This window comes from Anaerobutyricum soehngenii, from assembly GCF_009697165.1.
Classification (GTDB): domain Bacteria; phylum Bacillota; class Clostridia; order Lachnospirales; family Lachnospiraceae; genus Anaerobutyricum; species Anaerobutyricum soehngenii.
This window is the reverse complement of record NZ_VULP01000019.1, coordinates 1-57,671: the sequence shown is the minus strand read 5'-3', so window position 1 is coordinate 57,671 and position 57,671 is coordinate 1. Positions and strand designations below refer to the sequence as shown.

The 57,671-nt window shown below is 37.7% G+C and carries 49 protein-coding genes and 2 pseudogenes (1 of these 51 running past the window's edge); 44 read left to right on the top strand and 7 right to left on the bottom strand.

The window, feature by feature from the left end:
- The 10 genes from FYJ25_RS09675 to FYJ25_RS09630 all read left to right on the top strand — a co-directional run.
- Positions 1–1,047, top strand: partial view of an acetyl-CoA C-acetyltransferase gene (locus FYJ25_RS09675; RefSeq protein ID WP_096238950.1) — the 3' portion only. Its footprint begins 135 nt before the window's first position; the window shows 1,047 of its 1,182 coding nt (coding positions 136–1,182); the start codon falls outside the window, past its left edge; its stop codon occupies positions 1,045–1,047.
- 129 nt (positions 1,048–1,176) lie between these two features.
- Positions 1,177–1,962, top strand: a complete 786-nt coding sequence (locus FYJ25_RS09670; protein WP_005343417.1) for an enoyl-CoA hydratase-related protein — start codon at positions 1,177–1,179, stop codon at positions 1,960–1,962.
- Positions 1,963–2,031: 69 nt separating this feature from the next.
- Positions 2,032–2,871, top strand: a complete 840-nt coding sequence (locus FYJ25_RS09665; RefSeq protein WP_005343419.1) for a 3-hydroxyacyl-CoA dehydrogenase NAD-binding domain-containing protein — start codon at positions 2,032–2,034, stop codon at positions 2,869–2,871.
- 100 nt (positions 2,872–2,971) lie between these two features.
- The gene (locus FYJ25_RS09660) at positions 2,972–4,126 is read left to right on the top strand and encodes an acyl-CoA dehydrogenase (protein WP_021906453.1); all 1,155 of its coding nucleotides are present in this window, start codon (positions 2,972–2,974) and stop codon (positions 4,124–4,126) included.
- 14 nt (positions 4,127–4,140) lie between these two features.
- Entirely contained in the window at positions 4,141–4,926 is a 786-nt protein-coding gene (locus FYJ25_RS09655) for an electron transfer flavoprotein subunit beta/FixA family protein (protein ID WP_021906452.1), read from the top strand.
- A gap of 25 nt (positions 4,927–4,951) precedes the next feature.
- Complete coding sequence (locus tag FYJ25_RS09650) at positions 4,952–5,983, top strand: electron transfer flavoprotein subunit alpha/FixB family protein (protein ID WP_044921142.1); 1,032 nt, start codon at positions 4,952–4,954, stop codon at positions 5,981–5,983.
- 434 nt (positions 5,984–6,417) lie between these two features.
- Positions 6,418–6,708: a hypothetical protein gene (locus FYJ25_RS09645; protein WP_154581191.1), complete on the top strand. Its 291-nt coding sequence runs from the start codon at positions 6,418–6,420 to the stop codon at positions 6,706–6,708.
- Positions 6,709–6,799: 91 nt separating this feature from the next.
- On the top strand, positions 6,800–7,117 hold the full coding sequence (locus FYJ25_RS09640) for a WXG100 family type VII secretion target (RefSeq protein WP_096238953.1): 318 nt from the start codon (positions 6,800–6,802) through the stop codon (positions 7,115–7,117).
- 96 nt (positions 7,118–7,213) lie between these two features.
- Positions 7,214–7,897 (top strand): LytR/AlgR family response regulator transcription factor, encoded by a 684-nt coding sequence (locus tag FYJ25_RS14880; RefSeq protein WP_167513809.1) that lies wholly within the window; start codon positions 7,214–7,216, stop codon positions 7,895–7,897.
- Between the two features lie 161 nt (positions 7,898–8,058).
- Entirely contained in the window at positions 8,059–9,399 is a 1,341-nt protein-coding gene (locus FYJ25_RS09630) for a butyryl-CoA:acetate CoA-transferase (protein WP_147608830.1), read from the top strand.
- Positions 9,400–9,701: 302 nt separating this feature from the next.
- Here the strand turns inward: FYJ25_RS09630 and FYJ25_RS09625 are convergent, their stop codons facing one another.
- Complete coding sequence (locus FYJ25_RS09625) at positions 9,702–10,763, bottom strand: nucleoid-associated protein (RefSeq protein WP_147608831.1); 1,062 nt, start codon at positions 10,761–10,763, stop codon at positions 9,702–9,704.
- Between the two features lie 229 nt (positions 10,764–10,992).
- Here FYJ25_RS09625 and essC point away from each other — a divergent pair, with 229 nt between their 5' ends.
- From essC to hisA, 12 genes are all read left to right on the top strand, one after another.
- Complete coding sequence (essC, locus tag FYJ25_RS09620; protein WP_154581189.1) at positions 10,993–14,865, top strand: type VII secretion protein EssC; 3,873 nt, start codon at positions 10,993–10,995, stop codon at positions 14,863–14,865.
- Positions 14,862–15,149, top strand: coding sequence for a hypothetical protein (locus FYJ25_RS09615; RefSeq protein ID WP_154581188.1), 288 nt, complete (start codon positions 14,862–14,864; stop codon positions 15,147–15,149). Before essC ends, FYJ25_RS09615 begins: the two co-directional genes overlap by 4 nt.
- A 16-nt stretch (positions 15,150–15,165) precedes the next feature.
- Positions 15,166–16,911 carry a serine/threonine protein kinase gene (locus FYJ25_RS09610; protein ID WP_154581187.1) on the top strand — a complete coding sequence of 582 codons (1,746 nt, stop codon included), beginning with the start codon at positions 15,166–15,168 and terminating at the stop codon, positions 16,909–16,911.
- Positions 16,865–20,590, top strand: a complete 3,726-nt coding sequence (locus tag FYJ25_RS09605; RefSeq protein ID WP_154581186.1) for an Ig-like domain repeat protein — start codon at positions 16,865–16,867, stop codon at positions 20,588–20,590. Before FYJ25_RS09610 ends, FYJ25_RS09605 begins: the two co-directional genes overlap by 47 nt.
- A 108-nt stretch (positions 20,591–20,698) precedes the next feature.
- A complete protein-coding gene (locus tag FYJ25_RS09600; RefSeq protein ID WP_021907032.1) occupies positions 20,699–20,884 on the top strand; it encodes a DUF951 domain-containing protein in 186 nt (61 codons plus the stop codon).
- Between the two features lie 196 nt (positions 20,885–21,080).
- Positions 21,081–21,368, top strand: coding sequence for a 30S ribosomal protein S6 (rpsF, locus tag FYJ25_RS09595; RefSeq protein WP_005344024.1), 288 nt, complete (start codon positions 21,081–21,083; stop codon positions 21,366–21,368).
- Between the two features lie 17 nt (positions 21,369–21,385).
- Complete coding sequence (locus FYJ25_RS09590) at positions 21,386–21,874, top strand: single-stranded DNA-binding protein (protein ID WP_147608835.1); 489 nt, start codon at positions 21,386–21,388, stop codon at positions 21,872–21,874.
- 28 nt (positions 21,875–21,902) lie between these two features.
- Positions 21,903–22,163, top strand: a complete 261-nt coding sequence (gene rpsR / locus FYJ25_RS09585; protein WP_005344029.1) for a 30S ribosomal protein S18 — start codon at positions 21,903–21,905, stop codon at positions 22,161–22,163.
- A gap of 271 nt (positions 22,164–22,434) precedes the next feature.
- Entirely contained in the window at positions 22,435–23,268 is an 834-nt protein-coding gene (locus FYJ25_RS09580) for a M48 family metallopeptidase (RefSeq protein ID WP_154581185.1), read from the top strand.
- Positions 23,269–23,733: 465 nt separating this feature from the next.
- On the top strand, positions 23,734–25,302 hold the full coding sequence (gene mutY / locus FYJ25_RS09575; RefSeq protein WP_330578328.1) for an A/G-specific adenine glycosylase: 1,569 nt from the start codon (positions 23,734–23,736) through the stop codon (positions 25,300–25,302).
- An 87-nt stretch (positions 25,303–25,389) separates the two neighbouring features.
- Positions 25,390–26,199: an MBL fold metallo-hydrolase gene (locus FYJ25_RS09570; RefSeq protein WP_154581184.1), complete on the top strand. Its 810-nt coding sequence runs from the start codon at positions 25,390–25,392 to the stop codon at positions 26,197–26,199.
- 115 nt (positions 26,200–26,314) lie between these two features.
- Positions 26,315–27,091, top strand: a complete 777-nt coding sequence (gene hisA / locus FYJ25_RS09565) for a phosphoribosylformimino-5-aminoimidazole carboxamide ribotide isomerase (RefSeq protein ID WP_147608839.1) — start codon at positions 26,315–26,317, stop codon at positions 27,089–27,091.
- Between the two features lie 261 nt (positions 27,092–27,352).
- Here hisA and FYJ25_RS09560 read toward each other — a convergent pair whose 3' ends face one another.
- The 5 genes from FYJ25_RS09560 to FYJ25_RS09540 form a co-directional block, all read right to left on the bottom strand.
- Positions 27,353–28,405, bottom strand: a complete 1,053-nt coding sequence (locus tag FYJ25_RS09560; protein WP_154581183.1) for a cobalt-precorrin 5A hydrolase — start codon at positions 28,403–28,405, stop codon at positions 27,353–27,355.
- Positions 28,406–28,484: 79 nt separating this feature from the next.
- Complete coding sequence (locus FYJ25_RS09555; protein WP_096238967.1) at positions 28,485–28,976, bottom strand: prolyl-tRNA synthetase associated domain-containing protein; 492 nt, start codon at positions 28,974–28,976, stop codon at positions 28,485–28,487.
- Positions 28,977–29,020: 44 nt separating this feature from the next.
- The gene (gene pnuC / locus FYJ25_RS09550; RefSeq protein WP_096238968.1) at positions 29,021–29,713 is read right to left on the bottom strand and encodes a nicotinamide riboside transporter PnuC; all 693 of its coding nucleotides are present in this window, start codon (positions 29,711–29,713) and stop codon (positions 29,021–29,023) included.
- The gene (locus FYJ25_RS09545) at positions 29,703–30,230 is read right to left on the bottom strand and encodes a nitroreductase (protein WP_154581182.1); all 528 of its coding nucleotides are present in this window, start codon (positions 30,228–30,230) and stop codon (positions 29,703–29,705) included. The genes pnuC and FYJ25_RS09545 overlap by 11 nt, the downstream gene beginning before the upstream one ends.
- A gap of 670 nt (positions 30,231–30,900) precedes the next feature.
- Entirely contained in the window at positions 30,901–31,770 is an 870-nt protein-coding gene (locus FYJ25_RS09540; protein WP_154581181.1) for an AraC family transcriptional regulator, read from the bottom strand.
- A 371-nt stretch (positions 31,771–32,141) separates the two neighbouring features.
- Between FYJ25_RS09540 and FYJ25_RS09535 the strand changes: the two genes are divergently transcribed.
- From FYJ25_RS09535 to FYJ25_RS09480, 12 genes are all read left to right on the top strand, one after another.
- Positions 32,142–34,394: a glycogen/starch/alpha-glucan phosphorylase gene (locus tag FYJ25_RS09535; RefSeq protein WP_154581180.1), complete on the top strand. Its 2,253-nt coding sequence runs from the start codon at positions 32,142–32,144 to the stop codon at positions 34,392–34,394.
- Positions 34,395–34,930: 536 nt separating this feature from the next.
- Entirely contained in the window at positions 34,931–36,202 is a 1,272-nt protein-coding gene (gene hemL, locus FYJ25_RS09530) for a glutamate-1-semialdehyde 2,1-aminomutase (protein ID WP_096238976.1), read from the top strand.
- Positions 36,203–36,250: 48 nt separating this feature from the next.
- On the top strand, positions 36,251–37,003 hold the full coding sequence (cobM, locus tag FYJ25_RS09525; RefSeq protein WP_005343306.1) for a precorrin-4 C(11)-methyltransferase: 753 nt from the start codon (positions 36,251–36,253) through the stop codon (positions 37,001–37,003).
- Positions 37,004–37,037: 34 nt separating this feature from the next.
- Positions 37,038–38,216 carry a glutamyl-tRNA reductase gene (gene hemA / locus FYJ25_RS09520; RefSeq protein WP_021906227.1) on the top strand — a complete coding sequence of 393 codons (1,179 nt, stop codon included), beginning with the start codon at positions 37,038–37,040 and terminating at the stop codon, positions 38,214–38,216.
- A 60-nt stretch (positions 38,217–38,276) separates the two neighbouring features.
- On the top strand, positions 38,277–39,032 hold the full coding sequence (gene cobJ / locus FYJ25_RS09515) for a precorrin-3B C(17)-methyltransferase (RefSeq protein ID WP_096238978.1): 756 nt from the start codon (positions 38,277–38,279) through the stop codon (positions 39,030–39,032).
- Between the two features lie 13 nt (positions 39,033–39,045).
- Positions 39,046–41,547: a hydroxymethylbilane synthase gene (gene hemC / locus FYJ25_RS09510; RefSeq protein ID WP_154581179.1), complete on the top strand. Its 2,502-nt coding sequence runs from the start codon at positions 39,046–39,048 to the stop codon at positions 41,545–41,547.
- Entirely contained in the window at positions 41,548–42,327 is a 780-nt protein-coding gene (cobS, locus tag FYJ25_RS09505) for an adenosylcobinamide-GDP ribazoletransferase (RefSeq protein ID WP_021906224.1), read from the top strand.
- Positions 42,328–42,368: 41 nt separating this feature from the next.
- On the top strand, positions 42,369–43,427 hold the full coding sequence (cobT, locus tag FYJ25_RS09500) for a nicotinate-nucleotide--dimethylbenzimidazole phosphoribosyltransferase (RefSeq protein ID WP_096238980.1): 1,059 nt from the start codon (positions 42,369–42,371) through the stop codon (positions 43,425–43,427).
- A 16-nt stretch (positions 43,428–43,443) separates the two neighbouring features.
- Entirely contained in the window at positions 43,444–44,076 is a 633-nt protein-coding gene (locus tag FYJ25_RS09495; RefSeq protein ID WP_021906222.1) for a precorrin-8X methylmutase, read from the top strand.
- A 21-nt stretch (positions 44,077–44,097) separates the two neighbouring features.
- Complete coding sequence (cbiD, locus tag FYJ25_RS09490; RefSeq protein ID WP_154581178.1) at positions 44,098–45,174, top strand: cobalt-precorrin-5B (C(1))-methyltransferase CbiD; 1,077 nt, start codon at positions 44,098–44,100, stop codon at positions 45,172–45,174.
- A 78-nt stretch (positions 45,175–45,252) separates the two neighbouring features.
- Complete coding sequence (gene cbiT / locus FYJ25_RS09485) at positions 45,253–46,506, top strand: precorrin-6Y C5,15-methyltransferase (decarboxylating) subunit CbiT (RefSeq protein ID WP_154581177.1); 1,254 nt, start codon at positions 45,253–45,255, stop codon at positions 46,504–46,506.
- A 20-nt stretch (positions 46,507–46,526) separates the two neighbouring features.
- Positions 46,527–47,309 carry a sirohydrochlorin cobaltochelatase gene (locus tag FYJ25_RS09480; protein WP_096238983.1) on the top strand — a complete coding sequence of 261 codons (783 nt, stop codon included), beginning with the start codon at positions 46,527–46,529 and terminating at the stop codon, positions 47,307–47,309.
- 155 nt (positions 47,310–47,464) lie between these two features.
- Here the strand turns inward: FYJ25_RS09480 and FYJ25_RS15065 are convergent.
- Positions 47,465–47,590 (bottom strand): annotated as a pseudogene (locus tag FYJ25_RS15065) (DUF6783 domain-containing protein).
- On the opposite strand from FYJ25_RS15065, the pseudogene FYJ25_RS15060 reads away from it, so the two are divergent.
- The 10 genes and pseudogenes from FYJ25_RS15060 to hemB form a co-directional block, all read left to right on the top strand.
- Positions 47,558–47,671 (top strand): annotated as a pseudogene (locus FYJ25_RS15060) (DUF6783 domain-containing protein); the annotation flags it as partial. The pseudogenes FYJ25_RS15065 and FYJ25_RS15060 overlap by 33 nt on opposite strands.
- Before the next feature lie 322 nt (positions 47,672–47,993).
- The gene (gene cobI, locus FYJ25_RS09475; protein WP_154581176.1) at positions 47,994–48,689 is read left to right on the top strand and encodes a precorrin-2 C(20)-methyltransferase; all 696 of its coding nucleotides are present in this window, start codon (positions 47,994–47,996) and stop codon (positions 48,687–48,689) included.
- A gap of 51 nt (positions 48,690–48,740) precedes the next feature.
- Entirely contained in the window at positions 48,741–49,451 is a 711-nt protein-coding gene (cobK, locus tag FYJ25_RS09470) for a precorrin-6A reductase (RefSeq protein ID WP_154581175.1), read from the top strand.
- Positions 49,452–49,470: 19 nt separating this feature from the next.
- On the top strand, positions 49,471–50,844 hold the full coding sequence (locus FYJ25_RS09465; RefSeq protein ID WP_167513806.1) for a cobyrinic acid a,c-diamide synthase CobB: 1,374 nt from the start codon (positions 49,471–49,473) through the stop codon (positions 50,842–50,844).
- A 36-nt stretch (positions 50,845–50,880) separates the two neighbouring features.
- On the top strand, positions 50,881–51,894 hold the full coding sequence (gene cbiB, locus FYJ25_RS09460; protein ID WP_154581173.1) for an adenosylcobinamide-phosphate synthase CbiB: 1,014 nt from the start codon (positions 50,881–50,883) through the stop codon (positions 51,892–51,894).
- A 150-nt stretch (positions 51,895–52,044) separates the two neighbouring features.
- The gene (gene cobD, locus FYJ25_RS09455; RefSeq protein WP_154581172.1) at positions 52,045–53,118 is read left to right on the top strand and encodes a threonine-phosphate decarboxylase CobD; all 1,074 of its coding nucleotides are present in this window, start codon (positions 52,045–52,047) and stop codon (positions 53,116–53,118) included.
- Entirely contained in the window at positions 53,118–55,166 is a 2,049-nt protein-coding gene (locus tag FYJ25_RS09450; RefSeq protein WP_154581171.1) for a cobyric acid synthase, read from the top strand. Before cobD ends, FYJ25_RS09450 begins: the two co-directional genes overlap by 1 nt.
- Before the next feature lie 2 nt (positions 55,167–55,168).
- Positions 55,169–55,810: a precorrin-2 dehydrogenase/sirohydrochlorin ferrochelatase family protein gene (locus FYJ25_RS09445; protein ID WP_096238989.1), complete on the top strand. Its 642-nt coding sequence runs from the start codon at positions 55,169–55,171 to the stop codon at positions 55,808–55,810.
- Positions 55,803–56,237, top strand: a complete 435-nt coding sequence (locus FYJ25_RS09440) for a GNAT family N-acetyltransferase (protein WP_096238990.1) — start codon at positions 55,803–55,805, stop codon at positions 56,235–56,237. The genes FYJ25_RS09445 and FYJ25_RS09440 overlap by 8 nt, the downstream gene beginning before the upstream one ends.
- Positions 56,238–56,339: 102 nt before the next feature.
- On the top strand, positions 56,340–57,305 hold the full coding sequence (gene hemB / locus FYJ25_RS09435) for a porphobilinogen synthase (RefSeq protein WP_021906210.1): 966 nt from the start codon (positions 56,340–56,342) through the stop codon (positions 57,303–57,305).
- Positions 57,306–57,671: the final 366 nt, after the last annotated feature.

The following is a 57,671-nucleotide window of genomic DNA, read 5'->3' as shown; positions in this document are numbered from 1 at the left end:
GCTGATCAGGTAGACGAAGTATTAATGGGATGTGTTATCCAGGCTGGTCTTGGACAGAACGTTGCTCGTCAGGCTTCTCTTAATGCGGGACTCCCAATCGAAGTACCTGCTGTAACAATTAACGTAGTTTGTGGTTCCGGTCTTAACTGTGTTAACCTTGCTGCTACAAAGATTTTAGCAGGTGAGGCTGATATTGTTATCGCTGGTGGTATGGAAAACATGTCATTAGCTCCATTCTGCTTAGACAAAGCTCGTTTTGGATACAGAATGAACAATGGCGTATTAAAAGACTGTATGGTTAACGATGCATTAACAGATGCTTTCAATCAGTACCATATGGGTATTACAGCTGAAAACGTTGCAGAACAGTGGCATTTAACAAGAGAAGAGTTAGATGAGTTCTCCGCTAATTCACAGCAGAAAGCTACAGCAGCTATCGAAGCTGGTAAGTTCAAAGATGAGATCGTTCCTGTAGAAGTTAAACTTAAAAAGAAAACAGTTGTTGTAGATACAGATGAGGGACCACGTCCTGGAACAACAGCAGAAAGTATTTCTAAATTACGTCCTGCTTTCAAGAAAGATGGTATCGTAACAGCTGCTAACTCTTCAGGTATTAACGATGGTGCTGCTTGTGTTGTTGTTATGAGCGAAGAAAAAGCTAAAGAATTAGGTGTAACTCCAATGGCTACATGGGTAGCAGGAGCATTAGGCGGAGTTGATCCTTCTATCATGGGTGTTGGACCAGTTGCTTCTACTAAGAAAGTTCTTGCTAAAACAGGCATGAGCATTGATGACTTTGACTTAATTGAAGCTAACGAAGCTTTCGCAGCTCAGTCATTAGCAGTAGGAAGAGAATTAGGAATCAACCCAGAGAAATTAAATGTTAATGGTGGAGCTATTGCTCTTGGACATCCAGTTGGAGCATCAGGATGCCGTATCCTTGTTACATTATTACATGAGATGCAGAAACGTGACGCTAAGAAGGGTCTTGCTACACTGTGTATCGGTGGTGGTATGGGCTGCTCAACAATTGTTGAAAGAGACTAATCACGTATAGAATGATTACATATATCCGGGTTCGGTTTTCGAATCCGGTTATATCAATTACATAGTTTATAACTGATTTCTACAGCTTTAGACAGTTATAATAATGTAATCTGAAAGGAGATACATACAATGGGATTTATCGATTATGAAGTAGATGGTCAGGTTGGTATTATCACCATCAATCGTCCAAAGGCTTTAAATGCTTTAAACAGTGAAGTATTAAAAGATTTAGATGCAACTATTGATGCAGTAGATTTAGATGCAATCAGATGTCTTATCATTACTGGTGCAGGAGAGAAATCTTTCGTAGCTGGTGCTGATATCGGAGAAATGAGCACTCTTACAAAAGCAGAAGGTGAAGCTTTTGGTAAAGCAGGTAATGATGTATTTAGAAAGATTGAAACTCTTCCTATTCCTGTTATCGCAGCAATCAACGGATTTGCATTAGGCGGTGGCTGTGAGATTTCTATGAGCTGTGATATTAGACTTTGTTCTGAGAACGCAGTATTTGGACAGCCGGAAGTTGGTCTTGGAATTACACCTGGTTTTGGTGGAACACAGAGACTTGCTCGTATCGTAGGACCTGGAAAAGCAAAACAGTTAATCTATACTGCTCGTAATATTAAAGCAGCAGAAGCATATAGAATCGGACTGGTTAACGAAGTTTATCCACTTGAAGAGTTAATGCCTCAGGCTAAAAAGATGGCAAAAGGTATTGCAAAGAACGCACCTATCGCAGTTCGTGCATGTAAGAAAGCCATCAATGAAGGTTTAGAAGTAGGAATGGATGAAGCTATCGTAATCGAAGAGAAGTTATTTGGTAGCTGCTTCGAGACAGAAGACCAGAAATACGGAATGGCATTCTTCCTTGATAAAAACAAAGAAAAGGTAAAAGAACCATTTAAAAACTGCTAATTAATCTATTACATATATTGATAATATTAATTGTCAGAAGATAATACATTTTATAGGAGGTTTCAGACAATGAAAGTTGGAGTTATTGGCGCAGGTACAATGGGATCAGGTATTGCTCAGGCATTCGCACAGACAGAAGGATACGAAGTATACTTATGTGATATTAACGATGAATTTGCCGCAAACGGTAAAAAGAAAATCGCTAAAGGATTTGAAAAGAGAGTAGCAAGAGGAAAAATGGATCAGGCTAAAGCTGATGCAATCCTTGCTAAGATTACTACTGGTACAAAAGATATCTGTACAGATGCAGATTTAGTAGTAGAGGCAGCTCTTGAGGTTATGGAAGTTAAACAGCAGACATTTAAAGAATTACAGGATATCGTTCCTGCAACATGTATGTTTGCAACAAATACATCTTCTTTATCTATTACACAGATCGGTGCAGGACTTGACAGACCAGTTATCGGAATGCATTTCTTCAACCCAGCTCCAGTTATGAAATTAATTGAAGTTATCGCTGGTCTTAATACACCAGATGAAATGGTTGAAAAGATTAAAGCTATTTCTGTAGAAATCGGCAAAACACCTGTACAGGTAGAAGAAGCTGCAGGATTCGTAGTTAACAGAATCTTAATCCCAATGATCAACGAAGCAGTTGGCATTTATGCTGATGGTGTTGCTTCTGTTGAAGGTATCGACACAGCTATGAAGTTAGGTGCTAACCATCCAATGGGACCTCTCGCTTTAGGCGATTTAGTTGGTCTTGATATCTGCCTTGCAATCATGGAAGTATTATACAATGAGACAGGAGATCCTAAGTATCGTCCACATCCATTATTAAGAAAGATGGTTCGTGGTGGAAAATTAGGTCAGAAGACTGGTATTGGATTCTACGATTACAGCAAATAATTAAAAAAGTGAATACGGCCGTGGGGACTATGCTCTGCGTCTCCACGGCTTTTAAGGTGGTTCTCCACCCCAATAACCAATTTATTATGGAGGAATGAAAATGGATTTCACATTAAGCAAAAAGCATGAAATGGCTAGACAGCTCTTTAAAGAGTTCGCTGAAAACGAAGTTAAACCTCTTGCTCAGGAGGTTGACGAGACAGAACATTTTCCAGAAGAAACCGTTGCAAAAATGCAAAAATTAGGTTTCATGGGAATTCCTGTGCCAAAAGAATATGGCGGACAGGGCTGTGATCCTTTAACATACATTATGTGTGTTGAAGAGTTATCTAAAGTTTGTGGTACAACAGGTGTTATTGTATCCGCACATACATCATTATGTGCAGATCCAATTCTTACTTATGGTACTGAAGAACAGAAACAGAAATATCTTGTTCCACTTGCAAAGGGTGAAAAGTTAGGTGCTTTCGGTCTTACAGAGCCAGGTGCTGGTACTGATGCTCAGGGTGTTCAGACAAAGGCTGTTTTAGATGGTGACGAATGGGTATTAAATGGATCTAAATGTTTCATCACTAATGGTTCTTATGCTGATTACTATATTATCATCGCTATCACAAGTGTTGATACAGATGCAAGAGGAAGAAAGAAAAAGAAATTCTCCGCATTTATCGTAGAAAAAGGAACTCCAGGATTTACATTTGGTACAAAAGAAAAGAAAATGGGTATCCGTGGTTCAGCTACATATGAATTGATTTTCCAGGATTGTCGTATTCCTAAAGAAAATCTTCTTGGACCTATGGGCAAAGGTTTCGCAATCGCTATGCACACATTAGATGGTGGACGTATCGGTATTGCAGCTCAGGCTCTTGGTATCGCAGAAGGTGCTTTAGATGCTACAATTGCTTATGTTAAAGAAAGAAAACAGTTTGGCAGAGCAATTGCTGCACAGCAGAATACACAGTTCCAGCTTGCTAATATGGCTACACAGGTAGAAGCTGCTAAGTTACTTGTTTATAAAGCAGCAATGGCAAAAGCAACACAGAGAGTATACTCCGTAGAAGCTGCAAAAGCTAAATTATTTGCAGCAGAAACAGCTATGGATGTAACAACTAAGTGTGTTCAGTTACTTGGTGGTTATGGTTACATCAGAGAGTACGACGTAGAACGTATGATGCGTGATGCTAAGATCACAGAAATCTACGAAGGAACATCAGAAGTTCAGCGTATGGTTATTTCTGGTAACTTATTAAGATAAGGAGGGAAAATACTGTGAAAATCGTAGTATGTATTAAACAGGTACCTGATACAAAAGGTGGAGTTAAGTTTAAACCAGACGGAACTCTTGATAGAGCAGCTATGCTTACTATCATGAATCCGGATGATAAGGCAGGTCTTGAAGCTGCCCTTAGAATAAAAGATGAAACAGGCGCAGAAGTAACTGTAGTTACTATGGGTCTTCCAAAAGCAGAAGAAGTTCTGCGTGAAGCTATGGCAATGGGTGCAGATAAGGGAATTCTTGTCACAGATCGTGTTTTAGGTGGAGCTGATACATGGGCAACATCTACAACAATCGCCGGAGCACTTAGAAATATTGATTATGATTTAATCATCACAGGTCGTCAGGCTATCGATGGTGATACTGCACAGGTAGGACCTCAGATTGCAGAACACTTAGACCTTCCTTTAATTTCCTATGCACAGGATATTAAAATCGAAGGAGACAGTGTAATCGTTCAGAGACAGTACGATGACAGATATCATGTTTTAAAAGCTAAATTACCATGTGTTATCACAGCACTTTCCGAATTAAATGAGCCACGTTATATGACTCCAGGCGGAATCTTTGATGCATATGATACAGAGATTACTACATGGGGAAGAAAAGACCTTAAAGATGTTGATGACAGTAACTTAGGTCTTGCAGGTTCTCCAACTCAGATCGCAAAAGCTTCTGATAAGGTACGTAAAGGTAAAGGTGTCATGATGACAGCTGAAACAGCAGAAGAAGGCGTTGAGTACATCATGGACAAACTGTTAACAAAGCATGTTATCTAATTGTAAAGGAAATGTGGTGAATAGAATGAATTTAGAACAATATAAAGGTGTATTTATCTATGCTCAGCAGGTTGACAATAAGATTGATGCCATTGCTTTAGAATTACTTGGAAAAGCAAATGACCTTGCTGCAGATTTAGGAACAGACGTAACAGCAGTTTTAATCGGTTCTGACGTAAAAGGCTTAGTTGATGAACTTGCTGAATACGGCGCAGATAAAGTTATCGTAGTTGATGACCCTGAATTAAAAGAATACAGAACAGAGCCATATACACATGCATTGGCATCTGTTATCAATGAATACAAACCGGACATTCTTCTGGTTGGAGCAACAGCAATCGGTCGTGACTTAGGACCTCGTGTTTCCGCAAGAGTTGCAACAGGTCTTACAGCAGACTGTACTGTTCTTGAAATTGGTGAATTCAAAGCTCGTGGAGATAAAGAACCTCGTCAGGGTCAGTTATTAATGACTCGTCCTGCATTCGGTGGTAACACAATCGCTACAATCGCTTGTCCTAACCATCGTCCACAGATGGCTACAGTTCGTCCTGGTGTTATGCAGAAGAAAGAGCCTGTTGCAGGAGCAAAGGCAGAAGTTATTGAATATAATCCAGGATTTACTCCAAATGACAAATATGTTGAGATTCTTGACATTGTAAAATCTGTTACAGAAACAGTGGATATCCAGGCTGCTAAGATTCTTGTATCTGGCGGACGTGGAGTTGGTTCTGCTGAAAACTTTGCATTATTAGACGATTTAGCAGAGGCACTTGGCGGAACAGTTTCCTGCTCTCGTGCAGTTGTAGATAACGGATGGAAACCAAAAGATTTACAGGTTGGTCAGACTGGTAAGACAGTTCGTCCTAATGTTTACTTTGCAATTGGTATTTCCGGAGCTATCCAGCACGTAGCTGGTATGGAAGAATCTGATATCATCATCGCTATTAATAAAGATCCAGATGCACCTATTTTTGATGTAGCTGATTACGGTATCGTTGGTGATGCATTAAAGATTGTTCCTAAGTTAACAGAAGCAATCAAGGCACAGGTTAAATAATAATTTAACTTTAGATGTTAGGTAAAAGTTAAATATATTTTGTCTCAGATGTTTTGTTTATTGGCGATTCATTATTAAAAGAAAAGTATACGCGATTTTTTACTGAACTCTATAAAATGTATTGAAACAGGGAATCTTTTTGTAGATTCCCTGTTTAGATGAAATAATAAGACTGCAGTTTATAACTGTGGTCTTTTTTTATCTCAGTCGAGAAGACTCCCACCTCTTTCAGGTGGTGAGTGACAGGAAATTATCCTCCTCCACTTCGCTCCGTGTGAAACAAACACTATGTAATTTATATATAATTTTAAATAAATATAAAAGCAATCCGCCTATCACTAATTTTACATAATTCGTCAAAAAAGGTGGAAATTAGTTTCAAGTATGTTATAATACTCTTGCAGCACTTAACAAAGATATGAGAGGAGGCATTTATGGCACAGATTATTGCTTCTACGAAAGAGATATCTAACAAGAAACAGGCATTGGTGACATTGAGTAATTCATTGAAAACACAACTTACTGATTTAGAAACCCTGGGGAGTAGTCTTAATTCCATGTGGGAAGGAGCTGCAAAGGAGAAGTATTCGAAACAACTGAAGGTAGATATTGTAAAGATGCAGAGTTTACTTAGGACAATCTTAGAATTTATACTGATACTTGAGAAGATTATTATGATCTATAATAAAGCTGAGAAGAAGAACGAAGCAACTGCAGTAAGTTAGAGCAGGTTAATGTGTTCTCGGAGTCTTCTGATGAATTTAAGCATAAAAAGATTCCGAGATATTCTTTAAGTTAATTGTTAAGGAGGATTTTATGGCAGATTTAATTAATGTAACTCCAGAGAAGTTAAAGTCAACCGCAGTTTCTTTTCAACAGACCGGTCAGAATGTTAAGCGAACGACCTCAGATATGCTTCAGTTGGTGAGGGGAATCAGTAGTTCTATTTGGAGTGGGGAGGCGAGTAGCTCATTTATTAATAAGTTTAGTGGATTAGAAGCAGATATTAATAAAATGTGCAAGATGATAGAAGAAGAAGCGCAGCATTTAACTTCCATTGCACAGGAATATATATTAGCAGAAGAACAGAATAAACAAGTAGCGGCAACGTTAAAGAATAATGTTATCAGCTGATGATACAGTTGATATAGATAAGAGATGGTATCGGTTGTGATTTTCTGCCATGATAAAAGGGAAGCGGATTTTTTTTGTAAATTGTGCGGCCAGTGTGTGGCAGTTATAAATAACGAGCGTTTACAGTGTTGTATTTTGAGTGATAAAGATTATGAGAAGGTGGACATAGAGAGAATACCAGTTGTAGATTTAATTGTAGCGGAAGTAATGAATTCTGTAGATTTAAGGAAGTTGATCCATATACGAAAAAGTTCACCTAATGCAAAGCTTTTGATTTTAAGTAGTATTCAGATTTCGCCGGAATACTATATGATTCCGGAAATTTCACCGAATATGTTGTTACTAAAGCCTTATATATATTCTAAAGCATACAAAGTTATTCATAAAATTTTTTCTTGGGTGTATAGGGATCGATATAGAAGGCAGGGTATGAATAATATATTGCAAGTTTTGACAGGAGGAGAGTACTATTATTTTGATTATGCGGATATTAGTTATCTAGAAGCAAGAGATAAAAAGATTATATTACATTTACAGAAGCAGGAGTTTTCTTTTTATAGTTCATTACAGAAGTTAGAAAGTAGTCTGCCGGATTATTTTGTGCGTTGTCATCGAAGTTATATTGTAAATTTTATGTTTATTCAGAAAGCAGATGTAATGAACAGCGTGTTTTATTTGGATAAAAAAGCAGTTATTCCGATTTCTCAAAAATACAAAGCGAAATTAGTAAAAATTTTTCAACGCAATAACACAGAGAATCTTTTGTTTCAGCCTCAATAAACAGGGGAGAAATTACTAAAATTTAATCAGTATCAAAGAGGGAATCAAAACAAAAACATGGGGATTATAAGGCTGATTTAAGTTGACCCTGGTTTGTAACAGTGGTAAAATAGACTCATGATTTTTTTTTAACAAGAGCAAAAGTGGTTAGGAGGAGAAGCATGAGTTTTATTAAAGAATATGCACAGAAGCTTGTTACGGCAGAAGAAGCAGTTAAGGTAGTAAAATCACATGATTGGGTGGATTATGGTTGGACAACAGGTACACCAGTTGCCTTAGATGCAGCATTAGCAGCCAGAGCAGATGAATTAGAAGATGTAAAGGTTCGTGGGGGAATTTTATTAAGAGAACCTGAGATCTTTAAAGTAGATAATGTAGCAGACCATTTCACATGGAATTCCTGGCATATGGGTGGATTAGAGAGAAAAGCAATCAGTAAAGGTTTTGCTTTTTATTCTCCATTAAAGTATTCAGAGCTTCCACGTTATTACAGAGAGAACATCAGACATCTTAATGTTGCAATGTTCCAGGTAGCACCAATGGATAAGCATGGATTTTTTAATTTTGGACCGAATGCATCACATATGATGGCTGTTTGTGAGACAGCGGATGTTATCATTGTAGAAGTTAATGAGAATATGCCTCGTTGCTTAGGTGGATTTGAAGAAGGAATCCATATTTCCCGCGTAGATTACATTGTAGAAGGTCAGAATCCTGCTATTGGAGAATTAGGAGCAGGTGCACCACCAACAGAAGTAGACAGAGCGGTAGCACAGCTTATTGTAGAGGAGATTCCAGACGGAGCATGTCTCCAGCTTGGTATTGGCGGAATGCCTAATACAGTAGGTTCTATGATTGCAGAATCTGATTTAAAGGATTTAGGTGTACATACAGAGATGTACGTAGATGCATTTGTTGATATTGCAAAGGCAGGAAAGATTAACGGTTTAAAGAAGAATATCGATAGAGGACGTCAGGTATATGCATTTGGAGCTGGTACAAAGAAGATGTACGATTATCTGGATGATAATCCAGAATGTATGAGTGCGCCAGTTGACTATACTAACAGTGCGAAAACAATTGCACAGATTGATAACTTTATTTCTATCAATAATGCAGTTGATATTGACTTATATGGTCAGGTTAATGCAGAGAGTGCAGGTGTAAAGCAGATTAGTGGAGCAGGTGGACAGCTTGATTTTGTTCAGGGAGCATATTTATCTAAAGGTGGTAAGAGCTTTATCTGCTGTTCTTCTACATTTACTTCAAGAGACGGTGTAAAACACACAAGAATCAGACCTACTTTGGCAGAAGGTTCTACAGTAACAGACACTCGTCCTAATACACATTATGTAGTAACAGAGTTTGGTAAAGTATGTCTTAAAGGAATGTCTACATGGCAGAGAGCGGAAGCATTAATCAGTATTGCTCATCCTGATTTCAGAGACGAATTAATTAAAGAAGCAGAGAAGATGCATATCTGGAGAAGAAGTAACAAATAATAAATAGATTGCATTTTTAAAAAGTATATTCAAGTCGAGCAGCCGCGAGACTTGGCGCGTGATTCTGGTCAGCGTAAGCTGACATATTCTTTACAGAATCACTGCGCATCCTCGCGGAGCGTTTATCTCAGTCGGAGATTGGACTCCCACTGAGACAAATTTGCTGTCATTCACCACCTGAAAGAGGTGGGAGTCTTCTCGACTGAGATAAAACCTCACATACAAAGGATAATAAACAGTAAGTTTGCAGTAGCTTTGTGTGTGAGGTTTTTGTATTTTTAATATCTATTGCAGATAAATGGTTATTTTAAAACAAGATTATCTATATTTCTTATGATAATAGTTGATTTACCGGTTACATCTGTTTGAACTTCAAAGTTAGCCAGTTTGTTATAAGTTTCCATAGGAATGGATATTTCAATTCCGCTATCGGTTACCATGACCTGCTTTTCTAATTTCTTTACAGTATTTTCATTGGTGACAGTAAAGTTGTCATATTGGAGATCATATTGTTCCATTTTTTCGTCAAATTCTGATTTTTTTTCAGGACTTTTTCCAAAGAGTTTATTTCCGATTTCTTCTATATCAAAAGATTTTCGATCTACATATTCTTTTTGTAAGGCACTTTTTGTATCCATCTTTGTTTTTAAATCGGCACCGTCATATTTATTGGAAATATTATTAATAACACGTGTCAGTATATTTAACTTCTTTTTAGGTGGAATATTAGTATGGCAGATGAGAAAGTTTTCAGATAAATAATATGCTTTTTCACCATTGATTTCATATCTTTTTTCCAGAAGTTTTATATGATAATCTGACAAATTAATAATTACAGCTTCAGGAATTCTTGAAGTTGCTGAGGGAAGAAGGGCTCTTGATTTAACAATTCCAGTATTGATGACAGGAATGTTAGAATCATTACTATTAAGATTAGTACCTTCAGAATCCGATGCAGTAATTTCATGGGTATAACTTTCTTTATAATTCATTTTTAAGAGAGCAAGGTAGATGGTTCCTTCAGCCTGGAAAGTTACGAATAGAAGGTCAGCAGCAGGAATATCTAATCCTTCTCCCATAGCAATATAAAGTTTGTTTGCAATTGCCTGGCTTGTTTCTATAAAAGAGGCTTCATCAGATTCATCCCAGGTTTCAAGGATAGAGTAAATTGGTGATGCTTCTGGATTAAACTCACAGTTCTTGGTATCATCGCTGGAAACGATTTTATAAATGTGGTTTCGAATAAAGTCATGTAAATCCGGACCGGGATCTAAGAGAGTATTAGATAATATACATTCTCCACGATTTGTGTCTAGAATATGTAAAATAGCTTTTCTTATAACGATATCATCTTTTGCTATCATAGGGGCAGCTCCTTTGTTTTTATCTCAGTCGAGAAGATTCCCACCTCTTTCAGGTGGCTCGACTTGAATTGATTAAATAGTATAAGATCGGGGTTAAAAGGTCAAAACTCCGTTCGTGCCAGAATTATGAGAGTAGCGTTAGCTACGGAATAATTCGTGACATCAAGTTAGGGACAAAATACTTTTTGCCCCTAACATCACAGTATATCACTTTAGGGGAAAAGAAGCTATGAGATTTTTGATTTTTATATATGGAGAAAAGTATGGAAAACGTTTTTTACTTTCAGAAGATGTGAACCAAAAGTGCAGGATATTACTGACGAAAGATGAGTTTTCCATAGAACAGACGATGTTCTTAGAATTGGAATATATAATGCAGGAATGGTATATCAAGGAAACGGCTTACTATAAAGTAAGTAAAAAACAGTTTTTTCAAACGGAAAAGGTGGAAGAAAATCAAGCTGTTTTTTATAAGTTGAATACAGGACGGAAATATATTTTAAAGATTGGTGAAAAAAATATTTCGATACAATGCATATGTTGTAAATATGATTGGAGTACCTATCGAACATATAGATTAAAAGTTTGCAGAATAATAAAGCAGTCAAATAAAGTTTTCCTGACGGGAGATGATTCGGAGCAGATTCCCTGTGTGAACATTTTAAATAAAAATGGTCAATGGTTTTTAAATAATTATGGAATGGAACCGGTATACATTAATGGAGATTTCATAAAAGAGAATAAGAAACTGAGTTATGGAGATATTATATATTTTTTTGGAAGAATTTTTTTGTTTTTTGATGATTTTATTGCGGTAGAACAGACAGAAGAAGAGATAAATGTATTTTGCTTAGAAGAAATAAAGGTGAATGAATTTATACAGGATAAGGGCATTATAGCTCCTATGTTAAAAGAAAGTTTTCACAGGGCACCAAGAATTATGGAACATTTAGAGAAGCTTACATTACAGATTGAGAATCCTCCGATATTAGGAATGTTTGGAATGGAAGAACAACGTTCTGTATTTATGGATATAGGTGCGGTTTTGAGCATGATGTTTCCAATGTTGGGAATGAATGTATTTTTGATATATGGGATGAGAACAGAAGGAAATCAAGCAGGGACATATGTATATTCAGGAATATTTATGGTTGTTATGTCGGTAATGTGTTCTCTTTTATGGATTATGATTTCCAGGCAATACGAGAAGAGGAAAAGAAAGGAACGAGCGGATAGAAAGAAGAATGCTTACAGAAGATATTTGAATAAAAAAAGTATGCAGATTAAAGAACAATATGAAAAAACTTATAAAGTATTACAAAGCCGTTATTTATGTGCAGACAGGTATGTGGATAATTCATTGTTATTCTTATATTTGTGGAACCGAAATCCCTATCATGAAGATTTTTTAAAATATAGAGTAGGTACCGGGAATATGCGATTTCCTATGGAGATAAAGTTTGTGGGAGAAGTGTCTTATGAAGAAGAAGGTGTGCTGTGGCAGGAAGCAGAAAAGATACTAGAACATTATAATATCATGCATCAGATTCCGATGCTGTTAGATATAAAACAATATGATCAAGTCGGGGTTATAGAAGCAGAGATGAATGATGGAATGGTAATTGTGCGGAACCTGATATTACAGATTGCGCTATGTAATTGCTATACGGAGGTAAAGCTGGCATGTATATATGATAAAAATAAAGTTATGCAATATGAACAGTGGGGATTTTGCCGATGGCTGCCACATATATGGGACAGTGATAGAAGAAAGCGCAATATTGCAGAAAATCTATCAGAAGCAAGAGAATTATTTTACAGGCTGCTTCAGGTATTTAAAGAAAGAGAAAGAATATCTACACCAGGTCGCTCAGAGCAAGGACTGCCTCATTATATTTTATTTATTGCAGAAGAAAAATATCTGGATGGAGAAATGTTTTCCAAATATATTTTTAATAAAAAAGAGAATTATGGCTTAACAGTTATATGGCTTGTGGAAAGAAGAGAACAGCTACCTAATACATGTAAATTAGTATTGGAAAGAAGTAAGGAGTTTTCAGGGTGGTATGAAATAGAACGGCATAGTCAAAAAAGGGAAGAGATACATTTTGATTATATAAAAAAAGAAGCAGCGGAACGATTAATAAGAACTATTTCAGGAATAAGGGTAGCGGAGATAGAAGAAAAGAAGGACATTCCTGACACAATTGATTTTTTAAAAATGTATGGAGTTATGACAGTGAAGGAACTTGATATAGAAAGTCGTTGGAGACAGAACAGTATTTATGAGAGCTGCCGGGTTTTGATTGGAAAAAAAGCGGGAGGTGAATCTTGTTATTTAGATATCCATGAACGTTATCATGGACCGCATGGCTTACTTGCAGGCACTACAGGTTCAGGGAAAAGTGAAGTACTTCAGACGTTCATACTGTCAATGGCCATAAATTTTAGTCCTGAAGCAGTTAATTTTTTGCTTATAGATTATAAAGGAGAAGGAATGTCAGGATTATTTTCTGAGCTGCCACATATTTCCGGAGGAATTTCAAACTTATCAGATGGACAGGCTTACAGGGCAATGATATCCATAAAAAGTGAAAATAAACGAAGACAAAAGATATTTAAGCAGTGGAAGGTTAATAATATTAATGATTATACAAAGCTTTTTATTGCGGGAGCTACAAGCGAAGCAATTCCGCATTTATTAATTGTTATAGATGAATTTGCAGAATTAAAAAAAGCAGAACCGGAATTTATGCAGGAACTGATTAGCGTGGCTCAGGTCGGGAGAAGTTTGGGAGTTCATCTTATATTGGCAACACAAAAACCGGGAGGAGTTGTTGATGATAAAATATGGAGCAATTCACGATTTCGTATTTGTCTTAAAGTACAGGAAAGAGAGGATAGTATGGACATGCTTCATAACATGGATGCCTGCCAGATTGCACAAACTGGAAGGGGGTATTTACAGGTTGGGAATAATGAGGTCTATGATTTATTTCAAGCTGGCTGGAGCGGAGCGCCGTATAGGGAAGAATGTAGAAAAGCGGTAGCACAGATGATTAATCTAGATGGTACTCCTTGTTCTGTAAAAAACACTTTTGTAAAAGAAACGTTTGAACACGAGAAAGAAATAACGCAGTTGCAGGCAATAACAAAGTATATAGCTCACTTTGCAAAGAAATATAACTACAGAGCAGGTACGCGATTATGGATGGATCCTTTGCCGAAATATTTATATTTAGAAGATATTATAGAAGAGAATAAAGATAAGAAAGGTAAGGAGCAGCGAATACAGCAGTTATTTTGTAATGAGGGAATACAAATTTGTCTAGGAGTATTTGATGATCCGGAAAACCAGGAACAGCCAAAGTTTTATTTCAATCTTATGGAATGTGGCCATGTTGGCATTGGAGGAAGGAGTGTTTCGGGTAAAAGTACTTTCCTGCAGACCTTTATATTTTCTTTATTAAATACGTATTCAGAAAAAGATATTATTTTGTATATTTTAGATTTTAATGGTGGAGGAATGGATATTTATGCGGTTGCACCGCAGGTACAGCAAGTGATAAAGGAAGAGGAAGAAGAAAAAACGGATAGATTATTTGAAGGTATCAGAGAAGAATTAAAAAGAAGAAAGAAAATGTTATCGGGAGGTAATTTTAATCAATATAAAAATAGAATGGGGGAAGAAGAGAGCATTCCCCTTATGGTGATTGTATTAGATGGTTTTGAGGAGTTTTGCACAGTGACGTATCAAAAATATGAAGATATATTGTATCAAATATTAAGAGAAGGGGAAAAGCTTGGGATATTAATGATAATAACAGTAGAATCTTTTTCAGGTATGAATATATCTATGAGATTGTCAGATCTTTTAAAGACCAGAATTTGTTTTTATATGAAGGATACTTATTCCTATACAGAAGCGTTTAATATAATACAGATTCCTGTTTTACCTAAAAAGGGGATACCAGGGAGGGGAATTGCTTATTATGGAGAGCGGATTTTAGAATTTCAGACAGCATTGGCAGTGAAAGAACAGAATGATTACAGGAGACAGGAGAAAATAAGGCAGATATTGGACAGGAGAGTGGCAGTGTGATATATGTGGATATTTTTGTTGCCGGAGTAGGAAAGTGGTATGAATTCAGATGTGAAGAAACGGAGATAGTGAAGAATATTATAAAAGAAATATATCATACGGTGATGAATATAGAGTTTACAACTTGTACTAAGCTGGAAGAAAAAAATTTAGAGAGAGGAAAAGAGAGGCTAAAAGAAGAAAATTTATATTTGGCATGTATAGAGAGTAAGGTTATGCTGAATCCCAATGTACGGTTAGAGGAATGTGTGGTGAACAATGGAAATAGATTAATACTTTTTTGACAGGTGTGATTTATAAATGCTGAAATTGGGATCTGTATTAGATGGTAAATATAAAATAATATCTGTAATTGGACAGGGAGGGATGAGTACAGTATATCTGGCAAGACACCAACGGTTAAATAAGGAATGGGCAGTAAAAGAAATAAGCAGAGAATATTGTGAAAACTATGAAATGATAAGCAGACAATTAGTATTAGAAGCAGATATTCTAAAAAAATTAAATCATCCGGGTTTACCAAAGATTATTGATATCATAGAAAAAAAGGATGTTATCTGGATGGTCATGGAATTTATTGAAGGGAAGACATTAAAAGAAGTTCTGAAAGAAAGAGGAAGGATTCAGGAAACGGAAGTATTATCCTGGGGAAAACAGCTATGTGAGGTGCTATCTTATCTGCATTCCAGAACTCCGCCGATTATTTATCGTGATTTAAAGCCAGATAATATCATATTAAAAAAAACAGGAAGACTGGTGCTGATTGATTTTGGAACAGCACGTGAATATTGTTATGAAAAGAATAGTATAGATACGACATATTTAGGAACCAGAGGATATGCGGCACCGGAGCAGTACGGAGGAATGGGGCAGACGGATGAGAGGACGGATATTTACTGTCTGGGAGTTACTTTATATAGTATGCTGACTGGTTACAGTCCGGAAAAACCGCCTTATAAAATTTATCATCAACAATATTGGGGAGAGAATATATCCTGTGAGATAAAAGAAGTTATTTTAAAATGTATACAATTAGAACCGGATATGCGGTATCAGAATTGTAAAGAGCTTTCTTATGCGTTTTCACAAGTAGATTATAAGAATCATAATTTTTTAAAAACAGAAAAGAGGAAAGTAAAAAAATTAATAGTCTTTATTGTATTATTACAAATATCAGGTATGTTTAGTTTAGGATGTAAGGGGGCAGCTCATTTTTATAAAGAAAAAGCAATTGCTGTTTATATAGAATCCGCGGAGAAAAGTATAGATAAGAAAAAAGCAGAACAATATTATAAACAGGCATTGCTTCTTATACCAGATGAAAAAGCAATTTATCAAAGCCTGGTAAAATATTTTATTCATCCGAACAATTTTAGTGTAGAAGACGCTTCAATTTTGACAAGCGTTGTAATGACCACCTGTAAGGAAAAGACCGTATTAGATATTTTTAAGGAAAATAAACGAGAAGGATATATGGAATTTTGCTATGAGGTAGGACTGGGATATTTCTATGATATGGGCGGTGTTACAGGAAAATCTGCATCAGAAAAATGGTTTTGTGATGTAGTTGATCTATTGGATGATGGAAAAAAGAAAAAGACTTTTGATGAAGGTAAAAAAAAGAGGGTAATAGCTTATGCAAATATAGCAAAATATTACAACACTTTTCTGATTAATGGAGTTGATAAGAGTGGAGAACGGGAAAATAAGGATTTTCTAGATTTTTATAATGAGTTATGTATATTAAATCAATTTAAAATTACGGAAAGGAGTTCAACTTCGGATATTTCTGCTGCATATTTGATTTCTAAAGAAGTTGCGATAGAAATGGCGAATTATGCAGATGAATTTTTAAGGATGAAAGAGATAAACAGAGAAATGTTAAAAAAACAATTGATAAAGATAAACGGAAGAATGCGATATTTTGAAAAGGCAAAGAAAAACGGGAAAGAATTAGAGAATCTTTTACAAGATGCTCAAAGAAGAGTAGAGATGGCTGATGGATTTAAGTATGAGGGGGATGAAGGAGATGAGGGAGGAACTTAATGCAGATCTATTAAGAAGAATTGCGTACCTGACAAAAGGACAATTAATGGGGGAGATATTATTTTATATTTTTTTGCTTAGCAGTATAGTTTATTTGATAGTGGGAAAAGTATATAAATCAATAGTTTGTATAAAAGAGTTCAGAAAGAAAAAAAGTATTTGGGTACTTCCGTTTATTTTATTGGGAATCGCAGGATTAGTATGGAATACTTACGGATGTCAGGTAAAGGCGGCATCGATGCTGGAGAACGAAGATACGGCAGAGAATCATGCGATATATGCTGAAACAGGAAAGGAGGGGACGGAAAGTGAAGAGTTTATTACAGATAATTCAGCGCCGAAATTAACTGTTAATTATGAAGGTGTTTTGAATATTATGGATAAAGATTCTGCAATATGGAATATAAACGAAATACTGCATAACAATGAAGGAAAAGTGACGTCTTCACAAAATCAGATTTTTTGTGGAAAGGAGAATGGAATTTCTATATGTATAGAAGAGGATAATATTGTACCCGAAGATATTGAAATAAAATTATATCGTATGTCATACGGAAGAAAAGGACAGTGGGAACAAGAAGAAGTATCGGAGTCAGATATAAATAAAAAAATAATAAGATTAAAAGAAAATCAACAACCCCAAGGAATATTTTTCTATGCTATTAAAAATCTTGAAGACGGACATTATAGAGTTAAGATACATTGTACGGATAAAGCAGGAAATGTAATGGAAGCAGAAAGAAATAGTGAGACAGATAAATGTATAGATGATGGATGGTATGAAAGTCCGATATATACAGTAGATACCGTTTCACCGATTATAACAGAGGTGTTTTGCGATCAATATCCGGTAAGAAAAAAAGAAGACCGACAGTACTTTAAAAATGCTCCTGAAATTATTATTCGTATACAGGAAGAGAATTTTAATAAAGCTAATTTTTCAGTAGATGGGAAGATGTTTTATGCAGATGGAAAGAGTATGGAAAAAGAATGGAGAACACTAAAAGAGCAAGCAGATCATCTACAGTGGAAATCTTATTATAAAGATGGGATAAGGATGAATGAAGCAAGGATGAAAGTAGCTATAGAAGCAAATTATACTATACTGTTTCAAAGTACAGATGGAGCGGTTCATAAGGGAAATCAAAAAGAACTGAAAATTACATATGATGCAAAAAAACCGGAGATTATTTATACAGGGCAGAATAATCAAAAGGAACAGTTGGTTTTTAGACCAGAGATACAGAAAGAGGAAAAGAATTTTTTTACATTTCGCAGATATCCATTTTTCCGATATTTTAGTATAAAACGCATATGTGCATCTATTCAGGTAAGAGATGAAGTCAGTGGAGTTGAAAACTTGAATTATATGTTTGTACCATATGGAAGTGATGATGGCAGAGAAGAATGGTCTGTTTTGAAGAATGAAGGAGAAAAGCAGAATCTATCAGAGCTGACAACAATCGTGTTACCTGCGCAGCAAAATTTTAAAGGCTATTTAAAAGTTTATGGACAAGATTATAGTGGAAATATCGGAGAAATTGTAAAAAGTAAAGGAATGGTTTCTGAAGATGAACAATTACATGAACAAGCAAGTAAAATCTCTTTAAAAATACCGGAAGCAGTTTTTACGGATGAGAAAGAAAAGCTAAATTATTATAATAAAGCGGTTCTCGTTGAAGCGGTCTTTGAGGATGAACAGTCGGGGATTTGTAAAACCAGTCTGAGTGGAAAAGTAAACGATAAGGAAATGCATGAGGGTAGCAGCATAGTGGTTTGGGATGCTGAGGATACAGTATATAGAAGAAGACAGCGGCTTACATTAGAAGAGAAAAGCTTTAGATATTCAGATTCTGATCATCCAATAATAATTCAAGGAAGCATGACAGATAATGCAGGACATGTAAGTGAGGAGGTTTTGGAACAGGGAATCATTATTGACACTGAAAAGCCAGTTATAAAGGTAGAGTATGATAGAAATAATCAAACAGAGTATTATAATACAGAAAGAAAAGCAAGAGTAATAGTTAAAGAGCGGAACTTTAGATCTGAGTTGGTGAAGTGGGATATAAAGGGAAGTAATCAGGAATATCATATGGGTGAATGGAAAACGACAGAAGATATACATACATGCGAGATATATTTTGATAAAGATGGAGAAGATTATGCAATTAATCTTTCTGTGACAGATAGGGCAGGGAATAAGTCGGAATGGAAAGACAGGGAGTATTTTACGATTGATAAAACGCTTCCGGAAGTTTCTATTGCTATAGAGAATAATACGGATTATGAAAAAGAAAATCAGCTTTTATATTTTAACACAGATAAAACAGTGGTATTTTGCATAAAAGATAAAAATTTTGATGAACATAAGGTTGAATATGATATAAGAGCAATAAAAGCAGCGAATAAGAGGAAACTGATAGATGCAGACAATACAGAATCTTATGTCATAAATGGAGAAAAGCATTATAAGTATCTGACTTTAAAAGAGGAGGCTCACTATTACATTCAGATGCGATGTACAGATAAAGCCGGAAATGAATCTGAAAAAAAGAAAATAGAGTTTATAATAGACAAGACAGTTCCAAATATTACGATAAAAGGAGTCAAGAATGAAGAAGTATATGAAGACAGAGTAATAATGCCTGAGGTAATATGTGAAGATAAATATCTGAATGCGGATTCTGTAAAGGTGTATTTATTAAAAGCAAGTGGTGAACCGGTTTCGAAAGAAGACTGGAATTATGAAAGAACAGAGGATAAAAGGAAGGTACAGATTCAATGGGAGAATTTAAGACAAAATAAGTCAAAAGACGGTATTTATCAATTGTTTATTAAGGCGAATGATAAAGCAGGAAATAAAATAAAGGATAATTATAAGGTTGTTTTTCGAGTAAATCGTTGGGGTGCAGATTTTATTTTGAATCATAAGATAAAAGAGAGTATAGATGGACATTACTTAAGAGAAGAACCCAATATTATATTAAAAGAACGATGTGTAAAACAGACAAAATCAAGAGTGATAATTTTAAAAGATAATGAAGAAAGAAGAACTTTGAAAGGAGAATATGTAAAAGAGAGTATAATCGCAGATGAAAAATCAGAAAAATACGGATGGTATGAGAAAAGCTATAATATAAAAAAAGAGAATTTTGCAGAAGAGGGAGAATATCTCGTTACAATTCAGGAAGATTCTAAGGAGAAGAAAATACATTTTGTTATAGATAAAACGCCACCAACAGTTCATATTAGTAATTTAGAAAAAGATATTTATGAGGAAGAAGAACATAACTTTACAATCGGTATAATGGATAATTATGCCTTTGAAAGAATGGAATTATATGTAGAGAAAAGTACGATACCTTTGCATAAGAAAAAGGTGCAGAAATTTATTATAAAGCCGGAAGATTTAGATAAAAATCATATGGTGAATCAGAAGATTACAGAAGATACAGCGTATCAAACGATACATTATATTGCATGGGATAAAGCAGGAAATAAGCTGGATTCTAATGATAATGGAGATACAAGGAAGTGTCTTGTAACTACGAATAAGCCTGTAAAAGAATATTATAAAAATAATCCTAAATCACAGATAATAATGGGGATAGTAATAGCTGCTACCGTATTTACAAGTGGGTGCATAGCCTTTTACAATAGAAAAAAGCATAGATAATAATATAGATAAAAATATAGGTAAAAATACGGGAAGGGAAGCCTTTGACGTGAAAAAATTTTTCTGCTATAGTGAACTTAATTATGGAAAACAGGAGTACAAAAGCATATGGATTTTAAAGTGGGAGAAGTTATCAAAATGAAAAAGAAGCATCCTTGCGGTGCGAATGAATGGAAGTTACTTAGAGTTGGAATGGATTTTCGGCTGCAATGTATGAAGTGCGGAAGAGAAGTAATGGTTCCGAGAAAGCTTGTAGAAAAGAATTTTCGAGGATATATCAGCCAGGATGTTTAATATGTCTAATCTGTCTGATGGTAAAAATGAATAAAAAAAGAGCAATATCAGAAGAAATTTTGTACAGTAAAATTTTGAAATGAAACTTGAGTTTGTAAAGGTTCTGTGATATAATGGACAACTGTAATGTGTAAAAATCCTTGTTCTCTTAAGTATTTAAGAGAGCCAGAAAGACCAAAAGGAGGTGCAAATGACCATGAATAAGTATGAATTAGCTCTGGTTATTAATGCAAAAATCGAAGATGACGCTAGAACAGATGCCATTGAAAAGATTAAAGCTTTAATCGAAAAATTTGGCGGAGAGATTACTAACGTTGATGAATGGGGTAAGAAGAAATTAGCTTACGAAATTCAGAAGATGAGAGAAGGATATTACTATTTCATCCAATTCGATGCATCAGCTGAGTGTCCAGCAGAGATTGAACGTCGTGTTCGTATCATGGAACCAGTTATGAGATACTTATGCGTTAAACAGGATGCATAACGAATAGGAGGAATTCCATGAATAAAGTAGTTTTGATGGGACGTTTAACCAGAAACCCGGATGTTAGATATTCTCAGGGTGAGAAGGCAACGTGCGTAGCAAGATATACTTTGGCCGTAAACAGAAGATTCCGCAGAGATGGTGAACAGGATGCAGATTTTATCAACTGTGTTGCTTTTGGCAGACAGGGAGAATTTGCTGAGAAGTACTTGAAACAGGGTACAAAGATTGTCATTTCCGGAAGAATTCAGACAGGTAGTTATACCAATCGTGACGGTGTTAAGGTTTATACAACAGATGTTGTTGTTGAAGAACAGGATTTTGCAGAGAGTAAGGCAGCTGCATCCAGCTACACAGGTGGATATCAGCAGCAGGGAGGATATGCGAATGCTCCAGAGCCACAGGCTGCACCTGCACCAACAAGCCGTCCAGCCCCAAGTGAGGCAGTGAGCGATGGATTTATGACAATTCCGGAAGGAATTGAAGAAGAACTGCCTTTTATTTAGAGTTAAGGAATTTTAGGAGGTAATATCAATGGCATATAGCAAAGATCGTGGCGATGCTCCAATGAGAAGAAGAGGTGGCCGCAGAAGAAAGAAAGTCTGCATTTTCTGTGCAGATAAAAATGCAGTAATCGATTATAAAGATGTAAATAAATTAAAAAGATACGTATCTGAAAGAGGTAAGATCTTACCTAGAAGAATCACAGGAAACTGTGCAAAACATCAGCGTGCTCTTACAGTAGCGATCAAGAGAGCAAGACACGTATCCTTAATGCCTTATACAGTAGAATAAGATACTGCCAACAGGCGTGACAGATAAAATAAAAAGTCCAGACCATAACAAATATAAAATATTTGTTTGGGTCTGGGCTTTTTATTTTTTATTCAAGTCGAGCCACCGCGAGACTTGGCGCGTGATTCTGGTCAGCGTAAGCTGAGATAAATTACAAAAACATTAAAAGATTTATATTTTGGTTAAAGTAGTTGAAAGAGATAAAAAAACGCGCTATACTATTAAATAACAGGAAAAATATTTGTAGTTGTCGGAAGAAAGGGGGAGTCTCGTGTCTAAAATTAGAATTCATCAGGACTCAGGAGATTTATATGTAAATGTTATCAGTGTGAATTCAAGATATGTAGACTTCATCATTCACAATGATCTATCTATAGATATGAAGGTTCCGGTCGGAATGAGTCGAGAGATGATTGAGAGATATGTTCGTCTGAATGAGACGATTATTTTTCAGGAGTATGAGAAGAAGAAAGTCCGAAATCATCAGATGCTTCCAATTACACTTGATTTAGAAGAAGGAAGAATAGTTTATAGAGCAGGTTTGTATCTTCCGTTTCTTGGGAAGACGGATGTTCTTCTGAGAATAAAGTATCTGTCGGATTTTGACAGAGAAGAGACGAAGATTTATATGGAAGATAAGAAGGAACAGGGAAAACATTTGATTATTAAGACGGATAATGATAGTCAGGAGTTTTTAAGATATTGTATAGTTCGTTATTATAAAAAGTGTGCAGCGGTTATTGTTAAGAAAAAAGTGGAAGAGTTTGCTGCGAAGATGGGGCTTGAGTATAATCAGGTGATGATAACTGGTCAGAATCGGCAGTCGGCACTACGAAGACCAAGACTTTCTTATCAGAATATCGAAATTAAAAATCAGCTGACTTTATGGGGAAGCTGTAACAGGAAGCATAATCTTAAGTTTGACTGGAAGCTGGCGATGCTCCCGATGGAAATTATAGAATATATTATTGTACATGAGTTGACACATTTAAAGGTTATGAACCATTCGGGTAAGTTCTGGAATGAGATGGAAAAAGTTATGCCTGAATATAGAGAATGTCGTACCTGGCTTGAAAAGCATGGGAAAGAGTATGAGATTTTTTAACAAGGTATATCTGTAGAGAATAAAAAGTGCTATAAAAGAAGAAAATAAAGTATAGAGGTACGGAAATAAAAGAGGATAAGGAAGGATAAAGAAGAATACAGAGGATTATAGAAAAATAGATAAAATACATAAGAATAGATAAAGGTAGATCAAGAGAGATTAGGATAGAAAAGGAACTGTTGCAATCAGATGATTTTATATAGAATATAGATTTCTTAATGAAAAGTTATTTCTGTATTTTATGTAAAGAATCTTGATGCGATAGTTCTTTTTCTGTTTTTTGATTGCAAATTATATCAGATGTGAGATGCTCCCATCTCTGTAGATGGCGAGCAACAAATCAGTATCAGTGGAGCATTCTTGAATGTATAAGCTACATAATAGATATATGAGATTCGAGTTTTGTGGTATACTAACGAAGGTAAGATTATGTGTTGTTGATAGAGAAAAGGAAAATATTTTATTATGAAACTAGATGAGACAAAGAGACAAAAGATTGTACATCCGATACCGCCTCTTTATGATAAAGATTCAAAGATTTTGATATTGGGAAGTTTTCCATCGGTAAAATCCAGAGAAGAGGCATTTTTTTACGGGCATCCTCAGAATCGTTTCTGGAAGCTTTTGGCAGGTATTTTTTCTGAGAATAAACCGGAAACGATAGAGGAGAAAAGAGAATTTCTTCATAAAAATCATATAGCTGTATGGGATGTTATCCACAGTTGTGATATTATTGGTTCATCGGATAGCAGTATTCGTAATGTGGTTCCGAATGATTTATCTGAAATATTAGAGAATGCAGATATTAAACAAATATTTTGTAATGGTGCAAAGTCGTATGAGTACTATAGAAAGTATCAGGAGAAGGAAACGGGTAGAAAGGCGGTAAAGCTGCCTTCAACCAGTCCGGCTAATGCAGCTTTTTCTGTAGAGAAACTTACAAGAGCGTGGAAGGAAATTTGTGTTCCGTTACAGGTAGCACCGACAGGAATTGGCGAGGTTTTACTGGATTGGTATGATTATAATGCAAGAATTTTACCATGGAGAAGTGAGCCAACGCCATATCATGTGTGGATTTCAGAGATTATGCTGCAACAGACTAGAGTAGAAGCGGTGAAAAAATATTATGACCGTTGGATGGAAGTGTTGCCGGATGTGAAGGCATTATCTGAAGTTCCAGATGAAGAACTTATGAAGTTGTGGGAAGGGCTTGGTTATTATAATCGAGCAAGAAATTTAAAGGCTGCTGCACTCCAGGTGATGCAGGAGTTTGATGGGGAAATTCCGGCAGATTATTCAAAACTATTATCTCTTAAAGGTGTAGGAGAATATACAGCAGGTGCGATTGCATCGATTGCATTTGGAATTCCGGAACCGGCAGTAGATGGGAACGCCCTTCGGATTTTTTCAAGGATTCTTGCTGAAGATGGTGAAATGAATAAAGCTTCGGTTAAAAAGAAAATAAGTCAGGAAGTGCGACGGGTATTGCCGAAGGAACGTCCGGGAGACTTTAATCAGGCATTGATGGATTTAGGTTCTTCGATTTGTATTCCAAATGGAGAACCATTTTGTGAGAATTGCCCATGGGAGGCTGTCTGTCAGGCGCATAAATATGGACGGGAAACTGATTTTCCGGTGAAGGCGAAAAAGAAAAAGAGAAAAATTGAAAAAAAGGCTGTATTCTTAATAGAAGTATCTGATAAGATTATTTTACACAAAAGGCCAGAGAAAGGGCTTTTAAGTGGATTATGGGAATTGCCTAATGTTGATGGCGAGCTTACTGCAAAAGAGTTATCTGAACAGATGAAAAAATGGGGAATCGGAGATTATATGATAGAGCCATTGGGTGAAGGAAAACATATTTTTTCTCATGTTGAATGGCAGATGAGAGGATATCGGCTTCAAATGAGAGATGTTTCAGAGAAACTTTTAGAAAAGGAAGAATGGATTGCCGTATCAAGAGAAGATTTAGAAGAAAAATATGCAATTCCGTCAGCATTTGAATGTTATCGGAAACAAATTTATCGGGGATAGATTTATTCAATAAAAGTTCACTCGCTAAAAGGTAGAAAAACATAAAATAAATAAGAAATAAAAATAGAGTTATAGAAAGGAAACATTATGGAGAAATTAATCGTACTTGGAACAGGAAATGCATCCGTTACAAAATGTTATAATACCTGCTCTATTATTCAGAACAAAAAGGGAAGATACTTTATGATAGATGCCGGAGGTGGGAATGGTATACTTACTCAGCTTGAAAAAATGAATATTCCGGTTACAGAGATTCATGATATTTTCCTTACGCATGAACATACGGATCATCTTTTGGGAATGATCTGGATGATTCGTGTAATTGGTCAGGCAATTCAAAAGGGAAAATATGAAGGAAACTGTACGATTTATTGTCATGATGGCCTGGTAAATGTACTTAAAACTATTTGTGAGCTGACATTGGTTAAAAAGATTACGAAGCTAATAGGAGACAGAATTATTCTTTGTCCGGTACAGGATGGAGAAGAAAAACAGATTTTAGATTATAAAGTCAAGTTTTTCGATATAAGATCTACAAAAGCAAGGCAGTTTGGCTTTGTGACAACTTTAAATAATGGAAAGCGTTTGACATTTTGCGGTGATGAGCCATATCAGGAGCATTGTTTTGAATATGCATACCAGACAGATTACTTTCTACATGAAGCTTTTTGCTTAGATAAAGAAAAGGATGAATTTAAGCCATATGAAAAACATCATGGTACGGTAAAAGACAGCGCAGAACTGGCGCAGAAGTTAGAAGTAAAGAATCTGTTATTATGGCATACGGAAGATAAAAATATTCGAAAGAGAAAATCTCTTTATAAAAAAGAAGCCAGAAAATATTATAAAGGAAATGTCTATGTACCATATGACAGAGAAATGATTGAGTTAAAATAATTTTTCTGGAAATGCAGATAAAAGAATTGCTCATTAGAAATATGTCATGCGTTGCATCAACGTATCTTGCGATAAGAATGTTTCAGCATTCTTGAAAAAATGAAAGGGACAGTTTATGAAATTCAGACCATGTATCGATATACATAATGGAAAAGTGAAACAGATTGTCGGTGGCAGCCTTTTAGATAAGGGAGATTATGCAAAAGATAACTTCGTTTCAGAAAAAGATGGAGATTTTTATGCCGGATTATACAAAGATGCCGGATTAAAAGGGGGGCATATTATTCTTTTAAATCCGGCAGGAAGCCAATATTATGAGGAAGATGTCAGACAAGCCTGTCTGGCGCTTTCGGCTTATCCGGGAGGACTTCAAATCGGAGGTGGGATGACAGCGGATAATGCGGCATTTTTTCTGGAAAAAGGAGCATCCCACATCATCGTGACTTCCTATGTTTTTAAAGATGGAAAGATTAATTATGAAAACCTTAAAAAAATTGTCGCAGTAACTGGAAAAGAACATCTTGTTCTTGACTTAAGCTGTCGAAAGAAAGGTGAAGATTATTATATCGTCACAGACCGTTGGCAGAAGTTTACCGATGTGAAACTTACAGAAAATGTATTATCTGAACTTGCAGAGTATTGTGATGAATTTCTTGTACATGCAGTAGATGTAGAAGGAAAAGCAGGTGGAATCGAAGAAGATATCGCTGCATTACTTGGCAATTGGGATGGAATCCCGGTAACCTACGCAGGAGGAGTAAGTTCCTTTGAAGATTTAAGAAAGTTAAAAGAACTTGGGAAAAATAAAGTGGATGTAACCATTGGAAGTGCACTCGACTTATTTGGAGGGAAGATGCCGTTCTCCAAAGTGTTAGAAGAGATTAAATACTAATTTGTGAGGCGAAAGAGACGAAAATAAAAATAATAGACCATCGCAACTGTAAAGATATCGCTGCGTAGAAAATGCCTGTTTGGCATTTTTACTTGCTCCCACATTACATTTGCGATGGTCTATTATTTTTATTTTCTGTGCTTTGGTTCCACAAGGAATGTATTCAATAATCTTTGGGAGAAAGAGGGGAGGACAAATACAGCGACTACAGAGCAGATGGATAGGGCATTGTTTCTTTTTTCGTCTGTTTTAAATCTACAATCAAGAGCGTGCTTTTGATAGAGCAATTGTGATTCCCTTATACTTTGCTTTATCTTTAAGTATTTCTCCTTTGCCGGATGCCAGATAAGAACAGGCTGTGGAAACAGATAAGACACCCGTCTGGCTGGCAACGAATTCGGATGTCTGAATACCGAGCTGACTGATATCCAGATTTTCGATTTCTTCGGTAGGTATAATCTGTAATGGTACATTTAAATTTGCGGCGGTTCCAATAATTCCGGGTTCATCGGATTTCAGTGGGATGGTTGCAATACATTTTAGAGAAAGAGGGTGAATTCCCTCTTCTTTTAATGTCTGTAAAAGTGCCTCCTCAATCGGTTTTTGTTCCATGTTTCTCTTGCAGCCAATGCCGGCACAGATAGTGCGTGGGCGAAGATAGAGAACTGGAGCTGCCTGTGGAACCGTGGAGTTGGACACAAAAAGTCTTTCATCAATTACCACAGCTGGAATGTTGGATTCAATAGTATAGGTTTTGAAAAACTCGGAGAGAGGTAAAATAGCAATCATTCCCCGTTTCTGCTCTTTGGCTAATTCCGGATAAAGTTCCGCAGCATTTTTATCGGTAAAGACGTTTACTTTTTTCTCGGAAAGTAACGCACCGCTGATATGTTTTAACTGTCCGATGTTCTCAATTGCCATATCATGCTTTTTTGCGAAAGTGTCAAAAGAAAGTTCGCCCGCTACATCGGTTGCGGTAGTGATGACAGCTTCGCCACCGGAAATGACAGCCATTTCACGAGCGAGGTCGTTCGCTCCTCCAAGATGTCCGGAAAGGAGACTGATGGCATATTTTCCTTTCTGATCTAAAACGACAACCGCCGGGTCACTCGTCTTATGTACAATTAGCGGGGCAAGAATACGCACAACGATTCCTGTTGCCATGATGCAGATAAGTGAATCGTATTTGCCAAAGCCTGCTTGCAGATTTTCTTTAAAATTTTCTTTATTATAAATATCACCGGGATGAGCGGCAGCCAGTTTGTGAGCAAGTCTTCCGCCTTCATCGGTGAGGTAAAAATAAGCGGTGTTCATAAATAAATCCTTTCGTTTGCTATAAATATACCCCCACTACGGTTTGGCAATGGGGGTAACTATTATACAATAGTTGTTGTTAATCTAAAGATACCAGTGTCACATCATGCTCATGTTCTTCGAGAATACGGATTAAGTCTTCTGTTTTCAGCCATACAGTAGCAGTATTATCATTTGGATGAACTCCGACAAGACCCGGTTCTTCAAGAAAATGCTTATCGAGATAAAAATGTACTTTCTTTTCCGTATCATTTAAGATGCCAAGAGGTGTTACAGCACCAGGGATAAGCCCCATAATGTCCATAAGATTTTCTTCAGAAGCAAAACTTAGAGGACGGGTTCCATTGGCTTTACGAAATTCTTTTAAATTGACACGCTTGTCTCCACGAACAGTGATAAGATAAAAGTTTTTCTTTTTATCATCGCGTACGAAAAGATTCTTTGCATCGGCCTCCGGATATGGAATATCAACTTCTGCAAGTTCCGCCATGTTATAAACTGCTTTATGCTCTGTAATCTCGTGCCAGATATTATTTTCTTTTAAATACTTATAAATGTCCTGTTTATTCATAATAGAGAATCCTCCTGCTCAATTTTTATATATTAGTGTTTTTTCTATTGTATTAGAGCGTGTTCTAACTCTCTCTTTTTCCAGCTCACAAATCCGTACATATCATTTAAAAGAAAAATTGCAAAATTTACTACAACAGGGATGTAGGCAGGGTTTTCAAGTGAGGCAAGCACCCAGAGTACAATTAACACGATATCGTTTGCGGCATATCCCATAGCGTAGTATGAAGAACGCAGCATAGTAAGTGATGCTGCAACAAAACTTGTTACAATAGACAAGGTACTGAATATAATATTTGGTGTATCCAGCCACATAAGGATATAATAAAAAATACTCGTAACGATAATTGTGCTGATAATTAATCCAATGATATGTTTTTTATTTAATGTTTGAATTGCTACTTCGTTTTCATTTTCTTCGGATGGGTTTTGAAGCCATGTGATCGCTGACCAGACAGCCATCGGCAGAGTCATTCCAAGATAGGTGATCATTTCTCCCCAGTAGTGGAAACGGAAAGAAATGATACCATATAAAATGCAGAAAACAATCATCAGAAACTGTGCCCAGACACTTCCCTTTGCAGCAAAAATCAGTGAAGTGACACCGAGGAGTGCCGAGATTAATGTAAGCAAATCTAAATCATTCGTTGCAAGATTTGAAATGATTACAGCAGCGAGGGAGGCAAGCCAGAGCAGCCATTCCTTTTTTGTCAATGTTTTTAATGGGTTACTTAACATAGAAAACACGATTTTCTTTTCTTGCTGGAGCAGCAGGATACTCTCCATCAACATAACCTAACGCGCAGTGGCCGATTCCCTCATATTCCCCTTCAATGCCTAAAGATTTCAGGAAATCTTTACCCCAATCAGATTCAAATTCTTCTTTAGCGCGGTGAATCCAACAGCTTCCGATTCCAAGTTCATGAGCTGCAAGCATAAGGTTGCCCATTACAAGACTGCCATCATATACATAGGTTGGACGGCTCTTTTTAGCAAGAACAATTAACATGGCAGGCGCACCGTAAAATGGGTCAAAACCTTCTTTCCAACCACCAATATCGCAGTTCATTTTAGAAATTTCATCACGTAATTCTTTCTTAGTAACCTGAATGATAATAGGAGACTGCTCGCCCATTCCGCTTGCAGCATAAAGCCCTGCTTCAATAATCTGATCTAAAACTTCCTGCGGAACCATATCCGATTTAAATTTACGGATACTTCTTCTTGTTTTCATTTTATTTAATACGTCACTCATAATTTTCCTCCTTAAAAATTTATATTCATAGAGTTCTTTATATCTTTCCAGTAAAAATGTTACCCTACAATTATAATCGGACATTTACCGTAACGCAACAGGATTTTACTATTTAATTCATTTGGGGGAAACAGACGAAAATAAAAAGAATAGACCATAACAAATGTAAAGATATCACTGCGTAGAAAATGCCTTTTCGGCATTTTTACTTGCTCTCACATTACATTTGTTATGGTCTATTCTTTTTATTTTCTGTGTTTTGGCTCCAGAAGGAATGAATTCAATAGTCTTGGGAGGAGAGAAGGGGGGAGAAGTCAGGAGTCTACTGCTTACTCTCTTCGCTATGCTGAAGCTTTTTTCAAGTTTCACTGATGATAAGATGATACTGCAAGCTATCGCTGTACATGATATATTTATTATTATGTTGTCGCAATATATTATTTTTCTTGACGTATGTCATGTGTTATATGATGCACATCTCGTAGCAAGATAATTCGAGCAAGCAGTAGTCTTCTGCTTTCTCCCCCTTCTGGAGCCAAAACACAGAAAAAAGAAATACTACCATATCCCAGATGCGGCTTCGGAGCGTGTTTAAGATGCGGATGAGCATCTTAAACACAGCGACTACAGAGCAGATGGGATATGGTAGTATTTCTTTTTTCGTCTGTCTTTAACATCGATACTTTCTTGGCGAAACGCCATATTTCTTTTTGAAGCATCTGTTAAAGTAAGAAATATTATTAAATCCGGTAGCAATTGCAATATCCAAAATAGTATCAGTTGTTGTGGTAAGCAACTCGGCGGCAATTTCCAGGCGATAATCGTTAAGGTACTGAATGAAGCTTACCCCCATAGTTTCTTTGAAAAATTTCATAAAGTAGGACTTGCTGTAGAAGCAATAATTTGCGATGTCTTCAATCGCAATATTTTCCTGAAAATTGTCGGAGATATAGGATAATATCGTCTTTATTTTTTGGAGAGATTTTTGGTTGATTGGTTTGATTTTATTTTGCCCGCAATTTGAAACCAGAGTATATAGTATCTGGAATAAATATGCTTTGACAGATAGCTGGTAAGCATAGGGGCGTAAATCACACAGGTGATCGATTTCGTTGATGGCGGTGATGACTGGAGGATAATATGGAGTCTGGTTATTGATTACCGGGCAGATATGAAGGCTGCCTGAAAAAAGTGGCTGAATGAATTTATCATTGCATAAGTCGTAACCAGATGATTTTAAGAGACTGGATTTGAACAGGATATTTTCATATTCCATAATCTCATTGTCTTTTTGGCTGATGGAATGAAGCTGTCCGGGGAGGACAAAGATAATGTCTCCGGCACTGACAGAATAGGTGGTTAAGTCTACACTGACAATACCGATTCCTTTTTTTATAACAATAATTTCGACTTCATCGTGCCAGTGAAGGTTTACCGACTGAAAGTCTAGGGGAATGGAACATAAGTAAGTATTGTATGGGAAATCGTCTGGAGTATGTGTTTTATTTTCGTGATATAATTTGTATTGAAGTTTATCCATATATATTCCTGTAGCGAATTTATCCATTAAATGTATATGTTAAATTCATGCGTTAAATTTACGTATTAAATCCAAAGATAAATTCGAGAATTTCCTTTCTTAAATATATGTAATATGTATGCAGGAGCGTTTGGTATCATATATGTTTTATCTCAGTCGAGAAGACTTCCACCTCTTTCAGGTGGTGAGTGACTGCTCGACTTGAAATTTGTAATACTAAATTACATATCGACAAATCTGAATATTAAAAAAGATAGTATCGTGCAAAAATATAAGACTGTACTGCAATAAATTAAGTTCTGACAGTATTATAATATAATCACAGTATAAATGCACGAGAAACATTATTTTTTCAAGGGAGGTATTACAATATGAAACTTTCAGAATTTGTAAAAACAGAGTATGGTAAATCAATTTCAGAGTGTACAAATGAGGAGCTTTATTATGCATTGCTTACATTAACAAAGAAAATGGCTTCTGGTAAGCAGCATGGTAATTCTAAGAAAAAATTATATTATATATCCGCAGAATTCCTAATCGGAAAGTTATTATCTAATAATCTTATCAATCTTGGAATTTATGACGAGGTAAAGGAAGAGCTTGCACAGAATGGAAAAAATATTTGTGAGATCGAAGAGTTTGAAAAGGAGCCGTCTCTTGGTAACGGAGGACTTGGACGATTAGCAGCATGCTTTATTGATTCTATCGCGACTTTAGGATTAAACGGCGATGGTGTTGGATTGAATTATCATTTTGGATTGTTTAGACAGGTTTTTGAAAATAATATGCAGACAACAGTGCCAGATCCATGGCTTACAGAGAAAAGCTGGCTTACAAAAACGGATGTGACATATGACATTAAGTTTAAAGGGATGACAGTGAAATCAAGAATGTATGATATCGATGTTATTGGATATAATAATACGTCAAATAAGTTACATTTATTTGATATAGAGAGTGTGGATGAAAGTATTGTAGAGGATGGAATTAATTTTAATAAGGAAGATATTAAAAAGAATCTTACTCTTTTCCTTTATCCAGATGACAGTGATGAGGCAGGTCGTATTCTTAGAATTTATCAGCAGTATTTTATGGTTTCTAGTGCGGCACAGTTGATTCTTGATGAATGTGTTGCGAAGGGTTGCAACTTACATGACCTTTCGGATTATGTGGTAATTCAGATTAATGATACGCATCCGACAATGGTTATTCCAGAGCTTATCCGTCTGCTTGTGGAGAGAGGTCTTGAGATGGATGAAGCGATTGAAGCGGTAACAAAGAGCTGTGCTTACACAAATCATACAATACTTGCAGAAGCGTTGGAAAAATGGCCGATTTATTACCTGAAAAAAGCAGTGCCACAGCTTATGCCAATCATCGAAGTTTTAGATGATAAAGTAAGAAGAAAATATCATAATCAGGCAGTATATATTATTGACGGAGAAGAAAGAGTACATATGGCTCATATTGATATTCATTATTCTTCTAGCGTTAATGGAGTGGCATCTTTACATACAGAGATTCTTAAAAACAATGAGCTGCATCATTTTTATGAAATTTATCCGGAGAAGTTTAATAATAAGACAAATGGTATTACTTTTAGAAGATGGCTGTTGCACTGCAATCCACAGTTGACAGAACTTATCACTTCTCTTATCGGGGATGGATTTAAAAAAGATGCAATGCAGTTAGAAAAGCTGTTAGATTATAAAAATGATGAAAAAGTATTAAAACAGATTCTTGAGATAAAGTCTGCTAAGAAAATGGAATTAAAGAAGGCATTGATGGAAAGACAGAATGTTACGATTAATGAAAATTCTATTTTTGATATTCAGATTAAGCGACTGCATGAGTACAAGAGACAGCAGTTGAATGCGTTGTATGTTATTCATAAATATTTGGAGATTAAGGCAGGAAAGAAACCATCTACACCGATAACCGTTATTTTTGGAGCGAAGGCAGCGCCGGCATACATAATCGCTCAGGATATCATTCATCTTATCCTCTGTCTGCAGCAGCTTATTGATAATGATCCGGAAGTAAGTCCGTATCTTAATGTTGTGATGGTGGAAAATTATAATGTAACATGGGCAGAAAAATTAATTCCAGCCTGCGATATTTCAGAACAGATTTCTCTTGCCTCTAAAGAAGCAAGTGGTACAGGTAATATGAAGTTTATGCTTAACGGTGCGCTTACATTAGGAACAGAAGATGGAGCGAATGTTGAGATTCATGAACTCGTAGGTGATGATAATATTTATATTTTTGGAGATTCCAGTGATACGGTTGTTGAAAGATACGCGCAGGGAAGCTATCATGCGGCAAAATATTATAATGAAAATGCGGCGATCAAAGAAGCTGTAGACTTCATAACAGGAGAAGAATTAAAAGCAATTGGCGATAAAGACAGATTAGAGAGATTATTTAATGAACTTGTTTCTAAAGACTGGTTTATGACCTTCCCTGATTTCGATGAGTATGTAAAGACAAGAGAGCAGGCATATGCTGACTATGAAAATAGAGAAGAATGGGTACAAAAGATGCTTGTGAATATTGCAAAAGCAGGATATTTCTCTTCTGATAGAACGATTGAAGAATACAACAGAGATATCTGGAAGTTATAGGATGAAATAAAAGTTTAAGTAATAAAGCGATTTGAATGGCAGTCTTTTAGAATTTAACTTCTTGGAAAACTATAGCCTTCTGGCATATTTTCATCCTATTAAATTGTGAATTTAGATTATACAGAAAAAAGAAAATATGATATATCCCAGATTCGTCTTCGGAGCGTGTTTAAGATGCGGATGAGCATTTTAAACATAGCGACTACAGAGCAGATGGAATATATCATGTTTTCTTTTTTCGTCTATACTAAATCAGCAAAACAGGAATTTTTCATACTACTTGTAAAATTCCACACAAATAATAATCATATTTCGATATATTCTCATGAAAAAAAGCACTATTAGCAAAAAGTTTTCTATGCAAATGGTGTTTTTTTGTCTTCTTTTTACGAAAACTATCTTTAGTGAAAAAGAGATTCATGGTATAATCGAACGAGGCAGAATGAGACAGTATAGGAAATCTTGTTCTGAAGGTTACGAAAAGTATAAAAAATAAGTAAATATAATCTCATTTTTTTAATAAGGAGGAGAAAGTGTTGAACACAGTAAAATCAGAAGAGTTATATAAAATTGCACTTGATTTGATGCCAGGTGGTGTAAACTCACCGGTCAGAGCATTTGGTGCAGTAGGAAGGAATCCTTTATTTATTGACCATGCAAAGGGTTCCTATGTTTATGATGTAGATGGGAATAAGTTTATTGATTATGTTTGTTCCTGGGGACCTGGAATTCTTGGACATTCTCATCCGGAAGTACTTGAAGAAGTAGTAAAAGCCTGCTTTGACGGTCTGACTTTTGGAGCACCGACAGGTAAGGAGAATCAGCTTGCACAGCTTGTGCAGGAATGTGTGCCATCCATGGAAATGATGCGTATGGTAAGTTCCGGAACAGAGGCTACGATGAGTGCGATTCGTGCTGCCAGAGGATTTACCGGAAGAGATAAGATCATTAAGTTTAAGGGATGTTATCATGGTCATTCCGACGGATTATTAGTGCAGGCAGGTTCTGCAGCATTAACACAGTCTGTACCGGACAGCAGTGGAGTTCCTGCTTCTTTTGCAGAGCAGACTTTAGTTGCTCTTTATAATGATAAAGATTCTGTCAGAGAGTTATTCGAGAATAATAAAGATCAGATTGCAGCGCTTATCGTGGAGCCGGTTGCAGCAAATATGGGCGTTGTTATTCCAGATGATGATTTTCTTCCTTTCCTTCGTGAGATTACAGAGGAGAATGGAACAATTCTTATTTTTGATGAAGTTATCACCGGATTCCGTCTTGGTGTCGGTGGTGCTCAGGAATGGTTTGGCATTAAGCCGGATCTGTCTACTTTCGGAAAGATTGTTGGCGGTGGAATGCCAATGGCTATCTACGGAGGACGTAGAGATATTATGAAGAACATTTCCCCAACAGGAAAGGTTTATCAGGCAGGTACGTTATCCGGTAATCCGATTGCGACAACAGCCGGAATTAAGACATTAGAGATTTTAAGAGATCATCCGGAACTTTATACAAAGATCGAGGCAAATACAAAGAAGCTTGCCGAAGCTTATAAGGTAAGAGCAGAGAAACAGGGTATTGCTATTCATGTAAATCAGATTGGTTCCCTTATGAGTGCTTTCTTTACAGGAGAGAATGTGAAGGATTATGCGGGAGCAACTTCTTCCGATACGAAGGCTTACGCAGATTACTTTAACTATATGTTAGAAAATGGTATCTATGTAGCACCATCACAGTTTGAGGCAATGTTTATTTCTGCTGCACATAGTGATGAGGATATTCAGAGAACAATTGATGTGCTTACGAAGTAAGATAATTATAAATATAATAAATGAGACAGAAAGTCAAAGGAGAGAATAATGGTACATTTTATTGGAGCAGGTCCTGGAGACCCAGAATTACTTACAATTAAAGGAAAGAAGCTGATTGATCAGGCAGATGTAATTATCTATGCCGGTTCTCTGGTAAATAAAGAAGTGCTTGCCGGAGCAAAAGAGGGTGCAGAGATTTATAACAGTGCAACAATGACTTTGGAAGAAGTTATTGAGGTGATGAAAAAGGCAGAGGCAGAAGGAAAGATGACAGCTCGTGTTCATACGGGAGATCCTGCTGTTTTTGGTGCGCACAGAGAGCAGATGGATGAACTTTCCCGTCTTGGAATCGACTATGATGTTATTCCGGGAGTTAGTTCCTTCCTTGCAACTGCAGCGGCATTAAAGAAAGAATATACCTTACCGGGAGTATCTCAGACAGTCATTCTTACAAGAATGGAAGGAAGAACTCCAATGCCTCCAAAGGAAAAGTTAAGAGATCTGGCAAAACATAATTCTACGATGATCATTTTCCTCAGTGTAGGAATGATCGAGCAGCTTGCAGATACTCTGAAAGAAGAGTACAGAGAGGATACACCGGTTGCTGTTGTATACAAAGCTTCCTGGGAAGACCAGAAGATCGTGATCGGTAACCTGACAAATATCGCACAGAAAGTAAAAGAGGCAGGAATCACAAAGACAGCGCTTACCGTTGTAGGCGATTTCCTTGGAGATGAGTACGAACTTTCCAAACTTTACGATAAGACATTTACACATGAATTCAGACAGGCAAAAGAGTAAGCCGCATGATTTTGCTGGAGGCAGAAAATAAAAAATGGGTATACAGATAATTAGTATCAGTCATAAAATAGCCCCTCTTCATGTAAGAGAAATGTTTGCATTTACCGAGGAGCAGCAAAAACATATGATGCAGAAGATAACAGAACATCTTGAAGTTTCGGAATGTATCGTGTTATCTACATGTAACCGGACAGAAATGTATGTGTATTCTGATTCGGAAAGCAAGGGATGTGTATTTAATCTGATGGAGGATACTCTGCTTGGGGAAGCAGGTGCACAGGAGGAAGAAGATATTGGGAATTATCTTTTGTTCTATCATGGAGAAAAGGCAATCCATCATCTTTTTCAGGTGACTGCCGGTCTTGATTCAATGGTAATCGGGGAAGACCAGATTCTTGGTCAGGTAAAGACAGCACATAAGCAGGCAAGAGAAGCCGGAACAACGGGAGTGTATCTGAATACATTTTTCCGTATGGCGGTTACAGGAGCTAAAAAAGTAAAGACAGAAACAGAACTTTCAAAGACTTCTGTATCGACAGCGACACTTGCGCTTAAAGTGGCAGAGGAAGAGCTTGGCACATTAAAAGATAAGAAAGTTCTCATTATCGGTGCAACAGGTAAAATTGGAGGAATCGTGCTGATGAATCTGGAATCGCTTCATCAGGCAGATATCTATGTTACGACAAGAAAAAATAAGCTGATTAATACAAAGCATGGAAATGATGACTTTACAACGATTGATTATGAGGACAGATATAACTATTTAGATCAGATGGATGTTGTGATCAGTGCGACATCCAGTCCACATTATACACTGACATACAGCAAGATGAAGAAGCAGTTGGTGACAGCGAAAAGAAGAGTATTTGTCGATCTGGCTGTGCCAATGGATATCGAAGCGAAGATCAGTGCGGTGGATGACACCTGCTACTATAATATTGATGATTTCACAAGAATCGCAAAGGAGAATAACCAGAAGAAGCTAAGAGAAGCAGAAGCTGCATCGGGAATTCTTGATGAGTATGAGCTTCAGTTTGAACAGTGGATGGTATTCCAGAAGTCACTGTCCGTCATGGGAAAGGTCAGAGACAATTTTGTAAAAGTAGCAGAGCATAAAGGCGTGGAAAAGGCATTTGATCATTTCTTTTACTGGGTACGTGAGAATAATACTCCAGAAGATTTAGAAACCTTTTTCCATTGCTTAAATCATTAAAACAGACAAGTATATTAGCAGATCAGTACACGAAAATACTGGTTTTAGCAGGAGGAAATGATGGGTAAGTTATATGCAGTTGGGTTTGGTCCTGGTGGATACGAACATATGACAGCAAAAGCAATTGATGTAATTAAAAATGCAGATGTGATTACAGGATATACTACATATGTAGAGATGCTGAAAAAGTTTTTCCCAGATAAGGAATATGTGGCAACTCCGATGACAAAGGAGATGGATCGTTGCCGTATGGCAGTTGATCTTGCTGCAGAAGGGAAAACGGTAGCAATGGTAAGTTCCGGAGACAGTGGAATTTATGGAATGGCAGGAATTCTTTTAGAAATTGCAAATGAAAAGAAAGCAGATGTAGAAATAGAAACAGTTCCGGGTGTGACAGCGGCAAGTGCGGCAGCATCGGTTCTTGGTGCGCCACTGATGCATGATTTTACAATCATCAGTTTGAGTGATCTGATGACACCATATTCTCTTATCATGAAGAGAGTAGATTGTGCAGGACAGGGTGATTTCATTGTATGTCTCTATAATCCAAAGAGTAAAAAGAGAGCAGACTATGTGGAAAAGGCAGCTGAGATTCTTATGAAATATCGTGATGGAAAGACTCCTGTCGGCATTGTCCGCCATGCAGGAAGAGAAGAAGAATCTTCTTATATTACAACATTAGATGCGGTAAAAGATGCACCAATCGATATGTTTAGTATCGTTATTGTCGGAAATTCCAATACATATGTACGCGATGGAAAGATGATCACACCAAGAGGATATGAAGATAAATACGGATTCGCGAACGTAGAATAGGTGGAGGAACAAGATGAAAAATATCATCAAAATCGGAACAAGAAAGAGCAAACTGGCTCTGATACAGACCGATATTGTAAAAGATAAAATAAAACAGGCATTTCCTGAACTTGAAGTGGAGATTGTAAAGATTGATACAAAGGGAGACCAGATTCTTGATAAGTCTCTTACATCCTTTGGAGGTAAAGGAGTATTTACTGCGGAACTTGAAGCAGAACTTCTTTCTGGAGAAATCGATATTGCGGTTCACAGTGCGAAGGATATGCCGATGGATTTCCCGAAAGGTTTAGGAATCGGCGCAGTTCTTGACAGAGCGGATGTCAGAGATACGTTTGTAACGACAACTGGTAAAACTTTAGAAGAATTAGAACCGGGAAGTATTGTTGGAACAAGTTCTTTACGAAGAGAATTATTAATTAAAGAAATCAATCCATATGTAACAATCAAGCTTCTTCGTGGGAATGTACAGACACGTTTAAGTAAGCTTCGTGACGGGCAGTATGACGGAATTATTCTTGCGGCAGCTGGTATCGAAAGACTTGGATATGAAAAAGAAGAAGGATTGCATTACCAGTATCTTGACCCGGATGTATTTCTTCCGGCAGCAGGTCAGGGAATCCTCGCAGTAGAGAGTCGTACAGAAGATGCCGAGATGGAAGAAATCCTTGCAGCGATCCACAGCGAGAAAGCAGAATGTCTTCTCATGGCAGAGAGAGCTTTCTTAAAGACAATCGGCGGAAGCTGTAATGCACCGGCTGCTGCACTTTGTCGTGAGGAAAATGGCGAATTTTCCATGCGTGCTATGTATGTGAAAGATGGAATTCATAGTAGAAAAACATATATGACGGTAAATATTAAAGATGCTTTAGCGGAAAAAGAGGCAGACAGCAAGCCAATAGCTGGGGCGACAGCAGCAGTAACAGTTTCCGTAGAAGAAACTGCAGCAAGAAAAAGCAAAGTAGAAATAGCAACAGAATTGGGTATCAGCGTTGCCCACGAAGTAAACAAAGGCATGGTATATCTGGTTGGTGCAGGTCCTGGTGATGAAGATCTGATGACAAGAAAAGGACTTAAGCTTTTAAGAGAGGCAGATGTTGTTGTTTATGATAATCTTGCATCCAGTTCTCTTTTAAATGAAGTGAGAGATGATGCAGAACTTATTTATGCCGGAAAGCGTTCTTCCAATCACCATTTAAAACAGTATGAGACAAATGAACTTTTAGTAAAGCTTGCTTTAGAAGGCAAGAATGTTGTCCGCTTAAAGGGTGGTGACCCATATATCTTTGGACGAGGCGGTGAGGAAGGTCAGGAACTTAGAGAAGCCGGAGTTGATTTTGAAATCGTACCAGGAATTTCTTCTTCCTATTCTGTTCCTGCATACTGCGGTATACCGGTAACGCATCGTGATTTTGCTTCTTCTTTCCATGTGATTACAGGACATGAAGGAAATCATAAAAATGGTGTGAGTGTACTGAATTATGAAACACTTGCCAAAGAGGAAGGTACGTTGATTTTCCTTATGGGACTTAAAAATCTTCCAAATATCGTAGCTTCTCTTATGGAGAATGGAAAAGATCCTGCAACACCGGTTGGTGTACTTCAGGAAGGAACAACGGCAAGACAGCGTGTTGCGACAGGAACACTTGCGGATATTGTAGAGGTTGTAGAGCGCGAGGGAATTAAGACTCCTGCGATTACGGTTGTTGGTGATGTCGTAAGTTTACGTCAGGTACTTGACTGGTATGGGCATAAACCATTATCAGGTAAGAGCGTCCTTGTAACAGGAACCACTTCCATGGTAGACCGACTTTCTCCGATTTTGAAAGAAGAAGGAGCAGAAGCAATCTCCTTTAGTTTGATTCGTACCGAAAGGATGAGACTTCCTGAGCTGGATCTTGCATTGAAAGAAATAGATAAGTATAAATGGATTGTATTTACCAGTGCCAATGGTGTGGAATGTTTCTTTGAAGAAATGCAGGAAATCCGAAAAGATATTAGAGATTTAGCGCATATTCGCTTTGCTGTTATTGGAGACGGAACGAAAAAAGCATTGGAAGACCATGGAATTTTCTGTGATTTTATTCCGACAGCATATTCTTCAAAAGATATGGCAGAGGCGATGGTTCCTCATATCGGAAAAGATGAACGTGTTCTTCTCCTTCGTGCAGAGGAAGCAAACAGAGTACTTCCAGATGCATTAAAAGAAGCAGGAATTCCTCATACCTGTATTTCCCTTTACCATACAGTAAATGATGAGAGAAAGGCAGAGGAGCTGAACCGTCTGATCAAAATGGTTGATTACGTGACATTTGCAAGCTCAAGTGCTGTTCGTGCCTTTGTATCCATGGTAGATAATCTTGATGATGTAAAAGGCAAATATATCAGTATTGGTCCGGTTACAACAAAGACAGCGGAGGAGAATGGTCTCTCCATCGAGAAAACCGCTGTTGTATACACTGCCAGAGGTATGGTGGAAACAATGATTCAGGATGTAGCGGAAGAAGGTAGAAAATAAATGAAGACACAAATAAAGCGTTTCTTGTTAACTCTTGGTTTTATGACAAGAATCCCTGTTAATGTAGATCTTGGAGAAGTAAAAGATGAAGATATGCATAAAGGATTTCTATATTATCCGGTTGTTGGTCTGATTCTTGGACTTTGTGATATGGCAGTATTTTTGCTCGTCAGCCTTATTTTGCCGGAAGTATTCGGAATACTTTTTGCGATGCTGGCAAATCTTTGCCTGACAGGTGCATTTCATTTAGATGGTCTTTCGGATACTGCCGATGGAATCTATTCGGCGAGAACGAGAGAGAGGATGCTTGAAATTATGAAAGACAGCCGTATCGGAACAAACGGTGCGGTGGCGATGTGTTTTGATCTGGCACTGAAATTTGCCGGCATCTATTACAGTGACATCCGCTGGCTGATGATTCTTCTTATGCCGATTGCCGGTAAGATGGTACAGGGAGCAATCGTATATAAAGCTATTTACCCACGTGAAAAAGGGATCGGTATTTATGTAGGAACCGTTAGTCTGGGAACCGTAATCGGAACGGTGATTTTAGGACTGATAGCAATGGTACTGGCATTTTCATACTGGGGAATTCTCATCTTTGCTATCCTTTTTGGATTTGCTTATCTTTTCCGGGTGTATATCACAGGAAAGATTGGTGGAATTACCGGAGATGTTATGGGAGCCGGGAGTGAACTTGCGGAAGTATTATTACTTCTCGTAGTGATAACGCTTACAAAGTATACAGGAATGGTACCGTTATCCTTGTTTGTTTTTTAAAATATAAATGCAGAGAGATATCAGCAGAAGGGGAGATGATTATGACTCTGGAGGAAGCGATTAAAAAGATTCAACCTTTAGATGAAGAGGCGATGGAATATACACGAGCAAGATGGAATACACTTGGAAAGCCTCTTCACAGTCTGGGAAGGCTCGAAGAAATGGTGACACAGTTTGCCGGAATTTACCGGGATAAGAAACCGCATTTAGGGAAAAAAGCAGTTATTGTTATGGCGGCTGATAATGGTGTTGTAGCAGAGGGAGTTACCCAGACAGGACAGGAAGTAACAAAAACAGTAACAGAAAATATGACAAAGCATAATGCGACAATCTGTATTATGTCTTCCATGAGTGGAGCAGATGTGTATCCTGTTGATATCGGAATTGCAACTGATTGTGATAATCCGGGAGTCCTTTCAAGAAAGATTAAATACGGAACCGACAACATGGCAAAAGGACCGGCAATGTCAAGAGAGGAAGCAATCAAAGCAATCGAAGTTGGCATTGATACAGTAGCTGAGTTAAAAGAAAAAGGATATAATGTGTTTGCTACCGGAGAAATGGGAATCGGTAATACAACAACAAGTAGTGCCGTCTGTTCTGTTTTATTAGATCAGAGTGTAGAAAAAGTAACCGGAAAAGGTGCCGGTCTTACGAATAAAGATTTAGAACATAAAATAGAAGTGATCAAGCAGAGTATCGCTTTAAATCAGGTGGATGCGAATGATCCGCTTGATGTTCTTTCTAAAGTAGGTGGTCTTGACATTGCTGGTATGGTTGGCTGTTATATCGGTGGAGCGGCATTACAAGTGCCGGTATTCATCGATGGATTTATTTCTTCCGTAGCAGCTCTGATCGCTATTCGTTTGGTACCGGAATGTGCACCATATCTTTTCCCATCCCACTGTTCGAATGAGCCAGCCGGACATTTAATCCTTGATGCGATTGGCAAAGAACCATATATACTTGCCAATATGTGTCTTGGAGAGGGAACCGGAGCGGTTATGGGATTTACGATCGCAGATTATGCATTTAAAGCGTACTGGGAATTACCTAGCTTTGAACAGACAAACTTTGGTACTTATGAAGAATTGAATTAAACTGCAGGAGGACATTATGTTAGATAAGATTCAAATCGTAAAACCTGCTGAAATCGAAAAAAGAAGCATGGAAATCATCACAAGTGAATTAAATGGGAGAACCTGGCCGGAGCCGGAGTTTTCCATTGTAAAAAGATGTATCCATACTTCGGCAGATTTTGATTATGCAGATAATTTATGTTTTTCTGAAAATGCTGCGAATATCGGTGTAGAAGCTTTAAAAAATGGAGCACATATCGTAACCGATACAAGAATGGCATGGTCAGGAATCAATAAAAAGAAGCTGGCATCTTTTGGTGGAGAAGCACACTGCTTTATGTCCGATGAAGATGTAGCAAAAGAGGCAAAAGAGCGTGGATGTACAAGAGCTGCAATCTGTATGGAAAGAGGAGCCGCTCTTGCAGAAAAAGAAAACGTTATTTTTGCTATTGGAAATGCACCAACGGCATTGATCCGCTTATACGAACTCATTAAAGAAGGCAAATTAAACCCTGCACTGATTATTGGTGCTCCGGTTGGTTTTGTAAATGTAGTAGAATCCAAAGAACTGATCATGGAGGCCGGAGTACCGTTTATCGTTCCGAAGGGACGAAAGGGTGGAAGCAATATTGCGGCAACCATCTGTAATGCAATGTTATATCAGTTATAAAACTGTGTTGGAATTAAATTTATGAAAGAATTAAGGGAAGGAGTTTCCACCGGCTCTTGTATGACAGGTGGCGCGGAGGCTTCGGTTATCTGGCAGACAACCGGTAAATGTCCTTCTGTGGTGAAAGTAGAAACGCCGATTGGAAAAACGCTTTATCTGGATATTATCCCAAAAGAATTTGGAGTCTGTGGTGTAGTAAAAGATGCCGGAGACGATCCGGATGTAACAAACGGAAGCGAGATTATTACAAAGGTGGAGCTTTTTGAGGAAGAGGGAGATATTTCCTTTTTTGGTGGTGACGGAGTCGGAACCATTACACAGGAAGGATTAAAAATTCCTCCCAGACAGCCGGCAATCAACCCGGTTCCACGTCAGATGGCAGAAAAAGCAATCCGCAAAATTATCGGCAATAAAAAGGCAAATATAACCGTAAGTATTCCTGGTGGAGAAGAACTTGCCAAAAAGACATTTAACCCGCGGCTTGGTATTGTAAATGGTCTTTCGGTTCTTGGAACGACGGGAATCGTCCGGCCGATGAGCGAAGAGGCAATGAAAGATTCTCTGATCGCAGAGCTTGATATGTATGCGAAGCAGGGACATAAATCGATCCTTTTTGTACTTGGAGGAACCGGAGAGACGGTGTTAAAAGAGCAGTACGGCGAATTTCAGTGTATTTTACAGGTAAGTAATTATATCGGCTTTATGATAGAAGAAGCGGTCGAGAGAGGATTTACTGATATTTTGATTGGTGGGTTTGTCGGAAAGCTTGTAAAAGTAGCATCCGGGACAATGAATACACATAGTCATGTAGCAGATGGCCGTATCGAAACGATCTGTACACACGCAGCTCTTCATGGCGCCCCTCTTTTAGTCATACAAAAGCTGTATTCCTGCCTTACAACGAAGGCGGCAATGAAGATTGTGGAAGAAGAGGGACTTATGGATATCTGGTCGGATATGGCACAAAAAGCATCCGAGTATTGTGAGAAGACCGCTCATAAGATGGCTAGAGTGGGAATTATTTTCCTGGATGGACAAAATGAAGTTCTGGCAGCTAGTAAAAATGTAGAAGAAGTACTCTCTGCCTGTAAAAAATAGTGATGCAAAGCGGCTTGAATTATAAAGGACAGTTGAACTATAAAGGGCAGAAAAATCAAAATAACTGCGGAGGGCAGAATGAGCAGATTAACAGTAGCCGGAATCGGACCGGGCGAAGCCGATTACATTTTACCGGCAGTAATTAAAAAAATGAAAAAAGCCCATACCGTAATTGCGGCAAAAAGAATCTTACCGGTTTTAAAAGAGCTGTGTCAGGATGTCAATAGTGAGGCAGATTCTGAAAATAATAAGCCGGTCTTTCTCGCGATGGGAAAGATTAAAGATACATTAGAGCAGATTGGAGAAATACTTTCTAAAGGACAGGATGTTGTGATGGCAGTTAGTGGTGATCCACTTATGTACAGTCTTTATCGTACCATTTGCAATGATCCAATCAGCGAAAGCTGGGAAGTGGATCTTATTCCGGGTGTTGGTTCGCTCCAAATGCTTGGAGCAGCATTTGGAGAAACGATGGAAGAGGCATTGATCATCAGTGTACATGGAAGAGCAAAAACAGCAGGTTCTATTGCCCTTGCGGTAGCGGAGAATCCCAAAGTATTTTTCCTTTGCAGTAAGGAACAAGGACCGGCATGGCTTTCACAGATTATGCTCGACTATCAGATGGATCATGTTACCGTCTGTGCCGGCGCAAACCTTTCTTATGAAGACGAATTACTTGAGTCAGGCACACCTGAAGAGATGGTACAAAAAGAATTTCCATCTCTTTGCGTAGCCATGATTAAAAATCCAGAGCCACATCAGATTGTGCGTCCATGCTTTTTATCAGATGAAGATTTTGAGCGGGATAAAACGCCAATGACTAAAGAAGAAATTCGTGTACTTATTCTTCATAAAATGAAGCTGCACCCAGATGATGTTGTCTGGGATATCGGAGCCGGAACCGGATCGGTATCAATTGAATGTGCAAGACAAGTACCATTTGGAACGGTTCACAGTGTGGAACGGAATGAAACTGCAGTAAAGTTGATTTATAAAAATAAAGAAAAATTTTCAGCAGATAACTTGTTTATTTATGAAGGGGATGCAGCTAAGACAGCATGTACTTTACCGGAACCGGATAAAGTATTTATCGGTGGGAGTGGAAAAGAATTATCTCAGATATTAGAGATAATTGCAGCATTTCCCAAGAAGATAAAAGTAGTCATTTCTGCGGTAACGATTGAAACAATCGCAGAAGCGAATGAACTCTTAGGAAAATATGACACAGACTTTGATGTGATTCAGGCAACAGTAGGACGGGGACGTAAAATCGGCAGTTATCATATTATGGATACCAATAATCCGGTAATGATATTTACAGCACACATTTAAGATAAGAGGAGAAAAGAAAAATGGGGAAAAAAGCATTATTAGTAGTAAGCTTTGGAACAAGCTTTGAAGAAGCACTTCCGGCAATCGTTAACATTGAAGAAACCTGCAAAAAAGCATTTCCAGACTATGACTTTTATCGAGCATTTACTTCCGGAATGATTATCCGTAAATGGGCAAGAACAAAAAATGTCATTATCCATAATCCGGATGAAGTGATGAAACGACTGGTAGCAGAAGGTTACGAAGAAGTAATCTGTCAGCCAACACATATTATAAATGGACTGGAATATGACAAAATGATGAATATGCTTTTGGCATATAAAGATCAGATTCCAACAATTAAGGTTGGAACTCCCCTTCTTACCGAAGAGGAAGATTACAAAGAAGCCTGCGAGATTGTTATGCAGGAATTAGAAAAGCCATTAGCGAAAGACGAAGCTTTTGTATTCATGGGACATGGAACAGAACACTTTGCCAACAGCGCATACAGCCAGTTTGAAAACATGCTCAGAGACCTTGGACATGAAAGCACATATGTCGGAACCGTAGAAGGATTCCCAAGCCTTGATTATGTTATCCGTCGATTAAAAATAAGAGAGATTAAAAAAGTATATGTTATGCCCCTTATGATCGTAGCAGGCGATCATGCCCGAAATGACCTTGCTGGAGCCGAAGCCGACTCCTGGGACTCTATCTTAAAAGCAGATGGATTTGAAACAGAAGTCATCATGAAAGGCTTAGGGGAAATTGACGCAATAGCAGAAATGTTTGTAAAACACCTGAAGAAGGCGGAGTCTTTGTAAGACGATTTTGATAACGAAAAGAAGTTGACTTTATTCCGTTGTGCTAAACACTTCATTTTGCCCAGTAAAGCAGGAACTTCTCGAGAACGAGCTCGAAGTTCCGATGGTCAAAATTCCGTAGCACAAAGTCATAAAGTTCAATCTTCTTTTCTGTATCAAAATCTTCCCAAAGATGCTTTAGAGCGTGTTTGAAAAATCATTCCTGCAATCTGCACGTCCCAATTTGCGGTATATTTTGCTTTCATTCAGTTGACGTAGCCCGCTACGCCGCCCTCATTCAGGTAAAATCTTCCACAAATTGTAACGCACATCTTGCAGAAAGCATTTTTCAAACATGCTCTAGCACCAGAAGGGAAGAGTAGATAATAATTAACTATACCCACCAATAGATTTACATAGACAGGATTTTTGACGAAGAAAAAGAAAGGAGTTTGAGTTGGATTACCTGTAGTAAAATTTTCAAATGAATATAAAAGAAGATATTTTGTGACTTTGTGCTGTGGAGTTTTGACTGTAGACTCGCGAGCTCGTTTTCGAGCGAGTCTGTACTATCAGGCAAAACGGAACGTTTAGCACAACGGAACAAAAATAACTTCTTTTATATTCATTTGAAAATTGGGTCCAAACATAATAAACTCAAACGATTGCTTTTTCTTTCTCAAAATCCGTCTGGAAAGGAAGATTATGAAAGGCAAATTATATGGTATCGGAGTTGGTCCTGGTGATCCGGAGCTTTTAACTCTGAAAGCAAAAAGATTAATTGAAGAATGTGACATCGTGGCAGTGCCGGTGAAAAAAGAAGGCGAGGATAGTGTCGCTTTAAATATCGCAAAAGGTGCGGTAGATATTCCTGAAGGAAAGATTCGGGAAATCGTTTTTACGATGGCAAAAGATAAGGCAAAGCGTGAAGCCTGCCGTCAGGCAGCAGCAGAAGAAATTATGAAGCTTCTTGATGAAGGAAAGTCTATTGCGATGCTTGCGCTTGGCGATATTGGAATTTACAGTACCTATGCGTATGTGCATAAGCGTCTTTTAAAAGCTGGATACGACGTGGAGATGGTTTCCGGTATTCCTTCTTTTTGTGCGGGTGCGAGCAAGGCTGGCATTTCTATCGTGGAAGGAAATGAAGGCTTTGGTGTGATTCCGTCATTGAAGGGTATCGATCAGGTGGAGAAAACACTTGGCGTATTTGACAATCTGGTGATCATGAAGGTCGGAAGTCATGTAAAAGAAGTTTATGATCTGCTGGTGGAGAGAGGCATGGAGAATAATGCGATAATCATCAGTAATGTTGGAATGGAAGGCGAGTATGTCGGTCCACTGATTCCTGATCGTGCATACGGATATTTTACAACAATGATTATTAAGAGTGAGATGTAGCTCACTGTAGTTTGTATTTGAGAAATTGGCGGAAAGCGAAAGGATTTATTTATGAAGTATGATGTTTTGGTCATTGCCGGGACAACAGAATCAAGACAGGTGATCGAGAAGCTGCTTAGGGCGAATCCAAAGGAGCGGATTCTTGCCAGCGTGGCAACAGAGCTTGGAAAAGAGATGCTTCTGGAATACGGAATTGATATTCATGTAGGAAGGCTTGACTATGATGGTTTTCTTACACTTTTTGAGGAAAATTCCTGTAGAAAGATTATTGATGCATCGCATCCGTTTGCCAGAATTGTTTCGGAGACAGTAAAGAAGGCAGCACAGACAGCCGGTATTTTGTATGAACGATGCGAGAGAAGGAATCTTCAGTATAATTATGAAGGAATTGTTCATGTAAAAGATGTGCAGGAAGCAATTTCTCTTTTAAATGAATTAGAAGGCAATATTTTTCTTACAACGGGAGTAAATACAGCAGCAGCATATATGGCTGGAGTAAAAGATGGTGCCGATCGTCTTTTTATTCGTGTACTTGATAATATTTCTTCTTTGGAAGGATGTGCAGAAGCCGGATACCAAAAAGATCATGTTTTTGGGAAAATGCCACCATTTACTGTTGAAGATAATGTGAAACTTATTAAAGAGACAAAAGCGGAAGTTCTTGTTTCAAAAGATAGTGGCAAGACAGGCGGAGTTGATATAAAAGTAGAAGCCTGTCGGCAAACTGGAATAAAGATGATTCTTATTGATCGTCCCAGGTAATATGGAGGTGTATGAATATATGGAAAGTGTAAAGCGGATGCCGCGGGTATTGCTTGCCGGTGCAAACAGTGGATGTGGTAAAACAAGCATTACCTGTGGTATTTTGAAGGCTCTTGTGAACAGAGGACTTCATATTCAATCTTATAAATGTGGACCGGATTACATAGATCCTATGTTACATAGTCATATTACCGGAAGAGATTGTCGCAATCTTGATCCTTTTTTCTCAACGGGACAAGATTTGCGATATCTTGTAGGAAAGGATAGTCAGGACGTAGATTTCTCTGTGACAGAAGGTGTCATGGGATATTATGATGGAATCGGGATCAGTTGTGAAAAGAGTACGTGGACTGTTTCAAAAGAGACAGGAACGCCGACGATATTAATATTTAACGTAAAAGGAATGTCACATACGATGATTCCGCTGATAAAAGGAATGATAGAATATCAGGAGAATCCGGTTACCGGCGTTATCTTAAATCGATGCAGCAAAGGGATGTATCAGTTGATGAAGCCGGAAATTGAAGAAAAGCTTGGTATTTCTGTTGTGGGATATTTTCCTCAAAAAGAAGGAATCTATATTGGAAGCAGACATTTAGGTTTAATGACTGCAGCAGAGATTGATAACCTTGATGAGATTTTAAATCTTCTTGGTGAAACAGCAGAAGAATGTATAGATATTGATTTACTTTTGAAAATCGGACAAAGAGCAGAAGAACTTCCTAAAGTGAAGAGACCGGAAGTTCCGAAGAAAAAACGGGCGAGAATTGCTGTAGCGAAGGATAATGCTTTTTGTTTTTATTATAAAGAAAATCTGGAAATTTTAGAGCAGTTAGGGGCAGAACTTTGTTATTTCAGTCCTGTAAATGATACGCATCTTCCGGAAGATACAGATGGAATCTATCTTGGCGGAGGATATCCGGAAACCTATCGAAAAGAGCTGGCAGATAATATTTCCATGAAGCAATCGATCTGTGAGGCGGCGCAGTCTGGCAAGCCGATTATTGCAGAGTGCGGTGGATTCATGTATGTCTGCGATCATCTGGTAGAGACAGATGACAGCTTGGAGGAAATGCTCGGTCTGATCAATACAGATGTGCGTATGACAAAACGTCTGTCCATGCAGTTTGGTTATGTGACGATGAAAGCACTTTATGATACTGCATTTTTTAAAAAAGATACAAAGATCCGCGTTCATGAATTCCATTATTCAAAAGCGGATAAAAGGGGCGATGCCTGCGAGATTACGAAGTATTCTGGTAAATGCTGGAATGGTCTTTATGTAAAGGATAAAATTATGGCAGGATATCCACATTTTTATTTTCATAATTGCAGAGAAGTTGCCAAACGTTTCGTAGACATGGCAGAAGAAGCAAGTACAAAAAGATGCTGAGGCATTCTTGAATATGCATAAAGGGAGAGACAAGGAATGAAACTGGTTTGTGCGATGCTGCTTGGATTTGTACTGGATTTAATTTTTGGAGATCCTCATGGATTGGTTCATCCGGTACAGATCATCGGGTGGTTTATCGATAAATTAAAAAAAGGAATGCAGCATCTGATTTATGGCTGTAGTTATGAGGAAGTCAAAGAAAAAGGAATAGAAAGAAAAGCGGGAATGGAAAAAGCAGCCGGATTTTTTCTGATGCTGTTTATTGTAGCAGGAACATATGCTGTTATATACGGTATGTTGTATGTGGCCAGAATGATTCATCCACTGCTTCGTTTCTGTTTGGAAACATTTTTCATTTATCAGATTCTTGCAACGAAAAGTCTGAAGAAAGAATCTATGAAAGTGTATAAAAAGTTAAAAGAAGGGGACCTGCTCGGTGCAAGAAAGGAAGTATCCTATCTGGTAGGGCGTGATACAGAGAATCTTGACGAGAGTGAAGTGGCAAAAGCGGATGTGGAGACGATCGCCGAAAATACGGCAGATGGGGTAATTGCTCCGATGCTGTTTATCGCGCTTGGAGGCGCGCCGCTCGGCTTTGCCTATAAGGCAGTAAATACGCTTGATTCTATGGTTGCCTATAGAAATGAAGAACTGATACATATCGGTTTTTTTTCTGCGAAAATGGATGATATCTGTAATTTTGTACCGGCAAGATTTGCAGCGGTAATGATGATGCTCGCAGCATTTTTTCTGCGCTTTGATTTTAAAGGAGCAGTAAGAATTTTTAAGAGGGATCGTTTTGCACATTTAAGTCCGAACAGTGCACAGACAGAAGCAGTGGCAGCAGGAGCATTACAGATTCAGCTTGGAGGAACACATAATTACTTTGGAAAAGCAGTGGTGAAACCGACAATCGGTGATGCTATCCGTCCGGTAGAATACGAAGATATAAAAAGAACAAATCAATTGTTGTATGTCAGTGCATTTTTATCGATGGCAGTATGCACTTTGATTACTTTTTTAATTTACGTGCAGCTATTTAACGTGTAGGTATTTAGATTTATGTAATGCTATTTCACAAGATAAGAATAATACTGTGTAGATCATATGCGAAGAATATACTATAGGATTAGTATGCTTGAAATGATTGGTGTGATTTGCGATTGATAACCAACGATTTAGAAAATTGAGGCTAAAATTATGAAGAAGATTTCACATGGGGGAAACATTTACAAAAAGGCGAAGGAAATGGGAATCCGAGAGGAAGATATTCTGGATTTTTCTGCCAATATCAGTCCGCTTGGACTGCCAGAGCACATACGACAGGCAATGGTGAAGGCGATTGACCAAACGATAAATTATCCTGATCCGGATTGCAGCCGTTTAAAAGAAGCCATCAGCAAAGAGGATGCAGTTTCTGAGACAAAAATCGCCTGTGGTAACGGTGGGGCAGACCTTTTGTACCGTCTGGCATTTGGCTTACAGCCAAAAAAAGTACTACTTCCGGCACCTGCATTTGTAGAATATGAGGAAGCACTATCAGCGGCAGGCGCACAGATAGAATATTATCGGATGACAGAGGATTTTATTATCAAAGAAGATATTTTAGAGCAGATCACAGAAGATACAGACTTTGTTGTTATCTGTAATCCGAATAATCCGACAGGTATTCTTACAGAAAGAGAACGGATTCTCCGAATTCTTGATCGGGCAGAAAAAACAAAGACGTTTGTGCTGGTCGATGAATGTTTCCTGGAAATCTGTAAAAATGAAAAAGAATATACAGTAAAGCCTTTTATAGAAAAATACGAACATCTTATTATTTTAAAATCATTTACAAAGCTATATGCGATTCCGGGAGTTCGTCTTGGATATATCCTTGCAGGAAGCGAGAAGGTAATTGAAAGAGTAAATCGTGTCGGACAGGCATGGTCTGTAAGTCACATCGCACAGTGTGCAGGGGTGGCGGCTCTTGCTGATAATATTTATAAAGAAAAGGTCATTGATACCGTAGCAGAAGAGCTGGCTTATATGAAGAAAGAATTTTTTAAATTACCAGTTGTTTTGTATGATGGAGCAGCAAATTATCTGTTTTTCCGGACACCGGAAATTACAGATTTAGATAAACAATTAGAAGGTCATGGAATTATGATCCGAAATTGCAGTAACTATGAAAATCTTGGCAGGGATTACTGGCGGGTAGCAGTAAAGGCACATGAAGAGAATAAAAAACTTATAAAAGCATTACGGATGATTTTGAAAGGAGAAGAATAATGGCAAAAGCAATTATGGTACAGGGAACGATGTCAAATTCAGGCAAAACCTTTGTTACAGCGGGACTTTGCAGAGTATTTAAACAGGATGGATATAAAGTAGCTCCTTTTAAATCACAGAATATGGCACTGAATTCCTATATTACAAAAGAAGGATTGGAGATTGGACGTGCACAGGCAATGCAGGCAGAAGCTGCTATGATTGAGCCGACACACTGGATGAATCCGATTTTGTTAAAGCCAACGAGCAATATGGGTTCTCAGGTTATTGTAAACGGAGAAGTTTATGATAATTTAAGTGCACAGGATTACTATAAAATGAAAGATAATCTTGCACCGGAAGTCATGAAGGCATTTCGCCATCTTTCTGAAGAAAATGACATTATTGTAATTGAAGGTGCTGGTTCTCCTGCAGAAATCAATCTTGCGGAAAATGATATCGTAAATATGGGAATGGCAAAAATGGCGGATGCGCCAGTCATCTTAGTGGCAGATATTGACAGAGGTGGAGTATTTGCTTCTGCTTATGGAACGATCAAACTTCTCCCTGTGGACGAACAGGAACGTTTTTGTGGAATTGTCATCAATAAATTTAGGGGTGATGTGGATATCTTAAAACCGGGACTGGCGATGTTAGAAGAATTAACTGGTAAACCGGTACTCGGTGTAGTTCCGATGGAAAAAATCGATGTGGATGATGAGGACAGTCTTTCTGACCGCCTGAATCAGAAAACGATCACAGAGGGAATTGATGTAGCGGTTATTCGTCTTCCTCACATATCTAACTTTACTGATTTCAGTGTTTTTGAATTAATTGATGGAGTATCTCTTCGTTATGTTACCGATAAAAAGGAACTTGGTGATCCAGATCTGATTCTTCTTCCGGGCACAAAAAATACGATGGGTGATATGGAATGGCTTATTGAAAGTGGTCTGGAAGGAGCAATCATCCGCGCGGCAAGAACAACGAGAGTGATTGGAATCTGTGGAGGTTTCCAGCTTCTTGGAAAGGAAATGCATGATCCGGATGGAGTAGAGCATGGTGGTACGATGCGTGGACTTGGACTTCTTGATACTAAGACAGTATTTAAAGAGGCAAAAACAAGAACGAGAATTAACGGACATATTGCAGAAGAACATAATATCTATGGACTTGAAAATCTTTCTGTAGAAGGCTATGAGATTCATATGGGCATGACGGAGAATCTTGGAGAGGCGATTCCTATGATCACATTGGAAGACGGAAGAACCGATGCATATATGACAAAGAATGGACGTATATGGGGAAGTTATCTACATGGAATTTTCGATAATGAAGACCTTGTATTTGCCCTTGTACAGGACATTATGAAAGAAAAAGGAATTAATCCTGCCGAAAATCATCTTAGTATAGCGGAATATAAAGAAATACAGTATAATAAGCTCGCAGATTTAATTCGAAACAGTCTGGATATGGATGCGGTTTATAAAGCATTATTTGGGGAAAAAGAAGAAGTAGTACGCTGTGGTGGTAAAAAAGATGACACTTCCGGAAAAGGACTGGTACACATTTATTGCGGAGACGGAAAAGGAAAGACAACAACAAGTGTTGGATTAACAGTTCGCGCAGCAGGAAGCGGAAAAAAAGTTCTTTTTTATCAGTTCCTGAAAAATAATAGTTCCAGTGAAAGAAGCATTCTTGAAAAACAGTCAGGGATTAACGTAGTTTCAGGAAAAGAATTGCAGAAGTTTACTTTCCAGATGAATGAAGAAGAGCTGAAGGAGCTTCGTGATTATAATAATGAAATGTTAGACAAACTTTTTGAGATGGCAAAAGATTACGATATGCTTGTTCTTGATGAGAGTGTGTATTCTATCGATAAAGATCTTTTAGATGAAGCAAAGTTAATTGAACATCTTGAGAAGAAACCATTTGCATTAGAAGTTGTTCTCAGTGGAAGAAATCCTTCTGAGAGATTAATCGATCACGCAGATTATGTGTCCGAAATCCGAAAGGTAAAACATCCATTTGATCAGGGCATAAGTTCTCGTATAGGAATTGAGATGTAGAGATGATGTATTTTCCGGTATTTACACAAATTGAAGGAAAACGGTGCCTTATTATGGGTGGTGGAAAAGTTGCCGCAAGAAAGGTGCATACGCTGCTTCAATACGGAGCGGATATTGTTGTAATTGCAAAAAAAGTATGCGATGAGATTAAAGAAGTTCTTCCCGAAAAAAGTATTTTTGAAGATTTCATAAAAAATGCAGAAAGCGATTTCTTAGAAAAAGAAATTCAAAAGGCTGTTCTTGTTGTGGCAGCGACAAGTAGTCGTGAGGAGAACCATCGTGTTGCAGAACTTTGCCATGCGTATCACATCCTTGTAAATGTAGCAGATTCTGAAGCGGAGTCCAGTTTCATTTTCCCATCTGTTGTACGAAAGGGTAATATCAGTATTGGAATTAACAGCGGGACAGGAAGCCCGGCTGTATCCAAACAGATTCGTTGCCAGATTGAAAAAGCTGTTCCGGATTATTATGCAGATATTGCAATTTTTATGGGAGAACTTCGCCAGTATGTAAAGGCGAATTTTGAGGAAGAGGCAATGCGGAGATATATTTTGAAAACTGCCGCAGCAAAAGCCTTTTCTAAAGAGCGGGTTCTTACCGAAAATGAAATAAAAGAAATAATAAGGCAGGGACAAAATGATTGAGTTAGTGGAAGACAGATTAGATATAGATACGTATCTTGAACTTCGTCAGTCAGTTCAATTTAGAAAACTGACACGAGATCAGGCGAAAAAAGGACTTAGTAACAGTCTGTATACATTGGTTGCATTTAAAGATGGAAAGGCAGTTGGCATGGGACGAATCGTAGGAGATGGAGCAATCATCTGCTATGTACAGGATCTGATCATCCGTCCGGAAGTGCAGGGAGAAGGCATCGGTGGTCTTATTTTAGAGACCTTAAAGAAGTTTGTCATTCAGGAAGGGTACGAAGGGACCACAATGATGTTTGATCTTATGTGTGCAAAAGGGAGGGAAGAGTTCTATAAAAAGCATGGATTCATCGCCAGACCGACAAAAGATTTAGGACCTGGAATGATTCAGTTTATTCAGATTGGTTCCGATGAGCAGTAAAGTTGCTTTTCATATCCAATGTGGTAAAATATAAACGTTAGAGTTGTAATTTTTATAACCGTTTACAGTTATAATTTATATCAGAGTTAGGAGAGTTGTATTATGATTAGAAGAAGACGTCTTCGTGCATCAGAGAATTTACGTGCATTAGTTCGTGAAACATCCGTAAGTGCATCCGATTTAATTTATCCGGTATTTGTTATCGAAGGAAAGGACATTAAGAATCCGATTGATTCTATGCCGGGAATCTATCAGTATTCCATCGACCGTCTGGATGAGGAATTAGACCGTATCCGCGAGGCTGGTGTAAAAGGAGTTCTCTTATTTGGAATTCCTGCGCACAAAGATGAGTGTGGAACAGAAGCATATAATGAACATGGAATCATTCAGGAAGCGATTCGTTACATTAAAAAGGTATTTCCTGAACTTGTCGTTATCGCAGATATCTGTCTTTGTGAATATACTTCCCATGGACATTGTGGAGTGATTAAAGACGGTATTATCTTAAATGATGAAACACTTCCACTGCTTGCTAAAACAGCAGTAACCTGCGCACAGGCTGGTGCTGATATGGTAGCGCCATCGAACATGATGGATGGTCACGTTGCAGCAATACGTGAGGCATTAGATGAGGCCGGATATGAGATGACACCGATTATGGCTTACAGCGCTAAAATGGCTTCCGGATACTACGGACCATTCCGAGATGCAGCGCACTCTGCACCGGGCTTTGGTGACAGAAAAACCTATCAGATGGATTACCATAATCCAAGAGAAGCAATGCGTGATATTCAGGATGATATCGACGAAGGTGCCGACATCATTATCATTAAACCAGCATTAGCATTCCTTGATATTTTAAAAACCGCATCCTGGGAAACAGATATGCCACTTTGCGCTTATAATGTAAGTGGAGAATATTCCATGGTAAAAGCTGCCGCAGCAAACGGTTGGATTGATGAAAAGAAAATCGTTATGGAAAATATGATTGGCATGAAGAGAGCAGGCGCACAGATGATTATTACATATCATGCCCTTGATGTAGCAAACTGGCTCAAAGAAGAGTAGAGAGTTTATTCACTACGAGAAAAAATATAAAAAAGATATAAAAAAGAACTTCAGATTATATATTTATCTCAGTCGAGAAGACTCCCACCTCTTTCAGGTGGTGAGTGATAGCAAATTTATCTCAGTGGGAGTCCAATCTCCGACTGAGATAAACGCTCCGCGAGGATGCGCAGTGATTCTGTAAAGAATATGTCAGCTTACGCTGACCAGAATCACGCGCCAAGTCTCGCGGCTGCTCGGTAAGTGGTAGATAGTCCGTATCTGGATTTTACCTCCAACCAGTGCCATAATAGTCCTATGATTATTAAATGTCTTAAAAGTTCAGTACTCAACTTTTAGGACTGGTTAGGAGGCATTTCCTATGAG

Coding starts and splice junctions, on each gene's coding strand:
- FYJ25_RS09670 (WP_005343417.1), top strand. CDS start 1,177: ATGGGATTTATCGATTATGAAGTAGATGGTCAGGTTGGTATTATCACC.
- FYJ25_RS09665 (WP_005343419.1), top strand. CDS start 2,032: ATGAAAGTTGGAGTTATTGGCGCAGGTACAATGGGATCAGGTATTGCT.
- FYJ25_RS09660 (WP_021906453.1), top strand. CDS start 2,972: ATGGATTTCACATTAAGCAAAAAGCATGAAATGGCTAGACAGCTCTTT.
- FYJ25_RS09650 (WP_044921142.1), top strand. CDS start 4,952: ATGAATTTAGAACAATATAAAGGTGTATTTATCTATGCTCAGCAGGTT.
- FYJ25_RS09645 (WP_154581191.1), top strand. CDS start 6,418: ATGGCACAGATTATTGCTTCTACGAAAGAGATATCTAACAAGAAACAG.
- FYJ25_RS09640 (WP_096238953.1), top strand. CDS start 6,800: ATGGCAGATTTAATTAATGTAACTCCAGAGAAGTTAAAGTCAACCGCA.
- FYJ25_RS09630 (WP_147608830.1), top strand. CDS start 8,059: ATGAGTTTTATTAAAGAATATGCACAGAAGCTTGTTACGGCAGAAGAA.
- FYJ25_RS09625 (WP_147608831.1), bottom strand. CDS start 10,763: ATGATAGCAAAAGATGATATCGTTATAAGAAAAGCTATTTTACATATT.
- essC (WP_154581189.1), top strand. CDS start 10,993: ATGAGATTTTTGATTTTTATATATGGAGAAAAGTATGGAAAACGTTTT.
- FYJ25_RS09610 (WP_154581187.1), top strand. CDS start 15,166: ATGCTGAAATTGGGATCTGTATTAGATGGTAAATATAAAATAATATCT.
- FYJ25_RS09605 (WP_154581186.1), top strand. CDS start 16,865: ATGGATTTAAGTATGAGGGGGATGAAGGAGATGAGGGAGGAACTTAAT.
- FYJ25_RS09600 (WP_021907032.1), top strand. CDS start 20,699: ATGGATTTTAAAGTGGGAGAAGTTATCAAAATGAAAAAGAAGCATCCT.
- rpsF (WP_005344024.1), top strand. CDS start 21,081: ATGAATAAGTATGAATTAGCTCTGGTTATTAATGCAAAAATCGAAGAT.
- FYJ25_RS09590 (WP_147608835.1), top strand. CDS start 21,386: ATGAATAAAGTAGTTTTGATGGGACGTTTAACCAGAAACCCGGATGTT.
- rpsR (WP_005344029.1), top strand. CDS start 21,903: ATGGCATATAGCAAAGATCGTGGCGATGCTCCAATGAGAAGAAGAGGT.
- mutY (WP_330578328.1), top strand. CDS start 23,734: ATGAAACTAGATGAGACAAAGAGACAAAAGATTGTACATCCGATACCG.
- FYJ25_RS09570 (WP_154581184.1), top strand. CDS start 25,390: ATGGAGAAATTAATCGTACTTGGAACAGGAAATGCATCCGTTACAAAA.
- hisA (WP_147608839.1), top strand. CDS start 26,315: ATGAAATTCAGACCATGTATCGATATACATAATGGAAAAGTGAAACAG.
- FYJ25_RS09560 (WP_154581183.1), bottom strand. CDS start 28,405: ATGAACACCGCTTATTTTTACCTCACCGATGAAGGCGGAAGACTTGCT.
- FYJ25_RS09555 (WP_096238967.1), bottom strand. CDS start 28,976: ATGAATAAACAGGACATTTATAAGTATTTAAAAGAAAATAATATCTGG.
- pnuC (WP_096238968.1), bottom strand. CDS start 29,713: ATGTTAAGTAACCCATTAAAAACATTGACAAAAAAGGAATGGCTGCTC.
- FYJ25_RS09545 (WP_154581182.1), bottom strand. CDS start 30,230: ATGAGTGACGTATTAAATAAAATGAAAACAAGAAGAAGTATCCGTAAA.
- FYJ25_RS09540 (WP_154581181.1), bottom strand. CDS start 31,770: ATGGATAAACTTCAATACAAATTATATCACGAAAATAAAACACATACT.
- FYJ25_RS09535 (WP_154581180.1), top strand. CDS start 32,142: ATGAAACTTTCAGAATTTGTAAAAACAGAGTATGGTAAATCAATTTCA.
- cobM (WP_005343306.1), top strand. CDS start 36,251: ATGGTACATTTTATTGGAGCAGGTCCTGGAGACCCAGAATTACTTACA.
- hemA (WP_021906227.1), top strand. CDS start 37,038: ATGGGTATACAGATAATTAGTATCAGTCATAAAATAGCCCCTCTTCAT.
- cobJ (WP_096238978.1), top strand. CDS start 38,277: ATGGGTAAGTTATATGCAGTTGGGTTTGGTCCTGGTGGATACGAACAT.
- hemC (WP_154581179.1), top strand. CDS start 39,046: ATGAAAAATATCATCAAAATCGGAACAAGAAAGAGCAAACTGGCTCTG.
- cobS (WP_021906224.1), top strand. CDS start 41,548: ATGAAGACACAAATAAAGCGTTTCTTGTTAACTCTTGGTTTTATGACA.
- cobT (WP_096238980.1), top strand. CDS start 42,369: ATGACTCTGGAGGAAGCGATTAAAAAGATTCAACCTTTAGATGAAGAG.
- FYJ25_RS09495 (WP_021906222.1), top strand. CDS start 43,444: ATGTTAGATAAGATTCAAATCGTAAAACCTGCTGAAATCGAAAAAAGA.
- cbiD (WP_154581178.1), top strand. CDS start 44,098: ATGAAAGAATTAAGGGAAGGAGTTTCCACCGGCTCTTGTATGACAGGT.
- cbiT (WP_154581177.1), top strand. CDS start 45,253: ATGAGCAGATTAACAGTAGCCGGAATCGGACCGGGCGAAGCCGATTAC.
- FYJ25_RS09480 (WP_096238983.1), top strand. CDS start 46,527: ATGGGGAAAAAAGCATTATTAGTAGTAAGCTTTGGAACAAGCTTTGAA.
- cobI (WP_154581176.1), top strand. CDS start 47,994: ATGAAAGGCAAATTATATGGTATCGGAGTTGGTCCTGGTGATCCGGAG.
- cobK (WP_154581175.1), top strand. CDS start 48,741: ATGAAGTATGATGTTTTGGTCATTGCCGGGACAACAGAATCAAGACAG.
- FYJ25_RS09465 (WP_167513806.1), top strand. CDS start 49,471: ATGGAAAGTGTAAAGCGGATGCCGCGGGTATTGCTTGCCGGTGCAAAC.
- cbiB (WP_154581173.1), top strand. CDS start 50,881: ATGAAACTGGTTTGTGCGATGCTGCTTGGATTTGTACTGGATTTAATT.
- cobD (WP_154581172.1), top strand. CDS start 52,045: ATGAAGAAGATTTCACATGGGGGAAACATTTACAAAAAGGCGAAGGAA.
- FYJ25_RS09450 (WP_154581171.1), top strand. CDS start 53,118: ATGGCAAAAGCAATTATGGTACAGGGAACGATGTCAAATTCAGGCAAA.
- FYJ25_RS09445 (WP_096238989.1), top strand. CDS start 55,169: ATGATGTATTTTCCGGTATTTACACAAATTGAAGGAAAACGGTGCCTT.
- FYJ25_RS09440 (WP_096238990.1), top strand. CDS start 55,803: ATGATTGAGTTAGTGGAAGACAGATTAGATATAGATACGTATCTTGAA.
- hemB (WP_021906210.1), top strand. CDS start 56,340: ATGATTAGAAGAAGACGTCTTCGTGCATCAGAGAATTTACGTGCATTA.